This window comes from Pseudomonas sp. PAMC 25886 (assembly GCF_000242655.1).
Taxonomy (GTDB): Bacteria; Pseudomonadota; Gammaproteobacteria; order Pseudomonadales; family Pseudomonadaceae; genus Aquipseudomonas.
Genome location: NZ_AHHC01000006.1, coordinates 1 through 42,718, shown reverse-complemented (window position 1 = coordinate 42,718; position 42,718 = coordinate 1). Strand labels below are relative to the sequence as shown.

Annotated in this window: 28 protein-coding genes and 1 pseudogene; 20 read left to right on the top strand and 9 right to left on the bottom strand. The window is 61.1% G+C overall.

Annotation, left to right across the window (positions count from 1 at the left end):
- A pseudogene (locus tag MUM_RS0100220) lies at nt 1-191 on the top strand (ribonucleotide-diphosphate reductase subunit beta); the annotation flags it as partial.
- 52 nt (nt 192-243) lie between these two features.
- The gene (locus tag MUM_RS0100215; RefSeq protein ID WP_010165586.1) at nt 244-738 is read left to right on the top strand and encodes a DUF1289 domain-containing protein; all 495 of its coding nucleotides are present in this window, start codon (nt 244-246) and stop codon (nt 736-738) included.
- 117 nt (nt 739-855) lie between these two features.
- On the opposite strand, the gene mdeB is transcribed toward MUM_RS0100215, so the two are convergent.
- The gene (gene mdeB / locus MUM_RS0100210; RefSeq protein WP_029615713.1) at nt 856-3,534 is read right to left on the bottom strand and encodes an alpha-ketoglutarate dehydrogenase; all 2,679 of its coding nucleotides are present in this window, start codon (nt 3,532-3,534) and stop codon (nt 856-858) included.
- Between the two features lie 191 nt (nt 3,535-3,725).
- On the opposite strand from mdeB, the gene MUM_RS0100205 reads away from it, so the two are divergent.
- The 3 genes from MUM_RS0100205 to MUM_RS0100195 all read left to right on the top strand — a co-directional run bounded on the left by MUM_RS0100205 (nt 3,726) and on the right by MUM_RS0100195 (nt 6,379).
- A complete protein-coding gene (locus MUM_RS0100205; RefSeq protein ID WP_010165584.1) occupies nt 3,726-4,652 on the top strand; it encodes a class I SAM-dependent methyltransferase in 927 nt (308 codons plus the stop codon).
- A gap of 148 nt (nt 4,653-4,800) precedes the next feature.
- Nucleotides 4,801-5,520 (top strand): phosphatidylcholine synthase, encoded by a 720-nt coding sequence (pcsA, locus tag MUM_RS0100200; RefSeq protein ID WP_010165583.1) that lies wholly within the window; start codon nt 4,801-4,803, stop codon nt 5,518-5,520.
- A gap of 79 nt (nt 5,521-5,599) precedes the next feature.
- Nucleotides 5,600-6,379: a TSUP family transporter gene (locus MUM_RS0100195; RefSeq protein ID WP_010165582.1), complete on the top strand. Its 780-nt coding sequence runs from the start codon at nt 5,600-5,602 to the stop codon at nt 6,377-6,379.
- Here the strand turns inward: MUM_RS0100195 and nudC are convergent.
- From nudC to MUM_RS0100175, 4 genes are all read right to left on the bottom strand, one after another.
- Nucleotides 6,347-7,180, bottom strand: coding sequence for an NAD(+) diphosphatase (gene nudC / locus MUM_RS0100190; RefSeq protein WP_008430294.1), 834 nt, complete (start codon nt 7,178-7,180; stop codon nt 6,347-6,349). The genes MUM_RS0100195 and nudC overlap by 33 nt on opposite strands.
- A 6-nt stretch (nt 7,181-7,186) precedes the next feature.
- A complete protein-coding gene (locus MUM_RS0100185) occupies nt 7,187-7,999 on the bottom strand; it encodes a crotonase/enoyl-CoA hydratase family protein (RefSeq protein WP_010165577.1) in 813 nt (270 codons plus the stop codon).
- Nucleotides 8,000-8,160: 161 nt separating this feature from the next.
- Nucleotides 8,161-9,456, bottom strand: a complete 1,296-nt coding sequence (locus tag MUM_RS0100180) for an ATP-binding protein (protein WP_010165574.1) — start codon at nt 9,454-9,456, stop codon at nt 8,161-8,163.
- 3 nt (nt 9,457-9,459) lie between these two features.
- The gene (locus MUM_RS0100175) at nt 9,460-10,161 is read right to left on the bottom strand and encodes a response regulator transcription factor (protein ID WP_010165572.1); all 702 of its coding nucleotides are present in this window, start codon (nt 10,159-10,161) and stop codon (nt 9,460-9,462) included.
- A 191-nt stretch (nt 10,162-10,352) separates the two neighbouring features.
- Between MUM_RS0100175 and MUM_RS0100170 the strand changes: the two genes are divergently transcribed.
- The 7 genes from MUM_RS0100170 to MUM_RS01000000132350 all read left to right on the top strand — a co-directional run bounded on the left by MUM_RS0100170 (nt 10,353) and on the right by MUM_RS01000000132350 (nt 25,453).
- Nucleotides 10,353-11,510: an efflux RND transporter periplasmic adaptor subunit gene (locus tag MUM_RS0100170; protein ID WP_029615712.1), complete on the top strand. Its 1,158-nt coding sequence runs from the start codon at nt 10,353-10,355 to the stop codon at nt 11,508-11,510.
- Between the two features lie 17 nt (nt 11,511-11,527).
- Nucleotides 11,528-14,626: an efflux RND transporter permease subunit gene (locus tag MUM_RS0100165; RefSeq protein WP_010165570.1), complete on the top strand. Its 3,099-nt coding sequence runs from the start codon at nt 11,528-11,530 to the stop codon at nt 14,624-14,626.
- 53 nt (nt 14,627-14,679) lie between these two features.
- Complete coding sequence (locus MUM_RS0100160; RefSeq protein ID WP_010165569.1) at nt 14,680-15,321, top strand: DUF1345 domain-containing protein; 642 nt, start codon at nt 14,680-14,682, stop codon at nt 15,319-15,321.
- A gap of 75 nt (nt 15,322-15,396) precedes the next feature.
- Complete coding sequence (locus tag MUM_RS0100155) at nt 15,397-16,236, top strand: AraC family transcriptional regulator (RefSeq protein WP_010165568.1); 840 nt, start codon at nt 15,397-15,399, stop codon at nt 16,234-16,236.
- A 54-nt stretch (nt 16,237-16,290) separates the two neighbouring features.
- Nucleotides 16,291-16,890, top strand: a complete 600-nt coding sequence (locus tag MUM_RS0100150) for a LysE family translocator (RefSeq protein WP_010165567.1) — start codon at nt 16,291-16,293, stop codon at nt 16,888-16,890.
- 138 nt (nt 16,891-17,028) lie between these two features.
- Nucleotides 17,029-20,763 carry a hypothetical protein gene (locus MUM_RS01000000132355; RefSeq protein ID WP_010165566.1) on the top strand — a complete coding sequence of 1,245 codons (3,735 nt, stop codon included), beginning with the start codon at nt 17,029-17,031 and terminating at the stop codon, nt 20,761-20,763.
- Between the two features lie 214 nt (nt 20,764-20,977).
- The gene (locus MUM_RS01000000132350; RefSeq protein WP_141629457.1) at nt 20,978-25,453 is read left to right on the top strand and encodes an Ig-like domain-containing protein; all 4,476 of its coding nucleotides are present in this window, start codon (nt 20,978-20,980) and stop codon (nt 25,451-25,453) included.
- Between the two features lie 109 nt (nt 25,454-25,562).
- On the opposite strand, the gene MUM_RS0100135 is transcribed toward MUM_RS01000000132350, so the two are convergent.
- The 3 genes from MUM_RS0100135 to MUM_RS01000000132345 form a co-directional block, all read right to left on the bottom strand.
- Complete coding sequence (locus MUM_RS0100135; protein ID WP_010165562.1) at nt 25,563-27,836, bottom strand: autotransporter outer membrane beta-barrel domain-containing protein; 2,274 nt, start codon at nt 27,834-27,836, stop codon at nt 25,563-25,565.
- Between the two features lie 221 nt (nt 27,837-28,057).
- The gene (locus MUM_RS0100130; protein ID WP_141629456.1) at nt 28,058-30,040 is read right to left on the bottom strand and encodes a hypothetical protein; all 1,983 of its coding nucleotides are present in this window, start codon (nt 30,038-30,040) and stop codon (nt 28,058-28,060) included.
- A 247-nt stretch (nt 30,041-30,287) separates the two neighbouring features.
- Nucleotides 30,288-32,255 (bottom strand): hypothetical protein, encoded by a 1,968-nt coding sequence (locus MUM_RS01000000132345; protein WP_010165558.1) that lies wholly within the window; start codon nt 32,253-32,255, stop codon nt 30,288-30,290.
- A 223-nt stretch (nt 32,256-32,478) separates the two neighbouring features.
- Between MUM_RS01000000132345 and MUM_RS0100120 the strand changes: the two genes are divergently transcribed.
- The 5 genes from MUM_RS0100120 to MUM_RS0100100 all read left to right on the top strand — a co-directional run bounded on the left by MUM_RS0100120 (nt 32,479) and on the right by MUM_RS0100100 (nt 37,680).
- A complete protein-coding gene (locus MUM_RS0100120; protein ID WP_010165557.1) occupies nt 32,479-33,543 on the top strand; it encodes a LacI family DNA-binding transcriptional regulator in 1,065 nt (354 codons plus the stop codon).
- Nucleotides 33,544-33,632: 89 nt separating this feature from the next.
- Nucleotides 33,633-34,415 (top strand): sugar phosphate isomerase/epimerase family protein, encoded by a 783-nt coding sequence (locus MUM_RS0100115; protein ID WP_010165556.1) that lies wholly within the window; start codon nt 33,633-33,635, stop codon nt 34,413-34,415.
- Nucleotides 34,408-35,352 carry a sugar kinase gene (locus tag MUM_RS0100110; RefSeq protein ID WP_010165555.1) on the top strand — a complete coding sequence of 315 codons (945 nt, stop codon included), beginning with the start codon at nt 34,408-34,410 and terminating at the stop codon, nt 35,350-35,352. Before MUM_RS0100115 ends, MUM_RS0100110 begins: the two co-directional genes overlap by 8 nt.
- A gap of 55 nt (nt 35,353-35,407) precedes the next feature.
- Nucleotides 35,408-36,703, top strand: a complete 1,296-nt coding sequence (locus MUM_RS0100105; RefSeq protein WP_010165554.1) for an MFS transporter — start codon at nt 35,408-35,410, stop codon at nt 36,701-36,703.
- Nucleotides 36,703-37,680 carry a 2-hydroxyacid dehydrogenase gene (locus MUM_RS0100100; RefSeq protein ID WP_010165553.1) on the top strand — a complete coding sequence of 326 codons (978 nt, stop codon included), beginning with the start codon at nt 36,703-36,705 and terminating at the stop codon, nt 37,678-37,680. The genes MUM_RS0100105 and MUM_RS0100100 overlap by 1 nt, the downstream gene beginning before the upstream one ends.
- A 148-nt stretch (nt 37,681-37,828) precedes the next feature.
- Here the strand turns inward: MUM_RS0100100 and MUM_RS0100095 are convergent, their stop codons facing one another.
- Nucleotides 37,829-39,454, bottom strand: coding sequence for a methyl-accepting chemotaxis protein (locus MUM_RS0100095; RefSeq protein ID WP_010165551.1), 1,626 nt, complete (start codon nt 39,452-39,454; stop codon nt 37,829-37,831).
- Between the two features lie 235 nt (nt 39,455-39,689).
- On the opposite strand from MUM_RS0100095, the gene MUM_RS0100090 reads away from it, so the two are divergent.
- Genes MUM_RS0100090 through MUM_RS0100080 form a run of 3 tightly spaced genes read left to right on the top strand, consistent with a single transcriptional unit; the run spans nt 39,690 to nt 42,166 of the window.
- Nucleotides 39,690-41,117 (top strand): nucleobase:cation symporter-2 family protein, encoded by a 1,428-nt coding sequence (locus MUM_RS0100090; protein WP_010165549.1) that lies wholly within the window; start codon nt 39,690-39,692, stop codon nt 41,115-41,117.
- 13 nt (nt 41,118-41,130) lie between these two features.
- Entirely contained in the window at nt 41,131-41,592 is a 462-nt protein-coding gene (locus MUM_RS0100085) for an LEA type 2 family protein (protein WP_010165547.1), read from the top strand.
- A 22-nt stretch (nt 41,593-41,614) separates the two neighbouring features.
- Entirely contained in the window at nt 41,615-42,166 is a 552-nt protein-coding gene (locus tag MUM_RS0100080; RefSeq protein ID WP_010165545.1) for a GNAT family N-acetyltransferase, read from the top strand.
- The last annotated feature ends 552 nt before the right edge of the window (nt 42,167-42,718 follow it).

Genomic DNA, 42,718 nt, shown 5'->3' with positions numbered 1-42,718 from the left:
CGATGATGGAGGATTACCTCAAGTTCATCGCGAACCGTCGTTTGTCGCAGATTGGGTTGAAGGAAGAGTATCCAGGGACGACGAATCCGTTCCCGTGGATGAGCGAGATCATGGACTTGAAGAAAGAGAAGAACTTCTTCGAGACCCGTGTGATCGAGTACCAGACTGGCGGCGCGCTGAGCTGGGATTGATTTAAAGCGGCCCCTTCGGGGGCCGTGTTGTTTCACCTGTCGATGTTTTTTTATGCCCAATCAAACCATCAAGACACCCTGCGTCGGCCTGTGCTCCACCGTTTACGGAGACCTGGTGTGCCGGGGCTGCAAGCGCTATCACCATGAGGTGATTCAGTGGAACGGCTACAACGCCGAGGAAAAACAGGCGGTGTGGCTGCGCCTGGAACAACTGCTGGTGCAGGTGATGACCAGCAAGCTGCAGGTGCTGGACCCGCAACGCCTGCGCCAGCAACTGGAGGACCGCAAGATCCGGTTTGTGCCCCACCAGTCGCCGTATTGCTGGGCGTATCAGTTGATCGCTCGGGGCGCGCGGGTGATTTCCAAGCTGGATGCGTATGGCTTGGCGCTGCTGCCGGAGTTTCGCGAGCGCAATCTGGCGGATTTGCGGGATGCGATTGATCGGGAGTTTTTCCTGTTGTCCGAGGCGCATTACGAGCGGTACATCGCACCGGGGTTTCTGCGGGAGTCTTTTGGGGCGCCGTTGATAGCCAGTACTTTGGGATAAACACCGACTAATGTAGCGAGGGAGCTTGCTCCCGCTGGAGTGCGCAGCGCTCCCAGGGTTTTGGGGCCGCTTCGCAGCCCAGCGGGAGCAAGCTCCCTCGCCACAGTTTTTGTTGTGTCAGCACACCCAGGACGCATCTCGCTCTGTCTGCAACGCGTACCGCTCTATCGCCTGCTGGCAAACCTGCCTGTCCAGACTCCCCTGCTCCACCAACGCCGTCAGCGCCGCCAGCACGAGGTGATAGCGATCTACCTCAAAGAAATCCCGCAACGCCGCCCGGGTATCGCTGCGACCAAAACCATCCGTACCCAGCACGGTATAAGCCGAATCCACGTATGACCCAATCATCTGCGGCACCGCCCGCACGTAGTCAGACACCGCCACCACCGGCGCGCCCTTGGGCAAGCACTCCGCCAGGTGGCTGCGCCGCGCCGGCTGCTGCGGATGCAGGCGATTCCAGCGTTCCACCTCGCGTGCGTCCCGGGCCAGTTCGCTGAAGCTGGTGACACTGAACACTTCAGCTTCAACCTTCCAATCGTCTGCCAGCAACTGCGCCGCCGCCTGGGCTTCACGCACCAGCGTGCCGGCACCGAGCAAGCGCACCTTGCCGCCCACCTGCCCGCTCAACCGGTACAGGCCTTTGATGATCGCCCCTTCGACACCGTCCGGCAGGCTCGGCTGCGGGTAGTTTTCGTTCATCAGGGTCACGTAGTAGAACTCGTCGACGTCGTGCTCCAGCATCTGGCGCATGCCATGGTCGAGGATGACCGCAAACTCGCCGGCAAACGCCGGGTCGTAGGCGCGGCAATTAGGCACCGTGGCGGCCATCAGGTGGCTGCTGCCATCCTGGTGCTGCAAGCCTTCGCCACCGAGGGTGGTGCGCCCGGCCGTGGCGCCCAGCAGGAAGCCACGGGCGCGCTGGTCGGCAGCGGCCCAGATCAGGTCGCCGACGCGCTGGAAACCGAACATCGAGTAGTAGATGTAAAACGGCAGCATCCGCAGGCCATGCACCGAATAACTGGTGGCCGCCGCCACCCAGGAGCTGATGGCGCTGGCTTCGCTGATGCCTTCTTCCAGGATCTGCCCGTCGGTGGCCTCGCGGTAGCTGAGGATCGAGCCAATGTCTTCCGGCTCGTAGCGCTGGCCCACGCTGGAATAGATACCGATCTGCTTGAACAGGTTGGCCATGCCAAACGTGCGCGCCTCGTCGGCGACGATGGGCACGATGCGTGGGCCGAGGGCCTTGTCCTTGAGCAGATTGGTGAGCATGCGCACGAAGGCCATGGTGGTGGACATTTCCTTGCCGTCCGCCTGGGTGGCAAACGCACCGTAGCCCGACACCGACGGCACGCTGACGGCGGGCGCCTGCTGGCCACGGCTCGGTACATACCCGCCGAGGTCGGCGCGGCGCTGGTGCAGGTAACGCATTTCGAGGCTGTCTGGCGCCGGTTTGTAGAAGCTCAGCGACTCGGTCTGCTCATCCGACAGCGGCAACTGGAAGCGATTGCGGAAGGCGATCAAAGCCTCGCGGTCGAGCTTCTTCTGCTGGTGAGTGGTCATCTTGCCCTGCCCGGCCTCGCCCATGCCAAAACCCTTTTTGGTCTGGGCCAGGATCACCGTGGGTTTGCCGCTGACCCGGCGTGCAGCGTGATAGGCCGCGTGAATCTTGACCATGTCATGGCCGCCGCGCTTGAGGCGGTCGATCTGCTCGTCGCTCATGCCTTCGACCAGCTTGGACAGCGCCTCGCTTTGGCCGAAGAAATGTTCACGGTTATAGGCACCGTCCTTGGCGGCGAAGGTCTGGAATTGGCCGTCCACCGTCTGCGACAGGGTGCGGGCCAGTTCGCCGTCGGTATCCTTGGCCAGCAAGGCGTCCCAGTCCGAACCCCACACCAGCTTGATCACGTTCCAGCCGGCGCCGGCGAACAAGGCTTCCAGCTCGTCGATGATGCGCCCGTTACCCCGCACCGGGCCGTCGAGGCGTTGCAGGTTGCAGTTGACCACCCAGGTCAGGTTGTCCAGGCCTTCGCGGGCGGCCAGGGTCAGGGCCGACATGCTTTCCGGCTCGTCCATCTCGCCGTCGCCGAACACGCCCCAGACGTGGCGGTCCGTGGTGTCCTGCAAGCCACGGTGCTGCAAGTAGCGCATGAACCGCGCCTGGAAAATCGAGCTGATGGGGCCAATGCCCATGGAGCCGGTGGGAAACTGCCAGAAGTCCGGCATCAACCACGGGTGCGGATAGCTGGACAAGCCCCGGGCGCCCGCCTTGCCGGCGCCGATTTCCTGGCGATAGTGAGCCAGGTCGGCCTCGCTCAGACGGCCCTCAAGGAAGGCTCGGGCATAGATGCCGGGGGCGGAGTGTGGCTGGTAGAACACCAGGTCACCGCCAAAACCGTCGCTGCGGGCGCGGAAAAAGTGGTTGAAGCCCACTTCAAACAAATCCGCTGCGCTGGCGTAGCTGGCGATATGCCCGCCCAGCTCGCCGTAGGCCTGGTTGGCACGCACCACCATGGCCAGGGCGTTCCAGCGCACCACTGAAGCCAGGCGTTCTTCGGTGGCCAGATCGCCGGGAAACGGCGGTTGCTGGTCCACGGCGATGCTATTGATGTAAGGCGTGCCATGCCGGGGCTTCCAGGCGATGTGCGGCGCGCCGCCGGCGTCCGCCAGCATGTCGAGGATCTCCCGGGCCCGCGCCGCGCCGGCGTTGGCCACCAGGGAGGCCAGGGCATCGCGCCATTCGGCCAGTTCTTCCTGGTCCATCGCTGTCTGACTCACTGCACTCGCGAAACCGTTCATGGGCACCTCCGGGCTTTTTTTCCAGTTTATGTCGGTGCCAGGGGATTTTTTGACTTTTGTACGCGGCCGCGCGCGCTGTTTTGAGCACAAATCACTGCCAATCGACAGATTCAGAGCACGTTGTGCTTCAACTCCCGGACAGCCCGCAATTGTGTTTAAAATGCCGCCCGCTCAATGACCGACGTTGCCCGATGACCCCAGACGCACTCGCTACCCTGCACGCCCATTTGCTGACCGCCCTGCACACCGTTCCCACGGAGACCCGGCGCCTGTTTCACGGGCGTGGCCGCTGCTGGCCTGGCCTGGAACAGCTGACGGTGGACTGGCTGCAAGGTGTGGTGCTGGTCTCGCTGTTCAAGGAACCCGAAGCTTCGGGACTTGAGGCGTTAAAACAGATGCTGGTGCAGTTCGATTGGTCGTCCTATGGCGCCCATACCGTGGCGGTGCAACACCGCTACTTGCCGCAAAGCACCACCGAATGGCTGTTGGGCGAGGCGGTCGACGAACTGACCATCACCGAAGGCGGCCTGCGCTACCTGATCGACCTGGGCAAAAAGCAGAACAGCGGGCTGTTCCTCGACATGCGCTACGGGCGCAACTGGGTGCGGGAACAGGCTCAAGGCCAGCGCGTGCTGAACCTGTTTGCCTACACCTGCGGGTTCTCCGTCGCCGCCATCGAAGGCGGCGCCGAGCACGTGGTGAACCTGGACATGGCCCGGGGTGCCTTGAGCCGTGGCCGCGACAATCACCGCCTGAATGGCCATGACCTGAGCCAGGTGACCTTCCTCGGCCACGACCTGTTCAAGTCCTGGGCCAAAGTCACCCACAGCGGCCCGTATGACCTGGTGATCATCGACCCGCCTTCCTTCCAGAAAGGCAGCTTCCTGCTGACCAAGGACTACCAGCGAGTGCTGCGCCGCCTGCCGGATTTGCTCACGGCACAGGGCACGGTGCTGGCGTGCATGAATGACCCGGCCTTCGGCGAAGACTTCCTGATCGACGGCGTAACCCGCGAAGCGCCTGGCCTGCGCTTTGACCGGCGGCTGGAAAACCCGCCGGAATTTCCCGATATCGATCCGCAAAGCGGATTAAAGGCACTGGTGTTCCGTCAAGGCTGATGCCGAAACGTCTTACGCTTGCTACGCTTAACCTACGCCGGGTGGTGAACCTTATCCCACCCTTCCCGGTCGATACTTGCACACTCTGGCCAGATTCGACGGTGTTACCCCGTCGGCTGCCCTGTTTCACCATTTGGAGAACGCCCCTGTGATATCGACCCTGCATGTAGCCCGTCTCAAGGCCTGGGGCGCCCATGGTTTTACCGCCACCGGCGTGGTGCTGGCCTTCCTGGCCACTTTGGCACTGCTCGACAACCAGCCCAAGGCTTGCCTGCTGTGGCTGGGGCTGGCCCTGATCGTCGACGGGGTAGATGGCTCGCTCGCGCGACGGGTGAATGTGCAGACGGTGCTGCCAAGCTTTGATGGCTCGGTGCTGGACCTGGTGATTGATTACCTGACGTACGTCTTTATCCCGGCATTGTTTATCTATCGCTATATCGCCTTGCCGGACTTCACCCCACTGTTTACGGTGTCGGTGATCCTGGTGTCGTCGCTGTTCTGCTTCTGCAACGTGAATATGAAGAGCAAGGACAATTACTTCCAGGGCTTCCCGGCCGCCTGGAACGTGGTTGCGCTGTGCGTCTACATCATCCAGCCGGCTGCCTGGATCACCCTGTTGACTGTCATCGGCCTGGCGTTGCTGACGGTCACGCCGATGAAGTTCCTGCACCCGTTCCGGGTCAAGCGCTTCATGCCGATCAATATTGCGGTAACGACCATTTGGTTGCTGTGCAGCCTGCTGCTGGTGATCGACTTCCCGTACACCAATCGGCTGACGATGGGGCTGTGGTTGCTGATGTCGGCGTACTTCCTGGGAATCTGCATCTGGCGCACCGGCATGGAATGGTGGGAGAAGCGTCACGCCTGATACCCACACCTGAGGGTTATGGGTAAGATACCGGCCTTTCGCGCAGCCCTTTCTGCGCCTTGCCGACTAAGTCTTGCCCATGCCCTTCGAACTCAGCGTTGACCTCACCACCCTGGCGATCCTCGCCGTTGTTGCCTTCATCGCCGGTTTCATCGACGCCATCGCCGGCGGTGGCGGCCTGCTGACAACGCCTGCCCTGCTGACCGCCGGCATGCCGCCGCACCTGGTGCTGGGCACCAACAAACTCAGTTCCACCTTCGGCTCGGCCACCGCCAGCTTTACCTTCTATCGCCGCAAGCTGTTTCATCCACGCCAGTGGGTGCATGCCATCGTCGGCACGCTGATCGGCGCACTCACCGGCGCAGTCGTCGCCCATTACCTGCCCGCCGAAACCCTGAACAAGATGCTCCCGGTGATTGTGTTCGGCTGCGGTTTGTATTTGCTGTTCGGCGGCACGCCCAAGGCGGCGCTGGATAACGACGCGCCGATCAAGAAGACATGGCAATCCACCCAGGGCTTTGGCCTGGGTTTCTACGACGGCGTGGCCGGCCCGGGCACCGGGGCGTTCTGGACCGTGAGTACCATGCTGCTGCACCCCATCGACCTGGTAAAAGCCAGCGGCGTGGCGCGCAGCATGAACTTCGTCAGCAACGCGGCGGCGCTGACGGTGTTCATCTTCAATGGTTCGGTGGACTGGATTGTCGGCCTGTGCATGGGCGTTTCGGTGATGTGCGGTGCATTCTTTGGCGCACGCAGCGCAATCAGCGGCGGCGCCAAGTTCATTCGCCCGGTGTTCATCACCGTGGTGCTTGGCCTGACGGTGCGCCTAGCCTGGCAGCACTGGTTCAGCGTGGCCTAAACGACGGGCCAGGTAGAGGTCTATCAGGTAGCGCGCAATCGAGCGGGACGCCGGCAACGGCGGCAGCTCATGGATGTTGAACCACTGCGCGTCTTCGATCTCGTCGGCCTGGGGCACGATATCGCCACCGGCGTACTCGGCGTGAAAGCCCAGCATCATCGAGTGCGGGAACGGCCAGCACTGGCTGCCCATGTACTGGATGTTCTTGACCTCCACCTGCACTTCTTCACGCACCTCGCGAATCAGGCAGTCTTCGGCCGACTCACCCGGCTCGGCAAACCCTGCCAGGGTGCTGTAGACCCCCGTGACAAAGCGCGGCGAACGGGCCAGCAGGATCTCGTCGCCACGGGTCACCAGCACGATCATGCTCGGCGAGATACGCGGGTAGCTGCGCAGGTCACAGGCCTGGCAGAACATCGCCCGCTCCCGTGGCACCTGCACCATCGCCTGGCCGCAACTGCCGCAAAACCGGTGTTCCCGGGCCCAGGTGCCGATTTGCGCCGCATAGCCCAGCACTTTGTACAGGGTGTGATCGCCTTGCAGCATGAACGCCCGCAGGCCCTGCCAGCCACAGCCCGGCACATCGGCGGGGCTGTTGAGTTCCAGCAGGTACACCGGTTCGCCATCCAGATGGCCGATGCCATGCTCGGCAAACACCGACAGGTCCTGGCGCTTGAGCCATTCCCGGGGGAACAGCGGGCCGTTCTGGTCGTGCAAAAAGCCTTCGCGGCTGCGGGCCACGGCCCAGCCGCCCGGGGCGTCGTTGTCCAGCAGCGTTGTGGTAATCCAGCCTGGGGTCATGTTCAGTCAATCCACGAATTCGGGTTTCTGCTTGCTCATATGGGCCGCGATGGCCACGCGCAGGTCGTTGGATTGCAACATAGCTGAGTTCCAGGTGGCAACGTATTCCAGACCATCATTGATGCTGTGGTCACGCATGTAGCTGATCATCGCCTTGGTGCCGGTGACCGCGATCGGGGATTTGGCGGCGATTTCCCGGGCGATGTCCATCACGCCGGCCAGCAGGCTCTCGTGATCGCTGTACACCCGATTCACCAGGCCGATGCTGCGCGCCTCTTCTGCGCCGAACTGGCGGCCGGTGTAAGCCAGCTCACGGAGCATGCCGTCACCGACGATGCGCGGCAGGCGTTGCAGGGTGCCAACGTCGGCGGCCATGCCGATGTCGATTTCCTTGATGGAGAATTGCGCATCTTCGGCGGCGTAGCGCATGTCACAGGCGCTGATCAGGTCGATGGCACCGCCGATGCAGTAACCGTGGATCGCCGCGAGTACCGGCTTGCGGCAGTTGTCGACGGCGTTGAACGAGGCTTGCAGTTCGAGGATCTTGCGCCGCAGCAGGCGCGCGTTGCGGCCTACGTCCTTGCCGAATTCATTGGCCACCGAGGCCAGCATCATCAGGTCGATGCCGGAGGAGAAATGCTTGCCGGCGCCGCTGATGACCACCGCGCGTACGGCGTCGGTGTCTTCGACCCACTGGAAGATGTCGATGATCTCGGTCCAGAACGCCGCGTTCATGGCGTTGATCTTTTCCGGGCGGTTGAGCTGCACATGGGCGACGTTGCCGCTGAGTTCGACGACAAAGGCTTGGTATTCGGACATGGCAGTGATCCTTGACTGGCAGCTGGGATAAGGGCCGAACTATATCAAGGGTGTGTGACGGCGGGTAAGGCTGTGCATCGGCCAAAAACAGGACTGAAGAACAGTGAAGATCAACTGTGGGAGCTGGCTTGCCAGCTCCCACAATGGTTTTGTGGTGTTCTTCAGCTCGGCAGCCACAGCCGGAACCGTGCGCCGCCCAGTGGCGAGCCCTGGGCCGTCAATGTTCCGCCCTGGGCTTCAAGCGCCCGCCGACTGATGGCCAGTCCCAGCCCAAACCCACCGGTGGCCCGGTCACGGCTGCGATCCAGCCGGTAGAACGGCTCGAAAATCCGCTCCCGCTGGTCAACCGGAATGCCGATGCCGTCATCGTCCACCCAAATCTCGCAGCCCTTGGGGCACACCTTCACCCCCACCTGAATTCGTCGCTCGCAATACCGCATGGCGTTGCGCAGCAGGTTTTGCAGGGCCCGGGCGGTCAGGCGCGGGTCCAGGGTGAAGCGCTCCACGGCGCAGTCGAGCACCACATCCATGACGATATCGGGGTTTTCCAGTTCATCGTCGACGCTGCCGAGGATGCTGTCGATAAACTCATCCAGCACCACTTCCACCCGCTCAGGCGTCTGTGCCGGGTTTTGCAGGCGGCTGTAGGACAGCAACTCCAGCACCAGTTCGTCCAGTTCACGAATATGTGCCACCAGGCCTTGCAGGCGTTCGCGGCTGGCGGCCGGCAGGTCGTCGGAGAGCGCCAGGGCCAGGCCGAAATCCAGGCGCGTGAGTGGCGTGCGCAGTTCATGGGAGACCGCGTTGAGCAAGTCCCGTTGCTGGTTGAGCAGTTGCTCGATGTCATTGGCCATGGTGTCGAACACCGCCGCCAGGCTGCCGATGTTGGAGCTGGAGGGAATCTTCGTGCGGGCCGCAAGGTTGCCCTGGCCGAGTTGCGCCGCCGTGCTTTTCAGGCGTTCCAGGTCGCGCCAGTGGGGCCGTAGCCAGACCAGCAGACACGCCAGCAGCGCCGCGCCGATCAGCACGTTCATGCTCCAGTACAGCAGGTTCATGTCCAGCGGGTCCGGCGGTACCGAGACCTTGACCACCAACTGGTCGTCCAGGGGCGAGCTGACGTCGTCCGCCCAGCCCCACTCGCCCAGGCGAATCACCATCTGGTCTTTTTCCAGCAGGCGTTGTTCTTCCGGGGTGTAGCTGGCGTCCTGGATGCGCAGCAGTTGCACCTTGAGCGGCGCGAAATCCGCCGCCAGGCGCACGGTGACGTTGGCCCACTGCTCCATCGGCACCCGTTGGTACTCCTTGACGATCAGGCTCTGCATACCTCGGGACTGCTCGATGTTGTAGCTCATGTAACGGTGTTCAAACAGCTGGATCACCGCCCGCGGCACCAGGTAGATCGCGGCGGCGAAGGTGACGATGGTGATCAGGTACAGGCGAATCAGGACGCGAAACATGGCTCAGCATTCCCACTCGGAACGGCTGAACAGGTAGCCCTTGCCCCACACGGTCTTGATCTTGCGCGCTTCACCGGCGTGGTCGTCGAACTTGCGCCGCAGCTTGGAAATCGCCACGTCCACCGAGCGGTCGGTGCCGTTGAATTCGATACCCCGCAGGCGTTGCAGGATCTGGTCGCGGCTGAGCACTTCGCCGGCATGCCGGGCCAGCACCACCAGCAGGTTGTATTCACCGCTGGACAGCTCCACCGCCTGGTCGCGCCAGGTCACGGTGCGCTCCGACAGGTCGATGCACAGGTTGCCCATCAGGATCTGGTCGTTGGCCACCTGGGGTTCGGTGAGGCTGCTGCGGCGCAGCAGGGTCCGAACACGGGCGAGCAGCACCCGGGGCTCACAGGGTTTGGTGACGTAATCGTCGGCGCCCATTTCCAGGCCCAGCACCTGGTCGTGGCTGTCGTCACGAGCGGTGAGCATCAGGATCGGCAGCGTGGCCGAATCGGCCCGCAGCAACCTGCAGACTTGCAGGCCGTCGAGGCCCGGCAGCATCAGGTCGAGGATGACCAGGTCCGGTGGGTTGAGTCGCGCGCGCTCACGCACGTGGTCGCCCCGGCTGAGCACACTGACGTGGTAGCCGTTGCGTTCCAGATAACTGGCGATCAATTCGGAGAGCGCTGCGTCGTCTTCCACCAGGAGAATGTTGGGCATTAAGGGTGTTTCCAGATGATTCGTTTTCGAGTCGCACAGGTCATTGTGCTAGGTTCGGCAGCCATAAAGGATATACGCCCCCGCGCATCTGTGGGCTGCACCTTACATTTCTTCACACACCACCTACAGAGCTTCACAGCACTGTGGCGGGGGCGCCCGTAGGATGCGCCAGTCAATATTGGGATATGAGCATGTCGAAGAATCTGTTTGCGCCGTTTTGCCTGTTGGCCCTGACACTGGCGCTGAGCGCGTGTGGCAAGTCCGCGGACGAAGCCGCCGAGGCACCATTGGCCAAGGTGCGGATCGAAACCCTTGAAGCCAAGCCCCTGTCCATCACCAGCGAGCTGAGCGGGCGGATTGCCGCGCCGCGCATCGCCGAAGTGCGCGCCCGGGTGGCCGGCGTGGTGTTACAGCGGGTGTTTAAGGAAGGTCACGACGTGAAACAGGGCGATGTGCTGTTCCGGATTGACCCGGCGCCATTCAAGGCCGACCTCGACAGCGCCCAGGCCAGCCTGCGCAAAGCCGAGGCCAATGCGTTCCAGGCGCGCCTGCAGGAGCAGCGCTACAGCCAATTGGTGGAAGGCAACGCCATCAGCGGCCAGGAATACGACAATGCCCGCGCCGCCGCCCGGCAAACCGCCGCCGACGTGGCCGCCAACCAGGCCGCGGTGCAGCGCGCCAAATTGAACCTGGGTTATGCCACCGTCACCGCGCCGATTTCCGGGCGCATCGGCCGCGCGCTGGTGACCGAAGGTGCACTGGTGGGGCAGAACGAAGCCACGCCGATGGCGCTGATCCAGCAACTGGACCCGATCCACGCCGACCTGACCCAATCCACCCGCGAGCTGAATGACCTGCGCCGGGCCTTCCGCGCCGGCCACTTGAAGCAGGTCGGCCAGGACCAGGCCAAGGCCACGCTGATTCAGGATGACGGCAGCCTGTACCCGTTGCCGGGCAAGCTGCTGTTCGCCGAGATCAGCGTCGACCCGGGCACCGGGCAGATCATCTTGCGCAGCGAGTTCCCCAACCCGGACCTCGACCTGCTGCCCGGCAGCTTTATCCGCGTACGCCTGGAGCAAGCCGTCGACCAGCAAGGCATCAGCGTGCCGCAACGGGCGATCACCCGCGACAGTGCCGGGATTCCCATGGTGTTGCTGCTGGACGCCGAGCAAACCGTGACCCAGCAACCGGTGGAACTGGGTTCGGTGGTGAATGACCGCTGGGTCGTGACCAGCGGCCTCAAGGCCGGGGACCGTATCGTCGTCGAAGGCCTGCAACACGCCCGCCCGGGCGAGAAAGTCCAGGTTGACGACAGCACCGCGCCTCTCGCCCAGGCATCCGGCCAGTAACAAAGGGATAGTTCACAATGCCGCAGTTCTTTATTGACCGCCCGATCTTCGCCTGGGTGGTCGCCCTGTTTATCCTGCTGGCTGGCGCCCTCGCCATCCCGCAGTTGCCCGTGGCGCAATACCCCAACGTCGCGCCGCCGAAAGTCGAGATCTACGCGGTGTACCCGGGCGCCTCGGCGCAGACCCTGGACGAAAGTGTGGTCAGCCTGATCGAGCAGGAGCTTAACGGCGCCGATCACCTGCTGTATTTCGAGTCCCAGAGCAGCCTCGGTTCGGCCACCATTACTGCAACCTTCCAGCCGGGCACCGACCCGGAGATGGCCCAGGTGGACGTGCAAAACCGTCTCAAGGCGGTGGAGCCACGCCTGCCTCAGGCGGTGACCCAGCAGGGCCTGCAGGTGGAGAAAGTCTCCGCCGGCTTCCTGCTGCTGGTGACCCTGACCTCCAGCGACGGCAAGCTGGATGACGTGGCGCTCAGCGATTACCTGGCGCGCAACGTGATGAACGAACTCAAGCGCCTGGACGGTGTGGGCAAGGCCCAGCTATACGGCGCCGAGCGGGCGATGCGGATCTGGATCGACCCGCAGAAGCTGATCGGTTTCAACCTGACCCCGGCCGACGTCAATGCCGCCATCGCCGCGCAGAACGCCCAGGTGTCGGCTGGCAGCATCGGTGATTTGCCGGGCACCAAGACCCAGGAAATCACCGCGTCGATTCTGGTGAAAGGCCAGCTCTCGACGCCGGCCGAATTTGCCGACATCGTGCTCAAGGCCAATCCGGACGGTTCTACCGTGCGTGTCGGTGACGTGGCGCGGGTGGAAATCGGCAGCCAGGAATATCAGTTCTCCACCCGCCTGAACGGCAAGCCGTCCACCGCCGTCAGCGTGCAGCTGTCCCCCGGCGCCAACGCCTTGAGCACTGCGACCCTGGTGCGGGCGAAGATGGACGAACTGGCGCGCTACTTTCCGGCCAACGTCGAATACAAGATCCCGTACGACACTTCGCCGTTCGTGAAGGTCTCGATCACCAAGGTGGTGTACACCCTGGGCGAGGCGATGTTGCTGGTGTTTGCGGTGATGTTCCTGTTCCTGCAGAACATCCGCTACACGTTGATCCCGACGCTGGTGGTGCCGATCGCGTTGATGGGCACGTTTGCGACGATGCTGTTGCTGGGCTTCTCGATCAACGTGCTGACCATGTTCGGCATGGTGTTGGCCATCGGCATCCTGGTGGACGATGCGATTGTGGTGGTGGAGAACGTCGAGCGGATCATGGTCACCGAGGGCCTGTCGCCCAAGGAAGCCACGCGCAAAGCCATGGGCCAGATCACCGGGGCGATTGTCGGCATCACGCTGGTGCTGGTGGCGGTGTTCCTGCCGATGGCGTTCATGCCGGGTTCGGTGGGCGTGATCTACCAGCAGTTCTCGCTGTCGATGGCCACCTCGATCCTGTTCTCGGCGTTCCTTGCCCTGACCTTGACCCCGGCGCTGTGCGCCACCTTGCTCAAGCCGATTGCCAAGGGCGAGCACCATGAGAAAGGCGGGTTCTTCGGCTGGTTCAACCGGCGCTTCGAGCAGTTCACCGACCGCTATGAAGGCTGGGTGGCGTATGCCCTTAAGCGCAGCGGCCGCTACCTGCTGATCTACCTGGTGCTGGTGGTCGGGCTGGGCGTGTTGTTCAGTCGCCTGCCCTCCTCGTTCCTGCCGGTGGAAGACCAGGGTTACACCATCACCGATATCCAGCTGCCGCCGGGTGCGAGCAAGAACCGCACGGTCCAGGTGGCCGAGCAGATCGAGGCGCACAACGCCGGCGAGCCGGGCGTGGGCGATACCACGATGATCATGGGCTTCAGCTTCTCCGGTTCGGGGCAGAACGCGGCACTGGCGTTTACCACGCTCAAGGACTGGTCGGAGCGCAGCAGCCAGGATTCCGCCGCCGCCATTGCAGACCGTGCCAACGCCGCCTTCAGCGAGCTGAAGGACGCAATTGCCTATGCGATCCTGCCGCCGCCGGTAGATGGCCTGGGCACCTCCAGCGGTTTCGAGTTCCGCCTGCAAGACCGTGGCGGCGTCGGCCATGCCGCGCTGATGGAAGCCCGTACCGAACTGCTGGCCGCCGCCGAGAAAAGCCCGATCCTGGCCAACGTGCGTGAAAGCGCCCTGGCCGAGGCGCCTCAGGTGCAACTGGAAGTGGACCGCAAGCAAGCCAACGCCCTGGGCATTTCCTTTGCCGACATCGGCAATGTGCTGTCCTCGGCCATCGGGTCGGCCTATATCAATGACTTCCCCAACCAGGGCCGCATGCAGCGGGTGGTGGTGCAGGCCGAAGGCGATCAGCGCAGCCAGGTGGCCGACCTGATGAAGATCCATGTGCGCAACAACGCCGGGAAGATGGTGCCGCTGTCGGCCTTCGTTGAAGCGCGCTGGATCCAGGGCCCGGCCCAGTTGACCCGCTACAACGGTTACCCGGCCATCGCGATTTCCGGTGAGTCGGCGCCCGGCCACAGCACCGGCGAGGCAATGGAGGAGATCCAGCGGCTGGTCAGCCAACTGCCCGCCGGCCTGGGCCAGGAGTGGACCGGCCTGTCGTTGCAGGAGCGTTTGTCCGGTTCCCAGGCGCCGCTATTGCTCGGCTTGTCGCTGCTGATCGTGTTCCTGTGCCTGGCGGCGCTGTACGAGAGCTGGTCGATTCCAACCTCGGTGTTGCTGGTGGTGCCGCTTGGCGTGCTCGGTGCGGTGTTGGCCGTGAGTTTGCGCGGGATGCCCAACGATGTGTTCTTCAAGGTCGGCCTGATTACGATTATTGGCCTGTCGGCGAAGAACGCGATCCTGATCATCGAGTTTGCCAAGGACCTGTATGACCAGGGCGAAGACCTGATCGATGCAACGCTCAAGGCGGCACGCCTGCGTCTGCGGCCGATCATCATGACGTCCCTGGCGTTTATCCTCGGCGTGGTGCCGTTGGCGATTGCCACGGGTGCCAGCTCGGCCAGCCAGCAGGCCATCGGCACCGGGGTGATCGGCGGGATGATTACCGCGACGCTGGCGGTGGTGTTTGTGCCGGTGTTCTTCGTGGTGGTGATGAAGCTGGTGAAGAAGCGCCACAAAGACAGCTGAACAAAGGACTCAGGTGGGCTAAGGTAATGCAAACCCTGGCCCATCGAGTTCCCATGCCCTTCCTCGCCCGCACCCACCCTCGCCTGTCCTGCGCCGCCGTCCTGGGCCTGGCGGTGGGCCTCCTGGCTCCGGCCGATACACTCATCAGCAAAATCCTCATCGGCTGGAATGCCGGGGTCTGGACCTACCTGGTGCTGATGCTGTGGCTCACCAGCCATTCCCGCGCCGACGACGTAAAGCGTATCGCCGAGATCGAAGACGAGAACGCCAGCCTGGTGCTGTTCATGGTGTGCATTGCGGCGATTGCCAGCCTGGCGACCATTACCTTTGAACTGGTGGGCAGCAAGGACCTGAGCAGTACCGAGCGCCTGTTGCACTACGGGTTTACCGGCCTGACGGTGATCGGTTCATGGCTGCTGATCGGGGTGATTTTCAGCGTGCATTACGCGCGCCTGTATTACACCTGGGACGGCCCCGAGCCGGCGCTGCGCTTTGCCGAGGATTTGCGCACACCCAATTACTGGGACTTTCTGTACTTCTCGTTCACCATCGGTGTGGCGGTGCAAACCGCGGACGTCGGCGTGGCCACCCGCGGCCTGCGCAAGGTGGTGCTGGGGCAATCGTTGATCGGCTTCCTGTTCAACACCGCGATCCTGGGGTTCTCGATCAACATCGCCGCCGGGTTGTTCGGTTGAGGCTGCACAAACCTTCTAGACGCCACCCGGCGCTGCGGCGCTAACTGGCGACAACCTATTCGTTATCGGTGCGTTATGACCGCCCACAACTGGATCGACCTGGCTCAAGACGCCGACACCGGCATCGAGACCCTGCGCGCGCATTTCGAGGGCCACGCCTACGACCCGCACTGGCACGACAGTTTCCTGGTGGGCGTTACCGAGCAAGGCGTGCAGCAATTCAACTGTCGCCGGGCCCGCCATCACAGCACACCCGGGCAAGTGTTTTTGTTGGAACCGGGCGAAATCCATGACGGCGACGCCCCCACCGTCGAGGGTTTCACCTACCGCATGCTGTACCTCGATCCGCATTGGCTCGAGCGCGAAGTGTCGGCCGTGTTCGAGGAAGCGCCGCTCAACAGTCAACTGAACGTTGCCAACACGCTGACCACTGATCCACGCCTGGCACAGGCCACCAGCCTCGCCTTCCATAGCCTGCACCACGGCGAACTGCGTATCGTGCGCCAAAGCGCCCTCGACCAACTGCTGGAGCGCCTCACCGGCCAGTTGCAGTGGCGCCAGCGCTATCGCGAAGACCCACGCTTGCCGCTGGTGGCCCACAAGGCCCGGGAATACCTGCACGCCCACCTGCATCAGGACATCGGCATGGACGAACTGGCACTGGCCACCGGTGTCGACCGCTTCCGCCTGACCCGCGCCTTCAAAAGCGCGTTCGGATTGCCGCCTCACGCTTACCTGGTACAACTGCGTCTGGCCCGAGCCCGACATTTGCTGGCCAGGGGTGAACAGCCAGCCGACGTAGCGACAAGCCTGGGATTTTCCGACCAAAGCCATCTGGGCCGCTGGTTCGTGCGAGCCTATGGCCTCACACCGGCTACGTACCGCAAGCGCTGCTCAAATCTTCCAGACAGATAACCACGCCCTTGTGAAGATCGACGCCATTGATCTGCTCATTGGAGTCGCGTTGTCATGTTCCCTACCCTGCTGCCATTTCTGTTGTTCGCCTTTGTCGCCTCCATCACCCCCGGCCCCACCAACATCCTGGTGCTGAGCAACAGTGCCCGCTATGGCCTCAAGGCTGCCTTGCCGATCATTCTCGGGGCCTGTACGGGGGCGGCGGGAATCGTGTTGGTGGTTGGCTCGGGGTTCGGCCAAACCCTGGCACAACTGCCCAAGGTGCAGGCCACCCTTCAATGGGCCGGCATCCTTTGGCTGAGCTACCTGTCGTGGAAAATATTCAGCGCTCCGACCGAGACCATCGACCCTGGCGTCACGCAACAGCGCCTGGGTCTGACGGGCGCCGCCAGCCTGCAATTGCTCAACCCCAAGACCTGGATGATGGCGTTGGCTGTCGTCAGTGTCTTTGCCGGCAACGGGAGCGATCGTCAGAGTCACGTGGTGTACCTGTCCCTGGCCTTCTTTATTGTTTCCCTGCCCTGCCTGGGTGTGTGGGCATTGCTGGGGGCCGGCTCGGGTCGCGTGTTTCGCTCGGCAAAGGCGATGCAGTGCTTTAACCGCTGCATGGCCTTGTTGTTATTCGGTTCAACCTGGCTGAGTGCGTGGATGTAACTGACGGTGCCGGCTGAAATCTACCACTCGTCGGCACTGTCATTTCTCACAGCTATCCGCCGGCTTCTTCCGGGTGTTTGATTTTCCTGGCCAGCGCGCCCCGATAACGGCGCGACTTTCCTCGCCAGGAGAACGCCCATGTCCAGCTCCCCCGCCGATCGCGACGACAGTAACCTGCCCGTCCCGTCGTCCTGCACCGACCTGATTGTCACCCCCTCCACCACGGATCCCGTGGGGACCACCGCCGAAGACCTCGATCCCGCGCCCTTCGTGGCCAATGCGGTCATTTTCCCACCCGGTGACCTGGCAGACATCGGGCTGGGCATACGTCATATCGAACACCTACTGTTCATCACGTTTTGGCCCTGGGCCGCGATCGGTTCGGGCGATTTCTTCGAGTACTACATGGGCGATACACGTTTCGCCAAGGCCGAGGATGAAATTCGCATCGGCGAGGAGACGCAACGCCTTCACCACCTGGCGATCCCCCGTGAGCACGTGCCCTTGGGGGATGTCTACCCCTGCTACGGTCGAGTCGTGCGCCCCACCGGCCGGGAAAGCACCTCGGTCCCCCTGACGATCTTCATCAAGGACACCCGGCCCGGCGGCGCCGACATGGACCCGGACCTGCCCTATCACTCGGCCCTGATCCTGCACCTGCCCGCCGACCTGCAAGGGCCCGGTGCCGTGCTGGATGCCGCCCGGGCCAGTCTGGGGGTGCTGTGTACCATTGAGCGCTATCCGAACATTTTCTTCGAGGACGTCATCGAGCTGTACTGGAACGGCCGCCTGGTGACACTGACGCTGGATGCCGATCATGTGGCCGGGCGCAAGCCCATCGAGGTATTGGTGCCGGGATCGATCGTGGTGGCCGCCGGCAGCGGGCTGGTGACGATTCGTTTCCGGGCACACGACAAGGTGCTCAACTATTCCGGCGAGCTGCAGCAGTGGTCCCAAGCCGTGCATCTGGAAACCGACCTGGACCCCAACCTGCTGGAGCGTCCGTATTTTCTGCTGGATGGCGCGGACATCGCCGACGTCAATTTCGACACCCAGAGCGCGGGCCCGTTCGAGGTGGAAGTGACTGTGCCCACCCGGCTTCCCAATGGCACCACGACCCCCGCAGGCACTCAGATTCACGTAACGTTGAGCGGCATTCGGGCTGACGGTTCGACGTTGGTAGAGACACTGCCACCCTTCGCGGCCCGGCTGGGTCGCTCCGCGTTTACCGACGTGAACAAAGACTTTATCAAACAACTGATCAACGGCACGCTGCAAATCAGCTATGAGCTGCGTACGGCGGCAGGCGACTTCCTGGGCACCTCACGCCGGTTGACGGTCACCGTATTTGGTACCGAATCCAGCATGCCGGCAGTGGACATCCGCGAGGCGGAAAGCGGCTTGGTCGACCCCGCCCGGCCCTACATTACCGTGGACTTTCCGGCGTACATCCCTTACGGCGAAGACTATCCCGTGACCCTGCGCATGGAGGCCACGCGGCCCGGCGGCAGCGTGGAAGTCTATGAACAAACCCTGCTGGCGGGCGCTCCGCCACCACCGACACGTTTTCGGATTGTGAACAACAGCGACTTCCAACGCTTTGTCGGCTTAGGCGATGTTCGGGTGTTTTACCTGGTGGAGGACGGCGTGGTCAGCCCGCCGGGCCGCCGCTCCGACGACCTGCTCGTGCAATTTGGTCCGCGGGTGGCCACGCTGCCCAAACCCGATATGAACGGGCTCGACCTGCTCGACAACCTTGACCCCGACACGGTGATCGGCCAGGTGATTGTCACCCTGCCCGATACCGGCACACGGGACGGCGACGTCCTTGTCTGGCGCTTGTTGGGCAGTGCCGTCGGCGGCTCCACGGGGGGCAGCATCGAACTCAATCCCAGCACCGCAGGCAGTCCCGTTTCATTCCCGGTGGACAAGACCTTTATCGACGCCAACCGCGATGGCGAGATGCGCCTGAGCTATTCCCGGGAACGGGCAGGCGCCGAACCCCTGCGCTCCGAGGTGCGGGTCATCACCGTGGGGGCATCGCTGGGTGACCTGATCCGGCCCGAAATAAAAGAAGCCTCTCGCTCGCCTGACCAATTGACACCCGAAGCGGTGACGGCCGGCGCAACCCTCGTCGTGAGCTTCCCGCAGATGCTCCCCACCGACCGCATCCGCGCCACCTGGAGCGGCATTTCGGGTATCGGCACCTGGAGTGAAACCAAGGACGGCAACACCCGCAAGAGTGTCGAGTACACCGTGCCGGCCGAAGTGGTCGGGGTCAATATTGCCGCCGGCGGACGGGACATCAACGTGCAGTACTTCCTGATCCGGGGCGGTACCCGGGAGATGCCGTCACGCATCCTCACAGTGCGCCTGCTGCCTCTGATCACCACGCCGACTCCGACCATCGAAGGGTTCGGCACGTCGATGCTGGACGTCTCGCGACTGGTCGGCCACGAACGCACGGCGATCAACGTCTGGCACTTTATCCATCGCGCCCAACGGATTTGGCTGGAATATTCCGGCCAACTCGCGGCGGGCGGGAATTACGTCGAGTCGACCTACACGGCCGACCTGGTGAACGCCAGCGCCGAGACCAACGGCATCCTGGCACCGACGCCGGTGGTTAATCTGCGCAGGCTCAGGGACGGTTCCGACTTGTGGATCAGGGCCTGGGTCAGCTTTGAGCGCAGCACCAACAAGGCCAACGCGGTGCTGTTCCGGGAGCGTCACTACGTCATCCAGGCGTTTCCCAGCTCGCTGCCCCATCCGTTTATCGGCGGCGCTTCGGGCACCGGGCCGAGCGTGACGGTGGAGCCCCTGGCGCTCGAAAATACGGCCCAGGTGAGCGTGAAATACGACGGCATGCGCAGCACCGACAAGATCACCCTGCGCTGGATCTATGCGGATGCCAACGTGTACAGCGCCGAGCTGAATGGCAATGACAGCGGCACGCGGGTGTTCACCATCGGCAATACGGTACTGGCCCGCAGTGTCAACAGCACGGTGCTGTTGAATTACTCGGTGGTGCGCGTCGGGGTGACTGACCCTGTTCCTTCTGCGACGCAGACGGTACGGGTCAACACGATTTCTGCCGCGAGCTTGGATAATCCGCGGATCAACAACGTGGCCAACAACGGGACGCTGGATATCAGCGGCCTGACAACGGCCAGTCGGCTGACCGTTGCACCCTGGAAGTTGCAGTATTCGGGGATGAAGCTCTGGATGACATTCCAGTGTCCTGGGGCTTCGCCGGCGACTTATGTCGCCTGGGCCGCTCAGCCCCATAACTCGACGTCAGGGCTTGACGTGGCACTGCCGCAAGCCTGGCTGAACTGGCTGAAAACCTGCCCGAACGGGGCGCAGTTGTCGATCGAGTTCAAAGTGGGGTATGCCAATAACAGCACCGAGGCGCAGGCGGTGAGTTTTCCGGTGACGCGGTATACCGTGATGAAGCAAATCGTGATTGTAGAGCACACCAACTTCGATGATCGAACCTCGAATGGCTGGGTCCAGACAAACTCCGTCCTCCCTGGTTATCGTTCTTATAACGGAGGTCTATTCTGGGAGCTTAAATCGAACCGCGAAAGAGATCTAACAGTATCTAAAACCTTCTCGACTTCTCAGCTACCTCCAGGACAGTACGAACTCGCCATCGAATTTCTCACCAATGGGCCTGCGAATCTGCGAGCGGGTCCTGAATCACCGTACGACATTGACATACCGTTACCTGACACTGGTGCCTGGATGCAAAAAATCAGTGTCGCCTTTAGCCGAAAAGACACCAGAAGTTTCTCAATTACGTTTTCCGCGCACATTCCCGGATATAACGTCACCTTGGGTCTTAACGATATAAAAATAAGCACAACGTAGAGGTGTTGAAAGATCGGCAACCAAGAACCGGCAGAAGGGGCAGTTCTATTTAGCAATAGACTGTCCCTCTTTTCAGGTTCCCTGTACCTGATACCAACCACTCGTCGGCACTGTCATTTCTCACAGCTATCCGCCGGTTTCCTCCGGGTGTTTGATTTTCCTTGCCTCGCGTGCTTTCGCATCGGCGCGCGCCCTTTCTGCAAGGAGAACATCCATGTCCAGCTCTCCCATTGATCACGACAGCAGCGACCGGCCTGAACGTCCGCCCGCCGACGCCTCCCTGAGCGTTTTACCGCCCTCCACCAACACCGACGCGAATGGGACCACGGCAGTAGATCTTACACCGCCGCCCTATGCGAGCCGTGCAATCCTGTCTGTCGTGGGGGCGGACCGGGGATTGAACATCGCCCATATCGAAAATGGGTTGATCATCAATTTTGAACGATGGATTAACCTCAATGTGGATGATGTGTTTGAGTACTACATGGGCGATACACGGTTTCCCAAGGCCGAGGACCAAATTCGCCCGGGCCAGGAAACACAGGTGCGCTACCAATTGGCAATTCCGTATGAGGAGGTGCCCACCGGTTTCGTTTTTCCCTGCTTCGGACGTGTAGTCAGAGCATTGGGCGGCGCTGAAAGCACTTCGGTGGAGCAAACATTCTTCATCAAAGACACGCGCCCCGGTGGGGACGATACAGACCCAGGACTGCCTTACCATTCCGAATTGAAACTGCACTTGCCCCCTGATCTGCAGGGCCCGGACGCGGTACTGGAGCCCGACCGGGCGAGTTCGGGCTTGCTGTTCCCCATTGACCGCTACCCCAACATCCGCGTGCGCGACACCCTCGAGCTGGAGTACGGCAACCAGACGGTCCTGCTTCAGATTGACGCAGACCAGGCCGAGGGGCGAACCCCCATTGAGGTATTCGTATCGGAAAGGATCATTGAGCGCGCCGGCAGCGGACTGATCGCGATCCGCTTACGGGTCTACGACGAAGTGGACAACGTTTCCGGAAAAATTCGGCAGTGGTCGCAAACCTCTCACCTGAAAGCCGATCTGGACACCACCCTGTTGGAACGGCCCTACTTCCTCGTAGAACGCGTCGACACGACTGACGTCAATTTCGATACTCAAGGGGAGAAAACATTTGAACTCGAGGTGGTAGTACCGTCTGTGCTGCCCAACGGCACCCGCACTCCCGCAGGCGCCCAAATCGTCGCAACGCTGAACGCCATCCAGTTCGACGGCTCACCGCTGGTGGAAACACTGCCGCCGTTCCCGGCAGTGCTCAACCGCTCGGCGTTTACCGTCGTGCGCAATGACATCATCAAACAGCTGATCAATGGCTCGATGCTGATCACCTATGAGGTGCAATTCCCGCTGGGCACCGTCCTGGGTACCTCCCGTGGGTTGACGGTCACGGTCTTTGGTACCCAGGCGAATATGCCGGCCGTGACGATCAGGGAGGCCGAGGTCGGTTTGATCGACCCGGCGGCCCCCTACATTACCGTGGACTTCCCGGAGTACACGCCCTATAGCCCCAACTTCCCCGTGACCCTGCGCATGGAGGCCATACGACCCGGTGGCGGCGTAGAGTTTTATGAGCAGACCCTGCTGGCCGGCGCGCCACCGCCCCCTACGCGGTTTCGGATTGTGCCCAACAGTGAGTTCCAACGCTTTGTCGGCCTCGGCCATGTCCGGGTATTTTATCGGGTGGACGACGGCAGGATCGGGCCGACGGAGATCGATGCGTTGACGATTCGCGACTCTGAAGACCTGTTTGTGCAGTTCGGTGATCGTGTGGAGATCATGCCACGGCCGTTGATGCAAGGCGTCGACCTTGATGACAACCTTGACCCCAATGATGTAATTGGCCAGGCGATTGTCACCCTGCCGTATGTCAACACGCTCCCCGGGGACACGCTTGTGTGGCGATGGCAGGGCAGCGCTGGCGGCCCCGAGAGTTCTACCGGGGGCAGCATTCTGTTGAATGAGGCTTCAGCAGGCGCCGCGGTTGCCTTCACGGTGGACAAGTCCTATGTCGACGCTAACCTGGATCACGAGATCCGCCTGAGCTACTCACTCGTCAGGCCTGGCGCCGAGCCACTGCGTTCTGAAGTGCTGGTGGTCACCGTCGGCCGGCCCCTGGGCGACCTGCTGCCACCCACCGTGCGTGAAGCAGACCCGGACCTTGACCAACTGATGCCGGAACGCGTGACAGCGGGCGCGACCATTGTCGTGTACTTCCCGCAAATGCTCCCCACTGACCGGATTCGTGCCGAATGGAATGGCCTGGCGTTTATTGGCAGCCACAGCGAGACCAAAGACGGGAGTGCCGACATGCGTGTCGAGTTCCGGGTACCGCCCGAGGTGATCGGAGCCAATATTCATCCGGCTGGCCGGAATATCACGGTGCAGTATTTCCTGCTGCGGCGCACCCGGGAAATACCGTCGCAGCCCCTCGTCCTGCATCTGCTACCTCTCATTGATACACCCACTCCCACCATCGAGGGCGTGGGCGACAACCCGATACTCGAAACATTCCGCCTGGCGGGCAACGAGCGTACGGTCATCGACCGCTGGGACTTCAGCCAAAGGGACCAGCGGATGTGGATGGACTACGAAGGCGAATATGCCGATGGTCGGCGCTATTATGAACAAACCTATAGTGCAGAGCTCGTCACCGCAGCAGGTGAAACCCAAGGCGTCAGCCCTCCTACGCCGGTCAATGAACTGCGCCGGCTAAGGGACGGTTCGCAGTTGACCACTCGATTCTGGGTCAGTTTTGATCGCGGCCAATTCAAGTCCGAGGCCCTGATGTTCAGGGAGCGCCATTACTATATTCAGACACTGCCCAGTATCTTGCCGCACCCAGTGCTCCAGGGCGCCTCGGGCACGGGCCCGAACGTAACGGTCGAACCGCTGGCGGTCGAAAATAACGTGAGAGTCACGGTGCGCTATGACGATATGCGCAGCGACGACCTGATCACCTTGAAGTGGGTCTATCAGGACGCTACGGTGCATCGCATCACGTTGAGTGGCCTGGCCACGGGAACCCGGGTGTTCCCCATCGACAACAAGATCATGGCCCTCAGTATCAACAGCACCATCCAACTGAGTTACTCCGTCGTGCGCACCGGTATTCCAGGCGCCACACCCTCCCATGTGCAGACAGTCAGGGTCGGCACGATCACCTCTTTGCCTCGTCCGTTGATCCACAATGTGCCGCACACCTCGATCCTGGATGTACCTACCCTGCCGGGGTCGGCACTGCTGACGGTGGCGCAATGGCCCTATGTGTATACCGGAATGAACCTCTGGCTGACGCTCCATTGTCCAGGAGCCAGCCCCGCTACGTTGGTGATATGGGCTGCTCACCCCCACAACGCGGCAGCCGGGGTCAGTATTCCCGCCCCTCTGGACTGGCTGGCTACTTGCCCGAATGGCGAGCAGGTTTCGATTCAATTCAAAGTGGGGTATGTCACCCACGCCACCGAGGCTCAAGCAATCAGCGCCCCGGTTACCCTTTATACCGTGCGCAATACCGTGTTGGCGCTCGCCATTACGGGTGCGGCGGATGCCGTCGGCAACCTCATTGCCAACGGTGGGTCCGCAGCAACGAGCACCGTGACGCTCACCGGCACCGCCAGTCCCGTCCCTCAGAGTCCGTTCGATATCTATGACGGCGACTTACTGATCACCAGCGTGCCTGCCGGTCAATCACCCTGGTCTGTGGTGGTGACGGGGGTTGCGCTGGGAGAGCGTCGCTATACGGCACGGGGGCGCCAAGGTAACCCGCGGCCGACTTCCAACCTGTGGCGTTTCAACAATCTGTCCGTGGTGACGCCTACCATCACCGTCCGTGACTCCAGGGGCGAAGTCCCGCATCAGGGCACCACCACCAACACCTCCGTCACCGTCAGCGGCAAGGCGACGCCTGGTTTGCAGGTGCGGTTGTGGGAAGGCGGTGCACCCATAAGCGGACCATTGACCGTAAGCCCCGGCGGAGACTGGAGCTACGTGATGAGTGGCTTGACCACACGAACCTACTCGGTTCACGTCAAAGCGCTGTATGCCAATGTGGAGTCGAATACACGGACCTTTACCGTGGGTGCGGCGACACCGCCGTTGACCATCGACCAAACCAACATGCACCTCAATGGCTATGCCATCGTGGCACAAGGCTGGGTCAGGAATGCTCAGGACTATCCCGGCAATGCACAAACGCGCACACCCACCGGCGGTGTGCTGCCTTATACCTACAGTTCAAGAAACTCGGGTATTGCGTCGGTGACCCAAGCCGGGAAAGTCACGGGGAACCGCAATGGCAGCACCACAATTGATGTTCGAGACAACCTGGGCAGTACGGTGTCCTACAACGTCAGCGTGAGTAACGTGTGGCACTTGCGGGTGAGAAACGCCGAGTCTGACTACAACGGCGCAATCGCCTGGCGCAACTCCCTGCCGGGCGCGATAGCCATGGGAGCGAGCGCGCTCAGCCACATGTCAACCGTCTACGGGACGGTTCAAAGCTTCCCGCTCAATCAGTATGGTTACTGGTGCTGCCTGGAGGGCGGTTGTGGAGGTTTTCTACCAGAAGGCATCATGTATTACGGCCGCGACTCGGCGCGGGTCTGGTGCCGGTTGAGATCATATGCCTATTCGGCATTTTGCCTTCAGCCTTGACTGTCGTGAGTTAGGGTAAACACAAGGCAGGTTCATCGCATTGATGAATCTGCCTTTTTTATGGCGAAAAAAGGGAAGCTGAAGCTTCCCATTTTAATGAACCAGTGCCTTAGAAATCGTAACGCACCCCTACGTTGACACCCCACGGCTGATCAACCTTCTTGCCTTGGGCGTGTTCCAGATCCGCGTGCAGCTTGACGTTTTTCGAGACCGACATCGCCACACCCGCCGCCACTTCGATGCGCGAACCAAACACATCGTTGTTGAAACTGTGGCCGTTCACCCGCACCTGGTTGCTGTGGTTGAACTCATGTGCCACCGCGGTACGCAGGTAAGGTTGCAGCACCCCACCGCTCTCCAGCTGGATGTTCTTGCCGCCCGTCACACCCAACTTGCCGACCACCGAAGCGGAACGGTCGCCCTTGGCGTGCAAGCCATTGTCCAGTTCATAGCTTTGCGCCTGGATGATGGTGGCGCTCAGTTGCGAGTACGGCTCGACAAAGTAGCCGTCATCGAGCTTGATATGCCGACCGACTTCCGCGGATGCGCCCACGGCGTTTTGCGCATAGTTGCCCTTGGCGCGCTTGCCGTCGCTCATGGTCACCTTGACGTCGTTGTGCAGGCGGTTGAGCTTGACCACACCGTCGAAGTACAGGCCGCTTTCGTCGTCGAGCCACGTGGCGTAACCCCCCAGGTAGTAGCTGTTGACCTTACCGCTGCCAGACGCATTGAGGCTGATGTCGGACGTGCTGTGACCGGCCATGACACCGGCCATCCACTGGCCGTCACCGCTGGACAGGGGGGCATCGGCACCGAGGGTCAGGCCACGCTGGTTTTGGGTGTAGCCGCCCCCGTCCCGTTTGCCGGCCACTTCATACTTGTTGCCGTAACCACGCATCCAGAAACCGTTGCTCTGGCCGTCGCTGAAACGCACTTCACCCATACGGGTACGCAGCAGGGACATCTCGCCGTAGAGCACGGTGGGTGCAGTGTTGAACAACCCAAGGACCGCTTTGGTGCTGTTACTGGTGCCACGGCGGCTAGGGTCCAGGTACCAGTCGGTGTCCTGCTTTTGCAGGCCATAGGAATAGGTCCCGACATCCACCGTATCACCCACCAGGGAGAACTGCGCATCACCGCCTTCGGTGTGCACCACCATGATCGGAGTGGCAGCGGCCAGGTCCGAGCCCGTCGCCGCCAGCAACAGGCTGTGATTACCCGTGGCGGTGCCGTTGACGTTCAGCAGATCGGTCTGGCCGTTGGAAAAGTCGGTGTGCATGGCAAAGGTGCCATCGCCCGACAGGCTGTTGACATCCAGTTGGTAGAACTCATCCGGGCCGCCAAAGTTAACGGTACCCCCGCCCATGATCAGGTCGCCGACCTCACTGTCAGCCACCAGCATCCAATGGGACGCCGAGTTGACGCTCAGCTCGGCCACGTTCTTCAACTGGCCGGTCAGCCAGGAGCCGTTGTTGAGTTGCAGCTTGGCGGTGCTGCCGCCTTCGACCACCACGTCGCCCACCAGGGAGCTGCGGTCGACGTTCATGTTGGCCGTTGAGCCGCCCATCACTTCCAGAATATTGCCGTTGCCGCTAATCAAGTTCGACCCATTGCGTACCTGGATATCCGCGTCAGTGCTGGAACCCGCGTCTCCACTCACCAGCAACGCAGCGCCGTTTCTACCCTCGACACTGGAGCCGTTCAATACCAGGCTGCTGGTGTTCAAGTCGGAGGATTCGTAGTGCAGTCGTACACCGTTCTCACCTCCCACGATTTGACTGCTGACCGCGGAGGCGTCCGCCCCCAACAGAAGGATGCCTGTCCCCGTATCGTCGGTAGCAACAACCTGGGAGTTGGTAAAATTCAACTGGCTGAATGCCGAGGCAATCGCGCCGAGGGTAGAGCCGCTGACCGAGCTGCCGACAATGTTCATGGTCGAGCCATCGGACGTCAGAAAGTTACGCCCTGCACTGATACCCAGGCCATTTCTGTTGATGATCGTACTGTCGCGAATATCGGCATTGCTGCTGGTCAAGTGCATCGCATAGGCAGCATTTGCCCGAGCTTCGACCGTTGCGCCGGTCAGATTGATTTGCGAGCCGGAGGAAGCCTGGATGTCTTGCGCTTGTGTTCCCTCGTTCAATGTCATCCGCGAGCCCACTACCTGGGACTGGCGCAACGTCGCGCCATTCGAGATCAAATGGGAGTCTTCCGAAAGAACCCAGTTATCGATGATATAGCCTGGACCAATAGTGCGCTCTTCGCCCCCGACCAACCCGCTCCGGGCCTCAGCGACTGACGCCCCCAGCATGAGCAAACCCATTGCAGGTGCTTGCAGCGCCACCGTCAGCGGATGTTTTTTAAAAAATAAGTTGATGTTCATTCTGCGTGCATACCCGTAAAGAACCTTCCCAAAGGGAACGAATTGACCGGCACCAAGAGAGAGGGGCAGGCCTTCAGGAGCAGCAGATTAGGGAGAGAAGGAGAACGAATATGTAGGACTTATCCGAACATCATTGCTGAATAAAAAGTATGAAACGTAGGATGCTGAAGAAGAGGAGAAGCATCGCCCCTCCTCTTCCGACATGAAGACCTAAGGTTTCCCTAAGGCCAAGGAGAACCGTCGCAGTAGGCTGGGCCAGCCACAACCGCATTGACGATCACATAAGCTTCCGCCGAATCAACAGGAGAAGGCCCCGGAACAGGTACCGAATAGGTAATCCTTACCGCCCCCTCCGAAGGGTTGGCCGCATTGATTGGCTTGACCCGCGTGTCATACGGTGCGACCGGTACGTTAAAACCGGAGACGGTCTCGGTTGCCGTGAGGGGGCCATAAGTGAACACCGTGGAAACAGCCGGCAAGTGACTGGTGCCGGCGTTATCACTGTAGGCGTTCCAGTTAACGCGGATAATCATGCCCGCCGTCATCAACGGGTGAGGCGGTACGCGGATTTGTGCAATGTAGGTGGGCGCAGGCATCGCCGTGCAACCAATCAGCGTAATCCCTGGTGCGATCGTTACCGAATTGACAATGCTTGGGGCGTTGAAAGAAATGACGTTGGCAGCGACCGTAATCGGCTGGGTGGGCGAGACATCGCGATTATTGGTACCCGGAGTGGCAAGCTCGTAATGCAGCGGAATGCGACCATTGGAGTGCTTTGCAATGAATGGCCATGCCACGTTCATGTCGATATCATCGCCAGGGTTCGCCGTGAGATGATTCACCGTCACGCGGTCTACTTCCTCCCCACCGTAAAACAACACGATATCGAACGGTTTTGTATCCGGCAGTGGTGGATCCGACCACAGCGTCACGATGACAGGTGCATCCTGCAGGGCATCAGAGGCATCCAGTTGATTGTTTAAACCCGATGTCGCGCCAGTCAGTTCCGGCCGCGGCAGTCTCGGGTTGACCAAATCGGGGGCGTCGGGGTTCACGGGACCGGCCTTGTCCAGATCCAGGCTGATGGTGCTCGGCACCGGGACTGGATGCCGGACGCCCCCGCGGTCAACCGAATACCCTACTTCCAATGCAATCGCCCCGGTGCTGGCGCCATACAAGGCCAGGAGCGTGGCAAAACCCACATGAAAATTGAATGGCAGAGGATGGCCGTTCAAGGCAAGCGGGCCAATTTCCTGAGTGCCCACCAGCGTAGTCAACCGCACATAAAAATTGTCCTGAGCGCGGTCTGCGTCATAAGACGGAATGATTACAAACATGCCGGAGGATTTGGCAGTGTCGGGCAGATCAATCAAACGATCACCTGCACCGGTGAGGGTCAACGCATCCACAATGCCAGGTGAGGCCAAAACCGGGGCAGGTCGCAGGGCAATGGTAATCGGCAACCCGAGCGATAGTCGGCTGATGTTGCCAGACGCATCCCGAAATTTGTAATACAGGGTGGACAAACCCTCGTGCGCCTGTGCCAATGCGCGAGTGACTTTCACGGCAAGGTCAGGAAATACATCACCCGTTGCGACAACAGGCCCATTGAGGCTGAGGCTCAACTCCCAAGTATCGCCTGGCGCTGCGCCATAGGCGTCATAATCCGGAATAGGAAACTCCACTTCATCGCCACTGGCGGCAAGGAAAGCTTCCGTCAGTGCACCAGGCCAACCCGCCGGGGTGGTCAAGGGGAAAGGAGCAATCCCGGCCGTGTCATAAGGTGCAAGCCGGTCGACAATAAATGTAACAGCAGCGGAACCTGCGATATTGGTGCCGCCAGTGGTGGTCACTTTATAACTATAAGTATGGGTGCCCTGTGTCAACAGTGCGACAGGAACCACACCGACAAACGGAGTCGCGTCAAAAACCCTTGTATTTCTGATATACCCGGATTCGAAGTTCCCAACATCATCCACGTACTCATCGACGTCAGCAGGCAATAACACCGATGGTACTGGAACCCATGATGGCACCTGCAGTTCAAGGTTCCTGTCAACGGCGGCACGGGTAAGCAACCCGGGATACAGGGCCGGATTAACCAACCCCGCAGGTACTGCGGGTAGAAGCGTGATGGGAACAGAAAGGACAGTGGCGTTTTCCTCACTTTCTTTACTTTCCACGAACGGACCTGTCTTTTTCATTTTAATCTACTCGCTCTAGTTTAGTTAAACTAACTGGACATTCTCGCAAACTTCGGTAAACCACCAAGCAGGCACAGCGCGTCGCACGAGCACAGTAATAAGTGCACGAAAAGTCAACAATTCACATGACAAATACAGCACGCGAGCAACTTCAAACAGCGTACTACTTCCTCTTTTGATTAAACATAATACACACCGAGCCTATGAACTCCCAACCCACAGCCAATCCTTTTCGTTACAGGAATGATTATTCGTCGCTGCCGTCACAGAAGCCTGTATCGCCGGGAAAACACACCGTGCCGCCTGGCGTAACCCGATCGATTGTGACCAGCCCTGTCAACGATTCACCCACCACAACCCCCCCTCTAAGCAAGTAATAGCGGCCGCTGGCCGAGCAATACCTGACCATGGGCGCAATCCTGGTATCCCAAGGCAACACCGTGATCACCACGCCGTCACGCAGGTGGTCGGTCGTCAGGAACAACCGGTCTTCAAACTCAGTCCCCCCGATCGGATCTTCCAGGCTGGTAGTACGAAACCCTTGCCACTCAAAAACGAGTTCGTCGTTGACCCGCATCAGCGGATCAGGGCTGATGACCCACAGCACACCATGGCAGATGGCAGGGCGCGATTCACACGTCATGAATTGAGCGGCGCCGTGCAACGTATGACCGATTCTCGGTGCTGGCATTTGTGCAACAGGGTCGACATGCACATTGACCGGGGTATTCGGGGCAACCTGTTCATTGACACCGTTACTGGTGGTGTAAAAAACCGGGAGTGTCGGGTGATTGCCTTGAGCAACAATAATGGCCCCCGATACATCTGGAACAAACCGGACCAACCGATTGATCGAATCCCCAAGCTGAACCACATACCGGGCAATCGGCCCGGTACCGTTCCAGTAAAGCTCGAGCACCTGCCCGGGTTGCGGGTCTGCAAAGAGTCGCACCCATACATTTGCACCGGCGGCCCGGTCGCGGATGTCCAGCTCATTGGTCAGCCCTGAACCGTTACCAAAGACTTGCAGCCGGGCTAGCGTGTCATTGAGCAACAAGGGGGCATTGGCGTGATCCTGGCCGGCAATGGTGAAGTCGGTCCAGAAAAATGCCGTCGGCGATGGAACGGGAGGTAGCAGTGGCCGACGTATCTCGTAGTGGACCGGAACCTCCTCACGAGCCAGCGGACCTGGTATGCGCAAAATACTCCAGGGAATGTCCACATCGAAGGGAAAGCGCGTGACAGGCACCGCAGGCAATACCTGGCGCCCCGCCCAGATCACCAGCACCTCGTCGCCGGGCATGAAGTCTGTGTATTGACTGGGGATTTGCACTGCGATCCCTGCGCGGGCATCGTCACGATTGAGCAGAGGATCATTGTAGGCCGGTGGCCTGATCTGCGGTGGCGGCAGATTACTGGGCAAAACGACCAGGCTGACCCGGAACTGGGTCGGGGCACTCAAGCCACTGAAGTTACCCGTGCGATCGAACAACCGATAGGTCATAAAGATCGGACCATTGGGCAACGCACGGAAAAAGTCGCGATGTACCCTCAGAATCAATGGATCGGAAATCGACACAAGCACCTGGGTGTAAACCGGAATCTGGGGAACCGGGGGATTCAACGGCGACATGTAAAAAGCAACGCTATCCTCTGCCGCGCGATCGTTGTAGGGAGGAATCCGGATTTCGATAAATTCATTGGCAGCCAATACGGCCTCGGTAATGCCGCCCGCCGCGATAGCAGGATCGACGAACTCCAAATGATCATCGGGCGAAATAAAGGTGGGCGGGGTTCTGTCCACCGTGAGGATTCTTGATGGCGAATCCTGATCAGGGCTACCTGCTTCCTTGATCCGGTAGAAGACCTCCACCACCGAGTCGCTGATCATGAAGAGTGTTGGCACGTACAGTGAATACGGAAACGGCGTCGCATTAAACTCCGTTTGATCAAACTCCTTGAAATCCGCCACCGCTTCAAATCCGGAGATTTTCCAGATGAGCTGGACGGTGTTGCTTCTAAACATCGTAGGCCCGGGCAGCCATCTTGGCACACGGCATTCCAAAGGTCGCTCCAGAAACGGCCGGGGAATCAAACCGACAGGGTCCGAATCGGGAACACCCACAATTTCGTCAAATGGGTCCAGGACCAGGACCTGATCGTCCCGGGGCACGGAAGAAACGTTGGCTGATGAACCTTTGGCGGAAGTGGGCATGATGGCCTGCTCCTATTAACACATTGTCGGTTGCCGAGCTGGATTCGATTAAACGCCGGATTCAGGGGCCCGGATACTGTCAGAACTAACAGGTACCTCCCGCCGCTCGTCGTTTTATTTTCGTCAGACAGACGAGCAATTCTGGACGCCAACCTTGACGCATGGCCTGACTTGGTGTTTTCTGAAACCGGTTTCACACCTCCAATAAGAAAGGCCCATCATCGTGACTTCATTTTCCGCCGCCCAGCGCAGCCGTGTGACCATGCTTGATGTGGCCGAGCGTGCCGGCGTGTCCAAGGCCAGCGTGTCGCGTTTTATCGGCGACGACCGCGCCCTGCTCTCCGACGCCATTGCTCTGCGCATCGAGCAGGCCATCGACGAACTCGGCTACCGCCCCAACCAGATGGCCCGTGGCTTGAAACGTGGCCGCACCCGCCTGATCGGCATGCTGGTGGCCGACATCCGCAACCCCTATTCGATTGCCGTGATGCATGGCGTGGAAACCGCCTGCCGCCAGCACGGCTACAGCCTGGTGGTGTGCAACACCGACCGCGATGACGAACAGGAAAGCCAGCACCTGGCCGCCCTGCGCGCCTACAACATCGAAGGGTTGATCGTGAATACCCTGGGCCATCACCTTGACCAGTTGCTGGAACTGCAACGGGAAATGCCCCTGGTGCTGGTAGACCGCAAGGTCGAGCCACTGCACAGCGACCTGGTGGGGCTGGATAACCCGGTGGCGGTGCGCATGGCCGTGGAGCACCTCGAACAGCAAGGTTACCGCGACCTGTTATTGGTCAGCGAAGCGCCCGATGGCACCAGCTCACGGCTGGAACGCCTGGACAGTTTCAACGCCGAAATCAGCCAACGCAGTGCGTTAAGCGGCGCCGTGCTGGAGATCGACAGCCACCTGAATACCCGCCTGCAAGCCTTCCTCGCCGCGCCTCAAGCCGGCCCCAAAGCCCTGTTTTGCGCCAACGGCATCGCCGCACTGGCGTGCACCCGTGCGCTGAAAGAACTGGGCTGCAACCTGTTTGAAGATGTCGGGCTGATCGCCCTGGATGACCTGGACTGGTACCCGTTGGTGGGCAGCGGCATCACGGCCCTCGCCCAGCCCACCGAAGCTATCGGCGCCAGTGCGTTTGACTGTTTGCTCAAGCGGTTGCGCGGGGACACAGCGCCGACACGCACCCTGGATTTTCTGCCGCAATTGATTATCCGAGGCTCGACCCAATCCCTTGTGGGAGCTGGCTTGCCTGCGATGACGGTTTCTCAGGCGAAGCAGTAGTCGACCGACACGCCGCCATCGCAGGCAAGCCAGCTCCCACATGTTTATTTTGCGTATAAAAATGAAACCGGTTTCAGAGGTAAACAACAATGCACAAATACCCCGTTTCCATCAGTCTTTCCAGCTACGGTGCCGACGTGGTCCGCGATCGTGGCCAGCTGAATTTCGTTGAAGTGCTGGCCCGGGCCGGCGCGCAACGCATCGAATGGCGTGAAGAGCTGCTGACCACCGAACAGCCCGCTGAACTGGCCCAAGCCGCGGCGGATCACGGCATGGAATGCGTGTTTTCATCCCCCCTGGAACTCTGGGTTGCCGGCCGCTCCCAACCCAACGCCGATCTCGCCGCCACCCTCGACCGCGCCCAGGCGTTCGGCGCCCGCTGGCTGAAAGTCTCCCTGGGTTATTTCACCGACACCAACGACCTGGACAGCTTGAGCGCCCTGCTCAACCGCCATCCGGTGAGGCTGTTGGTGGAAAACGACCAGACCCTGCACGGCGGGCGCATCGAGCCGATGCAGCGGTTTTTCAACGAAGTCGAACGCCTGGCGGTACCGGTGAAAATGACCTTCGATATCGGCAACTGGCAATGGCAGGACCAATCCGCGACCACCGCCGCACGCCTGTTGGGCCGGCATGTGGATTACCTGCACTGCAAGGCCGTGGCCCGGCGCGCCGACGGCAAGCTGGTGGCACTGCCGCCGGGTGCCGCCGACCTGCATCTGTGGGAACAACTGCTGAAGCACATGACTCAAGGTATTACCCGGGCCGTGGAATTTCCGCTGCAAGGTGATGACCTGGTGCAGGTCACTGCGCAACAAGTCGCCGCCCTCGCCGTCCTTGGCCAGCCCCGCGTGGAGAACGCACATGTCTGAGATCGATATTCTGTCGTTTGGCGAAACCATGGCGATGTTTGTCGCCGAGCAGACCGGCGACCTGGCCCAGGTTGCGCAGTTTCACAAGCGTATTGCCGGGGCCGACAGCAACGTCGCCATCGGCCTGTCGCGCCTGGGTTTCAACGTGGCGTGGCTGAGCCGCGTAGGCGCCGATTCCCTCGGGCGTTTTGTGGTGGACACCCTGCAGAACGAAGGCCTGGACTGTCGGCATGTGGCGGTGGACCCGCTGCACCCCACCGGCTTCCAGCTCAAGTCCCGTGAAGAAGCCGGCGATGACCCGCAGGTGGAATACTTCCGCCGTGGCTCGGCGGCCAGCCATTTGTCGGTGGAGGCGATCAAGCCCGAGCTGTTGCAAGCCCGGCACTTGCACGCCACCGGCATTCCGCCGGCGCTGTCGGACGCCACCCGCGAGCTGTCGCGCCAGTTGATGACGCAAATGCGCGAGGCTGGCCGCAGCGTGTCCTTCGACCCGAACCTGCGCCCGTCCCTGTGGGCCAATGAGCAACGCATGATCCGCGAAATCAACGCCCTCGCCTGCCTGGCGGACTGGGTGTTGCCGGGCCTGAGCGAAGGCCGCTTGCTCACCGGTTTTGAAGACCCGGCCGACATCGCCGCGTTTTACCTGGACCAGGGCGTGGAAGCCGTGGCCATCAAGCTCGGCCCCCATGGCGCGTATTACCGTACGCAGCTGGACCAGGGTTTCGTCGCCGCCGTGCCTGTGGCCAAGGTGGTCGACACCGTAGGCGCCGGCGATGGGTTTGCGGTCGGCATGATCAGCGCGCTGTTAGAAAACCTCAGTTTTGTCGAGGCCGTGCAGCGCGGCAACTGGATCGGCAGCCGCGCGGTGCAGAGCCGTGGCGACATGGAAGGCTTGCCGTTCAGGACCGATCTGCCCCACACCCAGAAAGCCGGCTAATCAGCATCACCCCGTTACCTGTTGCCACAACTACAACAAGCTCAGGAGCAACTTTATGGAACCGTTGAAACTCGCCACCCGCCGTTGGTGGTACATCATGCCCATCGTGTTTATCACCTACAGCCTGGCGTACCTGGACCGCGCCAACTATGGCTTTGCCGCCGCCTCCGGGATGGCCGAAGACCTGATGATCACCCCCGGCATGTCGTCATTGCTCGGCGCGCTGTTCTTCCTCGGCTACTTCTTCTTCCAGGTGCCGGGCGCGATCTACGCGCAAAAGCGCAGCGTTAAAAAACTGATTTTCGTCAGCCTGATTCTCTGGGGCGGCCTGGCCACGTTGACCGGCATGGTCTCCAACGCCTACATGCTGATCGTGATCCGCTTCATGCTCGGGGTGGTCGAAGCCGCGGTAATGCCGGCGATGCTGGTGTACCTGTGCCACTGGTTCACCCGCGCGGAACGCTCCCGGGCCAACACCTTCCTGATCCTCGGCAACCCGGTGACCATGATGTGGATGTCGGTGGTGTCAGGCTATCTGGTGCAGCATTTCAGCTGGCGCTGGATGTTTATCATCGAAGGCCTGCCAGCCGTGCTGTGGGCGTTTATCTGGTGGAAGCTGGCGGACGAAAAACCCGCCGACGCCAAGTGGCTGAGCGCCCAGCACAAAAAAGACCTGGAAACCGCCCTCGCCGAAGAACAGGTGGGCATCAAGGCGGTGAAGAACTACGCCGAAGCCTTCCGCTCGCCCAAGGTGATCATCCTGGCGCTGCAGTTTTTCTGCTGGAGCATTGGCGTATACGGCTTCGTGCTGTGGCTGCCGTCGATCCTCAAGGCCGGCTTGAAGATGGACATGGTCGAGGCCGGCTGGTTGTCGGCGCTGCCGTATCTTGCGGCGGTGATCGGCATGCTGGTGGTGTCCTGGGGTTCGGACAAACTGCAAAAACGTAAGCGCTTTGTGTGGCCACCGCTGCTGATCGCTTCCATCGCGTTTTATGCGTCCTACGTGCTCGGCGCCGAACATTTCTGGTGGTCGTACACCCTGTTGGTGATCGCCGGGGCGTGCATGTATGCGCCTTACGGGCCGTTTTTTGCGATCGTCCCGGAGATCCTCCCGGCCAACGTCGCCGGCGGCGCAATGGCATTGATCAACAGCATGGGCGCCCTCGGTTCATTCGGCGGCTCCTACCTGGTGGGTTACCTCAACAGCAGCACCGGTTCGCCCGGCGCGTCGTACCTGCTGATGAGCGGTGCGCTGCTGGTGTCGGTGGTGTTGACGATCTTTCTCAAGCCCGGCGCCAGTGACCGCGAACGCGCCCCGCTGCATTCCCTTGAATTGAAGGTAAAGACCTGATGAAAAAGTCTGTCGTGCTCTACAAAAAACTCTCTGCGCCGCTGATGGTCCGCCTGCATGAGCAGGCCGAGGTCACGCTGATCGAATCACTGGATGACAACGGCCTGGCAACACTGCGTGAGGCCTTGCCGACCGCCCAAGGCTTGCTCGGTGCCAGCCTGCGCCTGGACGCGAAACTGTTGGACCTGGCACCCAACCTGGAGGCCGTGGCCAGCGTGTCAGTGGGTGTCGACAACTACGATATCGACTACCTGACCGAGCGTGGCATCCTGCTCAGCAACACCCCCGACGTGCTTACCGAAACCACTGCCGATACCGGCTTTGCGCTGATCCTGGCAACCGCTCGCCGGGTAGTGGAGTTGGCCAATATGGTGCGCGCCGGCAACTGGAACCAGAACATCGGCCCGCTGCATTTTGGCAGCGACGTGCACGGCAAGACCCTGGGCATTATCGGCATGGGTCGCATTGGCGAAGCGTTGGCCCAGCGCGGGCACTTCGGTTTTGGCATGCCGGTGATCTACCACAGCCACTCGCCAAAGCCTGCGGTGGAACAGCGTTTCGGCGCCGAATACCGCAGCCTGCCAGACCTGCTCCAGCAAGCCGACTTCGTCTGCCTGACGTTGCCGTTGACCGCAGAAACCGAAGGCGTGATTGGCGCCAAAGAGTTCGCCCTGATGGGCCCGGAGACGATCTTTATCAACATCTCCCGGGGCAAGGTGGTGGACGAGGCGGCGCTGATCGAGGCGCTGCAACAACGCACGATTCGCGCGGCGGGGCTGGATGTGTTCGTACGCGAACCGCTGCAGCATGACTCGCCGTTGCTGCGCCTGAACAACGTGGTAGCCACGCCGCATATCGGTTCGGCCACCCACGAGACGCGGGAAGCGATGGCGCGGTGTGCGGTGGACAATCTGCTGGCGGCGCTGGCGGGTGAAAAACCGAAGAACCTGGTGAACCCGGCTGCCTGGAAACACTGACTGAAAACGCCGCAGGACCAATGTGGGAGAGGGCTTGCTGTGGTGAGGGGGCTTCACTCCAGATTGATGGGGCTGCTTCGCAGCCCAGCGCGGGGCAAGCCCGCTCACCACAGCAAGCCAGCTCCCACATTTTTGATCGCATTTCAGGTCAGATGACGAACCGCGCCACCATCCCGTTCAAATCCACCGCCAGGCGCGACAGTTCGTGGCTGGCGGCGCTGGTCTGGTTGGCACCCGCTGCCGACTGGGTCGCCAGGTCGCGGATGTTCACCAGGTTGCGGTCAACCTCGCGGGACACCTGGGCCTGCTCTTCCGAGGCGCTGGCGATCACCAGGTTGCGTTCGTTGATCAGGCTGATGGACTGGGTGATCTGCTCCAGCGCCACACCGGCAGCCCGCGCCATTTCCAGGGTGCTTTGAGTGCGCTGGTTACTCTGCTGCATGGACTGCACGGCTTCACCGGTGCCGCTCTGGATGCCGGCGACCATTTTTTCGATTTCCTGGGTCGACTGCGCAGTGCGATGGGCCAGGGCCCGTACTTCGTCCGCCACCACCGCGAAACCACGACCGGCTTCACCGGCACGCGCCGCTTCAATCGCCGCGTTGAGGGCCAGCAGGTTGGTCTGTTCAGCGATTGCGCGAATCACGTCCAGTACCTTGCCAATATCACGGCCCTGAGTGGCCAGGCCTTCAATCAGCACGGCGGTGTTTTGCACGTCCTGGGTCATGGTCTGGATCGCACCCACGGTTTCCACCACCCGGTCGCGCCCTTCCCGTGCGGCCTGGTTGGACTGGCTGGACGCCTCGGAGGTGGACACCGCATTGCGCGCCACCTCTTCGACTGCGGCGGTCATCTCATTCACTGCCGTGGCGGCCTGGTCGATTTCGTTGTTCTGTTGTTGCAAGCCTTTGGACGCTTCTTCGGTGACGGCGCTGAGTTCTTCCGCTGCAGAGGCCAGTTGCGTGGCGGAGCCGGCGATGTGCTGGATGGTCTGGCGCAGGTTGCCTTGCATCCCGGCCAAGGCGCCGATCAGGCGGGCGGGCTCGTCCTTGCCGTCGTCCTCGATCACTGTGCTCAGGTTACCGCCAGCGATGGTTTCGGCAACTTCCAGGGCTTTGCGCAACGGGGTCACGATGCTGCGGGTCAGCAGCCATGCCAGCAACACGGTCATCAAAGCTGCGATCACCGAGACAGCGATGATCCCGGTGATGGCGTCCTGATAACTTTTCCCGGCCTCGTCACCGGCCTGCTTGGCATCTGCTGCATTGATGGCGATCAGCTTATTCAGCTGCTCGCCCATTTGGTCGGTACCGTCCTTGATGCGGCTGTTGATCAAGGCGCGCATCTCTTCCACTTTGTTCTGCCGCGAGAAGCTCACCATCTCAGCCTGAGCCTTGAGGTAATTATCGAGCGTGAGGGCGAACGTCTTGTACAGCGCAGCCTCTTCATCCCCGGCCGGCATCGCGGCGTAGGCAGCCTGGGCGGTCTTGACCTTGCCTTCCAGCACCCCCATACGGGTCTGTGCCTCTTCCAGCGCTGCCGGCTCACGATTCACCAGGACGCGAAACGACAATATCCGCAGGCGCAGGACGTTTTCGGTCATGGTGGCCAGATAGCCGACGCTGGGCAGTTGGTTCGCGCCCATGTCCACCGACGCCTGGCGGATCAGGGTCATGCGGTTGGCCGCAAACACCCCCAGGACGATGACAAGCAACGCAATAAACGCAAAACCGAGGAAAGCTCGAGGGGCGATATTCAGCTGACGGAGGGACATAGGGGGTGCTCTCAGAAGTAGTGGCTGCGAGCATCCCTGCCGCGACACGGTCAGTGTGCGTCAACGCGCCTTTCTGACCGGTTGGCACCACTGTTGTAATAGGTATGTGGGCCTATAAGAGATATCGGCAGGCTTGAGGATTTAATGGGGGATGTTTCGAAATATTTTTTCACACTTCTGACAACTGGCACTTTCTGGCATCCTGCGCCTCCTTTTTCCTACCCGGGCCCGTATTTTGTCTGACGCTCAAACCCCTCGCCCCCGTTATAAATCCGACCTGATCTACGGCCTCGACGACCGCCCGCACTTCAGCGCGGCGATCTTTGCCGCCCTGCAGCATGTGCTGGCGAGCTTTGTCGGCATCATCACCCCGACGCTGATCGTCGGTGGCGTGCTGGGCCTTGAAAGCGAAGTGCCGTACCTGGTGAGCATGGCGTTGTTTGTGTCGGGTCTCGGCACCTTTGTGCAGGCGCGCACGTTCGGCCCGGTGGGTTCAGGCCTGCTGTGCCTGCAAGGCACCAGTTTTTCGTTTATCAGCGTGATCCTGAGCGCCGGGTTCATGGTCAAGGCGCGGGGCGGCGGCACTGATGAAATCCTGTCGACGATCTTCGGCATCTGCTTCTTCGCGGCGTTTATCGAAGTGGTGCTCAGCCAGTTCATCGGCAAACTGCGCAAACTGATCACCCCGGTGGTCACCGGCACCATCATCACCTTGATGGGCCTGTCGCTGATCAAGGTGGCCGTCACCGACATGGCTGGCGGTTATGGCGCCAGCGACCTGGGCGCCGCTGGCAACATGGGCCTGGCGGCCCTGGTATTGCTGACCATCGTGGTGCTCAACCGCTTCAACAACCCGTTCCTGCGCCTGGGTTCGATCGTGATCGGCCTGACCCTCGGCTTTGCCGTGGCCTGGTGGATGGGCCGCGTCGACCTGGCCGCCCTGCCCCAGTTGCCACTGATCAGCGTGCCGGTGCCGTTCAAGTACGGTTTCTCGTTCGACTGGGTGGCGTTTATCCCGGTGGCGGTGATCTTCCTGATCTCGCCCCTGGAGGCGGCCGGGGACCTGACGGCCAACTCGATGATTTCCCAACAGCCGGTCAAGGGCCCGCTGTACATCAAGCGCATCAAGTCCGGCTTGCTGGCTGACGGCCTCAACTCGGTGATGGCCGCCACGTTCAACAGCCTGCCCATGGTGACCTTCGCCCAGAACAACGGCGTGATCCAGTTGACCGGCGTGGCCAGCCGGTATGTGGCGTATTTCATTGCCGGCCTGCTGGTACTGCTGGGGCTGTTCCCGATGATTGGCGCGGTGTTGCAACTGATGCCCAAGCCGGTACTGGGCGGCGCGACCCTGATCATGTTCGGCACCGTCGCGGTGGCCGGGATCAAAATCCTCGCCGAGGCCGGCCTGCACCGGCGCAACGTGCTGATCGTGGCCATCTCCCTGGGGATGGGCCTGGGGGTGGCGGCCGTGCCGGAAGTGCTGCGCGAACTGCCCAAGGCGCTGCACAACATCTTCGAGTCGCCGATCACCGTGGGTGCGTTCTGCGCTATCGTGCTGAACATCTTCCTGCCTGAGGAGTTCATAGAACTGGAAGAAGATGAATTTGATCCGGAAGCCTCCACCCTCAAGGTGATGCAGGACCCGGACGTCACGAAATAGGAGAACCCGTTTTATGCGCAAGCTCATGGTCCTGTCACTGCTGCTACTCAGCCTGAGCGCCTGCGCGCTGTTCCCCGACCGCGACCCGGTGAACATCAACGTGGTGGGCATCGAGCCGTTGCAAAGCCAGGACCTTGAGGTGCGGTTCGCGGTCAAGTTGCGGGTGCAGAACCCGAACGAGACCGCGATCGACTACAGCGGCGTGGCCCTGGACCTGGAGGTCAATGGCCGGCCCCTGGCGTCGGGGGTGAGTGACCAGGGTGGTTCGATCCCACGTTTTTCGGAGACCGTACTGACGGTGCCGGTGAGTGTTTCGGCGTTTTCCGTGCTGCGTCAGACCCTGGGCTTGAGCCAGACCCAGAGTTTGAATAACCTGCCTTATGTGTTACGCGGGAAACTGGCGGGTGGGCTGTTCGGCACCATGCGCTTTGTGGATCGCGGCACCCTGGACCTGCCCAACACCGCCACCTGGTAACGATCACGGAGAGCCTCGCCACATGGACGCGATACCCACGCTGTATACCGAACGCCTGATTCTGCGGCCGCTGACGCTGGAGGATGCCGAGGGCGTGCAGCAGCAGTTTCCCCATTGGGAAGTGGTGCGTTACCTCAATGCCCAGGTGCCCTGGCCGTACCCGGCGGACGGCGCGCGCAGCTATCTGGAACACGTTGCGTTGCCGGCCATGGCGCGCGGTGTGGAGTGGCATTGGTCGATCCGCCTGAAAAGCGCGCCAGAGGTTTTGATTGGGAATGTCAGCCTGATGGATGAGGTGGACAACAACCGGGGCTTTTGGCTGGGCTTGCAATGGCAGGGCCAGGGGTTGATGGCCGAGGCCAGTGCGGCGGTGACCGAGTATTGGTTTGAGGTACTGGGGCGGCCCGTGATGCGGGTGCCCAAGGCGACGCCGAACGTTGCGTCGCGCAGGATTTCCGAGCGTACGGGGATGCGGTTGGTCAGGACCGATGAGGGGCGGTTTGTCGCTGGAAGTTTCCCCAAGGATATTTGGGAGATTACTCGTGAGGAATGGCTGGGGGGGCGCGGTTTCTGAGTCGGGTATTGGGTGTATATCCGTTGTTTGGGTGATGGCTGATATCGGTTCCGCTCTTACAGCGGGTCACTTTTGGAAAAGAGCCCCAAAAGTAACCAAAAGGGCTCTTGCCCCACCACTCGGCACCTCGCTCAGGCTCGGTGTGCCCTCACTCCGGTACTACTCCGCGGGCCGCCGCGACGGGGCGTCCCTGCCCCGTCGCGGCTAAACCGGCGTCCTGCCGGTTTACCCGCTCCGTACTACCTGCGTTCGGCCAGCGTGGTTTAACGGGGCGCCTAAGATCAAGATCAAAAGCAGATCAACAGCACAGCGGCCTACAGGCCGGCTTGAGTGGTGTGAAGCAAAGGCAAGATCAAAAATCAAAAGCGGGCACGGTCCAAATGTGGGAGCTGGCTTGTCGGGTCGCCGCATCGCTGCGATGGCATCAACTGGGTGTACCTGAAAAACCGAGGTGTCTGCATCGCAGGCAAGCCAGCTCCCACAGAAAAGCAGAGCTGCAGCAGTTTCAGATTTGGTTTTCGCTATGGCTTTTGATCTGGCTACTACCACTCA

Coding starts and splice junctions, on each gene's coding strand:
- MUM_RS0100215 (WP_010165586.1), top strand. CDS start 244: ATGCCCAATCAAACCATCAAGACACCCTGCGTCGGCCTGTGCTCCACC.
- mdeB (WP_029615713.1), bottom strand. CDS start 3,534: ATGAACGGTTTCGCGAGTGCAGTGAGTCAGACAGCGATGGACCAGGAA.
- MUM_RS0100205 (WP_010165584.1), top strand. CDS start 3,726: ATGACCCCAGACGCACTCGCTACCCTGCACGCCCATTTGCTGACCGCC.
- MUM_RS0100195 (WP_010165582.1), top strand. CDS start 5,600: ATGCCCTTCGAACTCAGCGTTGACCTCACCACCCTGGCGATCCTCGCC.
- nudC (WP_008430294.1), bottom strand. CDS start 7,180: ATGACCCCAGGCTGGATTACCACAACGCTGCTGGACAACGACGCCCCG.
- MUM_RS0100185 (WP_010165577.1), bottom strand. CDS start 7,999: ATGTCCGAATACCAAGCCTTTGTCGTCGAACTCAGCGGCAACGTCGCC.
- MUM_RS0100180 (WP_010165574.1), bottom strand. CDS start 9,456: ATGTTTCGCGTCCTGATTCGCCTGTACCTGATCACCATCGTCACCTTC.
- MUM_RS0100175 (WP_010165572.1), bottom strand. CDS start 10,161: ATGCCCAACATTCTCCTGGTGGAAGACGACGCAGCGCTCTCCGAATTG.
- MUM_RS0100170 (WP_029615712.1), top strand. CDS start 10,353: ATGTCGAAGAATCTGTTTGCGCCGTTTTGCCTGTTGGCCCTGACACTG.
- MUM_RS0100165 (WP_010165570.1), top strand. CDS start 11,528: ATGCCGCAGTTCTTTATTGACCGCCCGATCTTCGCCTGGGTGGTCGCC.
- MUM_RS0100160 (WP_010165569.1), top strand. CDS start 14,680: ATGCCCTTCCTCGCCCGCACCCACCCTCGCCTGTCCTGCGCCGCCGTC.
- MUM_RS0100155 (WP_010165568.1), top strand. CDS start 15,397: ATGACCGCCCACAACTGGATCGACCTGGCTCAAGACGCCGACACCGGC.
- MUM_RS0100150 (WP_010165567.1), top strand. CDS start 16,291: ATGTTCCCTACCCTGCTGCCATTTCTGTTGTTCGCCTTTGTCGCCTCC.
- MUM_RS01000000132355 (WP_010165566.1), top strand. CDS start 17,029: ATGTCCAGCTCCCCCGCCGATCGCGACGACAGTAACCTGCCCGTCCCG.
- MUM_RS01000000132350 (WP_141629457.1), top strand. CDS start 20,978: ATGTCCAGCTCTCCCATTGATCACGACAGCAGCGACCGGCCTGAACGT.
- MUM_RS0100135 (WP_010165562.1), bottom strand. CDS start 27,836: ATGAACATCAACTTATTTTTTAAAAAACATCCGCTGACGGTGGCGCTG.
- MUM_RS0100130 (WP_141629456.1), bottom strand. CDS start 30,040: ATGAAAAAGACAGGTCCGTTCGTGGAAAGTAAAGAAAGTGAGGAAAAC.
- MUM_RS01000000132345 (WP_010165558.1), bottom strand. CDS start 32,255: ATGCCCACTTCCGCCAAAGGTTCATCAGCCAACGTTTCTTCCGTGCCC.
- MUM_RS0100115 (WP_010165556.1), top strand. CDS start 33,633: ATGCACAAATACCCCGTTTCCATCAGTCTTTCCAGCTACGGTGCCGAC.
- MUM_RS0100110 (WP_010165555.1), top strand. CDS start 34,408: ATGTCTGAGATCGATATTCTGTCGTTTGGCGAAACCATGGCGATGTTT.
- MUM_RS0100105 (WP_010165554.1), top strand. CDS start 35,408: ATGGAACCGTTGAAACTCGCCACCCGCCGTTGGTGGTACATCATGCCC.
- MUM_RS0100100 (WP_010165553.1), top strand. CDS start 36,703: ATGAAAAAGTCTGTCGTGCTCTACAAAAAACTCTCTGCGCCGCTGATG.
- MUM_RS0100095 (WP_010165551.1), bottom strand. CDS start 39,454: ATGTCCCTCCGTCAGCTGAATATCGCCCCTCGAGCTTTCCTCGGTTTT.
- MUM_RS0100085 (WP_010165547.1), top strand. CDS start 41,131: ATGCGCAAGCTCATGGTCCTGTCACTGCTGCTACTCAGCCTGAGCGCC.
- MUM_RS0100080 (WP_010165545.1), top strand. CDS start 41,615: ATGGACGCGATACCCACGCTGTATACCGAACGCCTGATTCTGCGGCCG.